42 protein-coding genes and 3 tRNA genes are annotated in these 44,764 nt (G+C 62.5%); 27 read left to right on the top strand and 18 right to left on the bottom strand.

Going from position 1 to position 44,764, the window contains the following annotated elements; genetic code table 11:
* Positions 1-59 precede the first annotated feature (59 nt).
* From pheS to ACK4OE_RS14100, 6 genes are all read left to right on the top strand, one after another.
* Entirely contained in the window at positions 60-1,112 is a 1,053-nt protein-coding gene (gene pheS, locus ACK4OE_RS14125; RefSeq protein WP_409885439.1) for a phenylalanine--tRNA ligase subunit alpha, read from the top strand.
* A 125-nt stretch (positions 1,113-1,237) separates the two neighbouring features.
* Positions 1,238-3,685: a phenylalanine--tRNA ligase subunit beta gene (gene pheT / locus ACK4OE_RS14120; protein ID WP_409885438.1), complete on the top strand. Its 2,448-nt coding sequence runs from the start codon at positions 1,238-1,240 to the stop codon at positions 3,683-3,685.
* Entirely contained in the window at positions 3,685-4,038 is a 354-nt protein-coding gene (locus ACK4OE_RS14115) for an integration host factor subunit alpha (RefSeq protein ID WP_409885437.1), read from the top strand. Before pheT ends, ACK4OE_RS14115 begins: the two co-directional genes overlap by 1 nt.
* Positions 4,039-4,145: 107 nt before the next feature.
* Positions 4,146-4,580 (top strand): MerR family transcriptional regulator, encoded by a 435-nt coding sequence (locus tag ACK4OE_RS14110; protein WP_409885436.1) that lies wholly within the window; start codon positions 4,146-4,148, stop codon positions 4,578-4,580.
* 31 nt (positions 4,581-4,611) lie between these two features.
* Positions 4,612-4,688 (top strand) — tRNA-Pro (locus ACK4OE_RS14105).
* A gap of 233 nt (positions 4,689-4,921) precedes the next feature.
* Positions 4,922-5,242: a single-stranded DNA-binding protein gene (locus ACK4OE_RS14100; protein ID WP_409885435.1), complete on the top strand. Its 321-nt coding sequence runs from the start codon at positions 4,922-4,924 to the stop codon at positions 5,240-5,242.
* Between the two features lie 102 nt (positions 5,243-5,344).
* Here the strand turns inward: ACK4OE_RS14100 and ACK4OE_RS14095 are convergent, their stop codons facing one another.
* The 7 genes from ACK4OE_RS14095 to ACK4OE_RS14065 all read right to left on the bottom strand — a co-directional run bounded on the left by ACK4OE_RS14095 (position 5,345) and on the right by ACK4OE_RS14065 (position 12,609).
* Entirely contained in the window at positions 5,345-5,548 is a 204-nt protein-coding gene (locus tag ACK4OE_RS14095; RefSeq protein ID WP_409885434.1) for a hypothetical protein, read from the bottom strand.
* Positions 5,549-5,799: 251 nt separating this feature from the next.
* Positions 5,800-5,875, bottom strand: a tRNA-Thr gene (locus tag ACK4OE_RS14090).
* Between the two features lie 11 nt (positions 5,876-5,886).
* Complete coding sequence (locus ACK4OE_RS14085) at positions 5,887-6,894, bottom strand: class 1 fructose-bisphosphatase (RefSeq protein ID WP_409885433.1); 1,008 nt, start codon at positions 6,892-6,894, stop codon at positions 5,887-5,889.
* 26 nt (positions 6,895-6,920) lie between these two features.
* A complete protein-coding gene (gene pepN / locus ACK4OE_RS14080) occupies positions 6,921-9,695 on the bottom strand; it encodes an aminopeptidase N (protein ID WP_409885432.1) in 2,775 nt (924 codons plus the stop codon).
* Positions 9,679-10,362: an HAD family hydrolase gene (locus tag ACK4OE_RS14075; RefSeq protein ID WP_409885442.1), complete on the bottom strand. Its 684-nt coding sequence runs from the start codon at positions 10,360-10,362 to the stop codon at positions 9,679-9,681. The genes pepN and ACK4OE_RS14075 overlap by 17 nt, the downstream gene beginning before the upstream one ends.
* Positions 10,363-10,370: 8 nt before the next feature.
* Positions 10,371-11,475 (bottom strand): peptide chain release factor 2 gene (gene prfB / locus ACK4OE_RS14070; RefSeq protein WP_409885431.1). Its coding sequence is split into 2 segments (ribosomal slippage): positions 10,371-11,393 and positions 11,395-11,475, totalling 1,104 coding nucleotides; the frame shifts between segments, so codons are not numbered across the junction.
* A 225-nt stretch (positions 11,476-11,700) separates the two neighbouring features.
* Positions 11,701-12,609 carry an alpha/beta fold hydrolase gene (locus ACK4OE_RS14065; RefSeq protein ID WP_409885430.1) on the bottom strand — a complete coding sequence of 303 codons (909 nt, stop codon included), beginning with the start codon at positions 12,607-12,609 and terminating at the stop codon, positions 11,701-11,703.
* Between the two features lie 324 nt (positions 12,610-12,933).
* On the opposite strand from ACK4OE_RS14065, the gene ACK4OE_RS14060 reads away from it, so the two are divergent.
* From ACK4OE_RS14060 to ACK4OE_RS14015, 10 genes are all read left to right on the top strand, one after another.
* A complete protein-coding gene (locus tag ACK4OE_RS14060; protein ID WP_409885429.1) occupies positions 12,934-13,938 on the top strand; it encodes an AraC family transcriptional regulator in 1,005 nt (334 codons plus the stop codon).
* A gap of 200 nt (positions 13,939-14,138) precedes the next feature.
* Positions 14,139-15,419, top strand: a complete 1,281-nt coding sequence (gene andAc / locus ACK4OE_RS14055; RefSeq protein WP_409885428.1) for an anthranilate 1,2-dioxygenase large subunit AndAc — start codon at positions 14,139-14,141, stop codon at positions 15,417-15,419.
* Between the two features lie 13 nt (positions 15,420-15,432).
* Positions 15,433-15,966, top strand: coding sequence for an anthranilate 1,2-dioxygenase small subunit AndAd (gene andAd / locus ACK4OE_RS14050; RefSeq protein WP_409885427.1), 534 nt, complete (start codon positions 15,433-15,435; stop codon positions 15,964-15,966).
* Between the two features lie 7 nt (positions 15,967-15,973).
* On the top strand, positions 15,974-16,333 hold the full coding sequence (andAb, locus tag ACK4OE_RS14045; protein WP_409885426.1) for an anthranilate 1,2-dioxygenase ferredoxin subunit AndAb: 360 nt from the start codon (positions 15,974-15,976) through the stop codon (positions 16,331-16,333).
* A gap of 74 nt (positions 16,334-16,407) precedes the next feature.
* The gene (locus ACK4OE_RS14040; protein WP_409885425.1) at positions 16,408-17,619 is read left to right on the top strand and encodes an ABC transporter substrate-binding protein; all 1,212 of its coding nucleotides are present in this window, start codon (positions 16,408-16,410) and stop codon (positions 17,617-17,619) included.
* Between the two features lie 33 nt (positions 17,620-17,652).
* Complete coding sequence (locus ACK4OE_RS14035) at positions 17,653-18,573, top strand: branched-chain amino acid ABC transporter permease (protein WP_409885424.1); 921 nt, start codon at positions 17,653-17,655, stop codon at positions 18,571-18,573.
* Positions 18,574-18,648: 75 nt separating this feature from the next.
* Positions 18,649-19,584 carry a branched-chain amino acid ABC transporter permease gene (locus ACK4OE_RS14030; RefSeq protein ID WP_409885441.1) on the top strand — a complete coding sequence of 312 codons (936 nt, stop codon included), beginning with the start codon at positions 18,649-18,651 and terminating at the stop codon, positions 19,582-19,584.
* Positions 19,581-20,339 carry an ABC transporter ATP-binding protein gene (locus ACK4OE_RS14025; protein WP_409885423.1) on the top strand — a complete coding sequence of 253 codons (759 nt, stop codon included), beginning with the start codon at positions 19,581-19,583 and terminating at the stop codon, positions 20,337-20,339. The genes ACK4OE_RS14030 and ACK4OE_RS14025 overlap by 4 nt, the downstream gene beginning before the upstream one ends.
* Entirely contained in the window at positions 20,336-21,055 is a 720-nt protein-coding gene (locus ACK4OE_RS14020; protein ID WP_409885422.1) for an ABC transporter ATP-binding protein, read from the top strand. The genes ACK4OE_RS14025 and ACK4OE_RS14020 overlap by 4 nt, the downstream gene beginning before the upstream one ends.
* 342 nt (positions 21,056-21,397) lie before the next feature.
* Entirely contained in the window at positions 21,398-22,459 is a 1,062-nt protein-coding gene (locus ACK4OE_RS14015) for an aldo/keto reductase (protein ID WP_409885421.1), read from the top strand.
* Between the two features lie 68 nt (positions 22,460-22,527).
* On the opposite strand, the gene ACK4OE_RS14010 is transcribed toward ACK4OE_RS14015, so the two are convergent.
* Together ACK4OE_RS14010 and ACK4OE_RS14005 are read right to left on the bottom strand one after the other, a co-directional pair.
* Positions 22,528-23,943, bottom strand: a complete 1,416-nt coding sequence (locus tag ACK4OE_RS14010) for a M20 family metallopeptidase (protein ID WP_409885420.1) — start codon at positions 23,941-23,943, stop codon at positions 22,528-22,530.
* Between the two features lie 19 nt (positions 23,944-23,962).
* Positions 23,963-24,961: a Bug family tripartite tricarboxylate transporter substrate binding protein gene (locus ACK4OE_RS14005; protein ID WP_409885419.1), complete on the bottom strand. Its 999-nt coding sequence runs from the start codon at positions 24,959-24,961 to the stop codon at positions 23,963-23,965.
* 175 nt (positions 24,962-25,136) lie between these two features.
* Between ACK4OE_RS14005 and ACK4OE_RS14000 the strand changes: the two genes are divergently transcribed.
* The 4 genes from ACK4OE_RS14000 to plsY all read left to right on the top strand — a co-directional run bounded on the left by ACK4OE_RS14000 (position 25,137) and on the right by plsY (position 28,816).
* Positions 25,137-26,096: a LysR family transcriptional regulator gene (locus tag ACK4OE_RS14000; RefSeq protein ID WP_409885418.1), complete on the top strand. Its 960-nt coding sequence runs from the start codon at positions 25,137-25,139 to the stop codon at positions 26,094-26,096.
* 87 nt (positions 26,097-26,183) lie between these two features.
* Entirely contained in the window at positions 26,184-26,693 is a 510-nt protein-coding gene (locus tag ACK4OE_RS13995; RefSeq protein ID WP_409885417.1) for an aminoacyl-tRNA deacylase, read from the top strand.
* Positions 26,694-26,801: 108 nt separating this feature from the next.
* Positions 26,802-28,013, top strand: coding sequence for a GGDEF domain-containing protein (locus ACK4OE_RS13990; RefSeq protein ID WP_409885416.1), 1,212 nt, complete (start codon positions 26,802-26,804; stop codon positions 28,011-28,013).
* A 134-nt stretch (positions 28,014-28,147) separates the two neighbouring features.
* A complete protein-coding gene (gene plsY, locus ACK4OE_RS13985; protein WP_409885415.1) occupies positions 28,148-28,816 on the top strand; it encodes a glycerol-3-phosphate 1-O-acyltransferase PlsY in 669 nt (222 codons plus the stop codon).
* Between the two features lie 195 nt (positions 28,817-29,011).
* On the opposite strand, the gene ACK4OE_RS13980 is transcribed toward plsY, so the two are convergent.
* The 3 genes from ACK4OE_RS13980 to ACK4OE_RS13970 form a co-directional block, all read right to left on the bottom strand.
* Positions 29,012-30,031 (bottom strand): HD-GYP domain-containing protein, encoded by a 1,020-nt coding sequence (locus tag ACK4OE_RS13980; RefSeq protein ID WP_409885414.1) that lies wholly within the window; start codon positions 30,029-30,031, stop codon positions 29,012-29,014.
* Between the two features lie 17 nt (positions 30,032-30,048).
* Positions 30,049-30,696, bottom strand: coding sequence for a TIGR02281 family clan AA aspartic protease (locus tag ACK4OE_RS13975; protein ID WP_409885413.1), 648 nt, complete (start codon positions 30,694-30,696; stop codon positions 30,049-30,051).
* A 106-nt stretch (positions 30,697-30,802) separates the two neighbouring features.
* Positions 30,803-31,288, bottom strand: coding sequence for a YajQ family cyclic di-GMP-binding protein (locus ACK4OE_RS13970; RefSeq protein WP_409885412.1), 486 nt, complete (start codon positions 31,286-31,288; stop codon positions 30,803-30,805).
* A 76-nt stretch (positions 31,289-31,364) separates the two neighbouring features.
* Between ACK4OE_RS13970 and murB the strand changes: the two genes are divergently transcribed.
* The gene (gene murB, locus ACK4OE_RS13965) at positions 31,365-32,438 is read left to right on the top strand and encodes a UDP-N-acetylmuramate dehydrogenase (protein WP_409885411.1); all 1,074 of its coding nucleotides are present in this window, start codon (positions 31,365-31,367) and stop codon (positions 32,436-32,438) included.
* A gap of 49 nt (positions 32,439-32,487) precedes the next feature.
* On the opposite strand, the gene ACK4OE_RS13960 is transcribed toward murB, so the two are convergent.
* The 6 genes from ACK4OE_RS13960 to ACK4OE_RS13935 form a co-directional block, all read right to left on the bottom strand.
* Entirely contained in the window at positions 32,488-34,845 is a 2,358-nt protein-coding gene (locus ACK4OE_RS13960; protein ID WP_409885410.1) for an ATP-binding protein, read from the bottom strand.
* Between the two features lie 14 nt (positions 34,846-34,859).
* Positions 34,860-35,375, bottom strand: a complete 516-nt coding sequence (locus ACK4OE_RS13955; RefSeq protein ID WP_409885409.1) for a molybdopterin-dependent oxidoreductase — start codon at positions 35,373-35,375, stop codon at positions 34,860-34,862.
* 245 nt (positions 35,376-35,620) lie between these two features.
* On the bottom strand, positions 35,621-36,958 hold the full coding sequence (gene argG / locus ACK4OE_RS13950; RefSeq protein WP_409885408.1) for an argininosuccinate synthase: 1,338 nt from the start codon (positions 36,956-36,958) through the stop codon (positions 35,621-35,623).
* Between the two features lie 84 nt (positions 36,959-37,042).
* Complete coding sequence (locus tag ACK4OE_RS13945) at positions 37,043-37,360, bottom strand: pyrimidine/purine nucleoside phosphorylase (protein WP_121506085.1); 318 nt, start codon at positions 37,358-37,360, stop codon at positions 37,043-37,045.
* 170 nt (positions 37,361-37,530) lie between these two features.
* The gene (locus ACK4OE_RS13940) at positions 37,531-38,199 is read right to left on the bottom strand and encodes a glycine zipper 2TM domain-containing protein (protein ID WP_409885407.1); all 669 of its coding nucleotides are present in this window, start codon (positions 38,197-38,199) and stop codon (positions 37,531-37,533) included.
* 136 nt (positions 38,200-38,335) lie between these two features.
* Entirely contained in the window at positions 38,336-38,722 is a 387-nt protein-coding gene (locus tag ACK4OE_RS13935) for an arsenate reductase (RefSeq protein WP_409885406.1), read from the bottom strand.
* Between the two features lie 48 nt (positions 38,723-38,770).
* On the opposite strand from ACK4OE_RS13935, the gene folC reads away from it, so the two are divergent.
* From folC to ACK4OE_RS13905, 6 genes are all read left to right on the top strand, one after another.
* Positions 38,771-40,093, top strand: coding sequence for a bifunctional tetrahydrofolate synthase/dihydrofolate synthase (gene folC / locus ACK4OE_RS13930; protein ID WP_409885405.1), 1,323 nt, complete (start codon positions 38,771-38,773; stop codon positions 40,091-40,093).
* 48 nt (positions 40,094-40,141) lie between these two features.
* Complete coding sequence (locus ACK4OE_RS13925) at positions 40,142-40,957, top strand: SPOR domain-containing protein (protein WP_409885404.1); 816 nt, start codon at positions 40,142-40,144, stop codon at positions 40,955-40,957.
* 41 nt (positions 40,958-40,998) lie between these two features.
* Entirely contained in the window at positions 40,999-41,487 is a 489-nt protein-coding gene (locus ACK4OE_RS13920) for a CvpA family protein (RefSeq protein ID WP_409885440.1), read from the top strand.
* A gap of 78 nt (positions 41,488-41,565) precedes the next feature.
* Positions 41,566-43,071, top strand: coding sequence for an amidophosphoribosyltransferase (gene purF, locus ACK4OE_RS13915; RefSeq protein ID WP_409885403.1), 1,506 nt, complete (start codon positions 41,566-41,568; stop codon positions 43,069-43,071).
* Positions 43,072-43,193: 122 nt separating this feature from the next.
* Positions 43,194-44,615 carry a glutamate--tRNA ligase gene (gene gltX / locus ACK4OE_RS13910; protein ID WP_409885402.1) on the top strand — a complete coding sequence of 474 codons (1,422 nt, stop codon included), beginning with the start codon at positions 43,194-43,196 and terminating at the stop codon, positions 44,613-44,615.
* A gap of 66 nt (positions 44,616-44,681) precedes the next feature.
* Positions 44,682-44,757, top strand: a tRNA-Ala gene (locus tag ACK4OE_RS13905).
* Positions 44,758-44,764 lie beyond the last annotated feature (7 nt).

The following is a 44,764-nucleotide window of genomic DNA, read 5'->3' as shown; positions in this document are numbered from 1 at the left end:
GGCTAGAGCTTGAAAAGGCGCTAGCCCTTGTTTATTTTTCACGAGCGATAAAGAGTCGTATGAACGAGTTGGATTCCCTGGTCGAGAGCGCGACGCAACTGTTTGCCCAAAGCGCCACCCCTGCTGATCTGGAAAACGCCAAGGCGCAGTTTCTGGGCAAGTCAGGCCGCGTGACCGAGCTCATGAAGGGCATGGCGCAGCTTTCCGTCGAGGAAAAGAAATCCCGTGGTGCAGCCATCAACGTGGCCAAGCAGGCTATAGAGGCAGCGCTCACTGCACGCCGACAGGCGTTGGCCGATGCCGAGCTGCAAGTGCAACTGAAGGCCGAGGCGCTGGATGTGAGCTTGCCAGGCCGTCAGCGCGGGCAGGGCGGGCTGCACCCCGTATCGCTCACGCTCGAACGGATCGAGGGAATCTTCGGTTCGATGGGTTTCGATGTGGCCCAGGGCCCCGAGATCGAGACCGACTGGTTCAACTTCACCGCGCTGAACACGCCGGAAGACCACCCTGCGCGCTCCATGCACGACACGTTTTATGTGGAGGGCGGCACTGCCACCGCCCCAAACCTGTTGCGCACCCACACCAGCCCCATGCAGATCCGCCATGCGGTGCAGCATGTGAAGAAGCACCGCGCTGCGCTGGATGCCGGCCAGCCCATGCCAGAGATCCGCGTGATCGCGCCGGGCCGTACGTACCGCGTGGACAGCGACGCTACGCATTCGCCCATGTTCCACCAGTGCGAAGGCCTGTGGATCGGTGAAAACGTGAGCTTCAAGGATCTGAAGGTCATCTTCACGGCGTTTTGCCGCACCTTCTTTGAAAGCGACGATCTGGTGCTGCGCTTTCGCCCCAGCTTCTTCCCCTTCACGGAGCCCAGCGCCGAGATCGACATCCAGTTCCAGACAGGCCCGCTGGCCGGCCGTTGGCTGGAAGTGGCCGGCTCGGGCCAGGTCCACCCCAACGTCGTGCGCAACATGGGACTCGACCCCGAGAGGTACATCGGTTTTGCGTTTGGCATGGGCCCCGACCGGCTGACCATGCTGCGCTATGGCGTGAACGACCTGCGCCTGTTCTTCGACGGAGACATCCGTTTTCTGTCGCAGTTCCAATAAAGCAAAAAAGTGAGCTGCTAGCGCTTGATTCCAATGGGTTTCAGAGCCCTGTGATATTGAAATCCAGAATAGAAAAGCGCAAGCAGCTACTTTTTTAAGAGCAAACGCCAAAGAATCTCTTTACTATGCAATTCCCCGAGTCCTGGTTGCGCGAATTCTGTAATCCACTGCTGACCACCCAAGAACTGGCCGACACGCTGACCATGGCGGGTCTGGAGGTCGAAGAGCTGCGGCCCGTGGCCCCGCCGTTCACCAAGATCGTTGTGGGCGAAATCAAGGAAGCCGTGCAGCACCCCGACGCGGACCGACTGCGCATCTGCCAGGTGGATGTGGGGCAGGGCGCCTTGCTCAACATCGTGTGCGGCGCACCCAATGCGCGCGTGGGCATCAAAGTGCCTTGTGCGCTGGTGGGGGCCGAACTGCCACCGGGCGATGACGGCAAGCCTTTCCTCATCAAGGTGGGCAAGCTGCGCGGCGTGGAAAGCCAGGGCATGTTGTGCTCGGCCCGTGAGCTGAAGCTGTCGGAAGATCACGGCGGGCTGCTGGAACTGGATGCATCGGCACCCGTCGGGCAGGACATCCGCGAGCATCTGAAGCTGGACGACACGCTCTTCACCCTCAAGCTCACGCCCAATCTGGCGCACTGCCTAAGCATTTTTGGCGTCGCGCGCGAAGTATCCGCATTGACGGGCGTACCGCTGCAGCCGCCGTCGTTCCCTGTGGTCAATGCGACGCTTTCCGACAAGCTGCCCGTCAAGGTGAGTGCCACCGACCTGTGCGGCCGTTTCTCCGGCCGCATCGTGCGCAACGTGAACACACGCGCTGCGACTCCCCCATGGATGCTCGACCGCCTAGCGCGTTGTGGTCAGCGGGGCGTGTCGCCCCTGGTGGACATCTCGAACTACGTGATGTTCGAGCTGGGCCGTCCCTCGCATATTTTTGATCTGGACAAGATCCACGGTGGGCTGGATGTGCGCTGGGGCAAGCCCGGCGAGCAGCTCAAGCTGCTCAATGGCAACACCATCACCGTAGACGATAAGGTGGGTGTGATCGCTGACGACCATCAGGTCGAGTCGCTGGCCGGCATCATGGGCGGCGACGCTACCGCAGTGTCTGACGACACGAAAAACATCTATATCGAGGCCGCTTTCTGGTGGCCCAAGGCCGTGGCAGGTCGCTCGCGCCGCTTCAACTTCTCGACCGATGCGGGCCACCGTTTTGAGCGTGGAGTGGATCCGAGCCTGACGGTGGAGCACATTGAACGCATCACCCAACTGGTGATCGACATCTGCGGCACACCCGAGACCGTGTGCGGCCCCATGGACGACCAGGCGGTAAACCTGCCCGCGCCCAAGCCCGTCACCCTGCGTGTGGCGCGGGCGGCCAAGGTCATCGGCATGCCGCTCACGCAAGAGCAGTGCGCAGGCGCACTGCAGCGCCTTGGACTGCCGGTGGTGCAGGGCGACGGCACCCTCACGGTCGCTCCGCCCACGTACCGTTTTGACATCACGATCGAGGAAGACCTGATCGAGGAAGTCGCGCGCATGGTGGGCTACAACAATTTGCCGACCACGCCACCGCTGGCGCCCATCACACCCAAGCTTGCTGCCGAGGCCACGCGCAGTCCGTTTGCCGTGCGCCGCCAACTGGCCGGCCTGGGGTACCAGGAAACCATCAACTTCAGCTTTGTGGAAGAGCGTTGGGAGCACGAACTGGCGGGCAACGCCCAGCCCATCAAGTTGCTGAACCCGATTGCAAGCCAGATGAGCGTCATGCGCTCTACCTTGTTAGGTTCTTTGCTACAGGTTTTGAAGTTCAACCTGGACCGCAAGGCACAGCGGGTGCGTGTGTTCGAGCTGGGTCGTGTGTTCCTGCGCGACGCCACAGTGGGCAACACCGACACGACGGTGGAAGGCTTTCACCAACCCATGCGTGTGTCTGGCCTGGCCTATGGCCCCAACGATGCGCTGCAATGGGGCCGCAAAGAACAGGCCATCGACTTCTTCGATGTGAAGGGTGATGTGGAAGCGCTGCTGGCGCCTTTGCGCGCCACCTTCGAGCCCGGCACCCACCCCGCCATGCACCCGGGCCGCACTGCGCGCGTTCTGGTGGACGGGCGCGCCATCGGCTTTGTGGGCGAGCTGCATCCGCAGTGGCGCCAGTCATGGGATCTGCCCCAGGCGCCCGTGATGTTTGAGCTGGAACTGGACGCCGTGCTGCAGCGTGTGGTGCCCCAGTTCAAGTCCGTGGCCAAGCACCAGGCTGTTGAACGGGACCTCGCCGTGGTGGTGGCCGAGCGTGTGACGCATGCAGACATCATGGCTGCCGTGCAACAGGCCGTGTCCGCGGCCATGCTCCGCTCCGCGGTGTTGTTCGACGTGTACCGCCCCAAGGCCCTGCGCGCTGGTGAAGAAGCACCTTCGGGTGGTCTGGCGCAAGGCGAAAAGAGCCTGGCGGTGCGTGTGACTTTGGGCAGCGATGAGGCCACCTTGACCGAGGCCGAGATCGATTCAGCCGTTCAAGCAATCGTGGCCGAATTGACCCAGCGTATGGGTGCTAGGTTGCGTGTTTGATGATGACGTTGAAGGGGAGTGATGCCGTGATCGAATTTGCAGTGGAGAGCCTGGAGACGCCGGCCCTGACCAAGGCGTTGCTCGCCGATTTGTTGTTCGATCAGATCGGGTTGAACAAGCGCGAGTCCAAGGACATGATCGATGCGTTTTTTGACCTGATTTCCCAAAGCCTGGTGGAGGGCAAAGACGTCAAATTGTCTGGGTTTGGTAACTTCCAGATACGCACCAAGGCACCACGCCCGGGCCGCAACCCACGCACCGGCGAGGCCATTCCGATCAAGGCGCGTCGCGTGGTGACCTTTCACGCCAGCAGCAAGCTCAAGGAACAAATTCAAACGGCTGCAAATGTGTGAATTTGTACGGATTTAGCGGGCAAATAGGTGCGCGGTGACTGGCGGGTCTGGCGTGTCTGGCGTGTCTGCAGTACCCTTATCGGCTTTCCCATTTGAATCCGCAGTCCATGGGCACCACGCTTCCTTCGATCCCTGCCAAGCGCTACTTCACGATTGGTGAAGTCGCAGAATTGTGCGGCGTCAAGCCGCATGTGCTGCGCTACTGGGAGCAGGAATTCACGCAGCTGCGCCCCATGAAACGGCGCGGCAACCGGCGCTACTACCAGCATCACGAGGTGCTCATGATTCGCCGTATACGTGATCTGCTGTACGACCAGGGCTTCACCATCAGTGGAGCCCGCAACCGGCTGCAGGAACTGGCCCATCCAGCGCGCGATGATTCGGGTCTAGAGGGCGCACCTGAGGCGGCCGACTTCGAGATGCCCAGCATGTTGGTAGACACTGCCAGGGACCTGTCGATTGAGGCAACGGGCTTCACTTTGGACTCGAATGCGGTGCGCAAGGAATTATTTGAAATCCGCGCGCTGCTTTCTCCGAACTAACCGTTTTTTCTGCATATAATCTAAGTCTTGTCGGCGTGTAGCGCAGCCTGGTAGCGCACTTGCATGGGGTGCAAGGGGTCGCGAGTTCGAATCCCGCCACGCCGACCATTGATCGCTAAAAGCCCAGAATCGTAAGATTCTGGGCTTTTTTGCTGTGCGTACGAAAAGTGCGTTTTCCATATTGCAGACACCTCTTGCTCCCAGATTATTTGGGAGAGGCTGCACGAGCAAATGCCCGCGCCAGTCAACAAGCAATTTGATCGTCACGAGGTTGTACCGGACACGCGTTCGCTGCGGCCGCAATTCACGACCATTGGCTCTTCGTGGGCTTAAGGACTTTCATGATCGATGGACTGGTAGCCGGCAGGCTTTATGGCGAAGCAGAGCAACGTGTTGACAAGGCGGGCAAGCCTTTCACGGTCGCCAAGGTCCGAGCGGCCACCGGCGAAGGCGACATGCTGTTCGTCAACGTGATTGCCTTCGAAGACGGCCTGTGCGCTGCGCTCAGCGGCCTGCGCGATGGCGATGCCGTTGCGTTGGCTGGCAGTCTGACTCCACGGGTATGGACTGACAAACAAGGCAACACCCGTCCAGCGCTGGACATGGTCGCCCATCGCCTGCTGGCCTTGCATGGCGGCGACGCGCTGCGGGTGGATGAATAAAAGGCGGAATGAACTGACCGCCTGAGCGCCATTTGCGCCAAATGCTTGCGGCAATTCGCACTGCTGGCCCGAACTCCCGGCGCCGAAACGTCTTCTCGAAAATTAGTCCGGTTTTTTCGGTGGTGCTTCTTCCACCCCAAAGCCCAGCGCGTTCAACTCTTCAACGCTCAGGTCCAGTTCAACCAGCTCCGGCTGGCGCGCTTCCACCGTCCGGCGCCGTTCGAAATGGGTGGGTGGGCCTTTCTCATCTTGCCGGCGATCACTGCCGCTTCTTCTGTCGGTGGGGGCTCTGCGGTCCGTACTCATGGTGTTGGACCTGACGATGAAATGGGGAGGAATGAATGGGAGGGCTTGCCGTTTTGTTCATGCGCTGTAGGCATATACGGCCGACACACCGGAACTTTGCAGTCTGCCCCAGTCGCCGGTGTTTGCGAACAATAAATGGCGCAGTGCCGTCAGGTTTTTTTGCGGCTTGAGCGCGTGATCGTTGCCGGTGATTGACGCGGCGCCACCGCCAACAAAAAAGCCCTGACTCTTGCGAATCAGGGCTTTTCATTTGGTGCCGGAGAGATGAATCGAACACCCGACCTTCTCATTACGAATGAGCTGCTCTACCGACTGAGCTACACCGGCTTAGCCTTGGATTATAGCGTGGAATGGTAACTGGTCACTCGCTCGACTTCATTCTTTGAGCCGAGGAGGACGCTCACACGCTCGTGCAGTTGGGTGGGTTGGATGTCCAGAATGCGCTGCTTGCCATTGGTGGCGGCGCCACCTGCCTGCTCCACCAGCCAGCCCATGGGGTTGGCTTCGTACATCAGGCGCAGCTTGCCGGGTTTATTGGGTTCGCGCTTGTCCCAGGGGTACATGAAGACGCCGCCGCGAGTCAGGATGCGGTGCACGTCGGCCACCATGGAGGCGATCCAGCGCATGTTGAAGTCCTTTCCGCGCGGGCCTTCCTTGCCCTGAAGGCATTCGTCGATGTAACGCTTCACGGGCTCGTCCCAGTGGCGCATGTTGCTCATGTTGATCGCGAATTCCTTGGTGTCTTCGGGAATGCGGATGTTCTCTTCGGTCAGCACGAACGAGCCCTGTTCGCGGTCCAGCGTGAACATGGCCACGCCGTCGCCCACGGTAAGCACCAAGGTGGTCTGCGGGCCGTAGATGCAGTAGCCCGCGGCGACCTGTTGGGTGCCCGGTTGCAGGAAGTCAGCTTCTTCTACGCCACGGTCATCATCTGGTTTTTTCAGCACGCTGAAGATGGTGCCGATGCTCACGTTCACATCGATATTGCTCGAACCATCGAGCGGATCGAACAGCAGCAGGTATTCGCCCTGCGGGTATCGGTTGGGCACCAGATAAATGCCGTCCATTTCTTCAGATGCCATGGCGGCCAGGTGGCCGCCCCATTCGTTGGCTTCGATAAGCACTTCGTTGGCGATGATGTCGAGCTTCTTCTGGATTTCACCCTGCACGTTTTCGCTGGTGGCGGTGCCCAGCACGCCGCCCAGCGCGCCTTTGTTCACGGCGTGGCTGATGCCTTTGCAGGCGCGCGCCACCACTTCCAGCAGCAGGCGCAATTGCGAGGGGATGAGGCCGTCCACCCGTTGCTGTTCAACGAGGTAGCGGGTCAGGCTGATGCTTTTTGCCATGTCAGTCAGTCTTTTCTATGCGTGGGTTATTCGGCAAGCGCGCGGGTAACCACCTCGCGCACGTCGTTGGAGAGCGTGGGCCTGGCAGCGACGCGGGCAATGGCTTCGCGCGCCGATGCGCGCCAGGGCTCTGCCAGTTTCTTCCAGCGGTCCAGCGCGCGGGCCAGGCGGGCTGCCACTTGCGGGTTGATGGCGTCCAGCTCGATCACACGGTCACTCCAGAACGCGTAGCCCGCTGCATCTGCGCGGTGGAACGCGCCGGGGTTGGCGCTGCAGTAGCTGAAGATCACGCTGCGCGCGCGGTTCGGGTTTTTGAGGCTGAAGTCCGGGTGCGCCATGAGCCGACGCACGGCGGGTAAAACGTTGCCATCGCGGTCTGGGGCGCCGGCCTGCAGCGCAAACCACTTGTCGGTGACCAGCGGCTCGTCCTTGAACAGCGCATGGAAGCGGGCGAGGGCAGGGGCTGCCAGTTCGCTGCCGCTGGCGACGAGGGCGGTCAGCGCATTGAAGCGGTCCGTCATGTTGCCAGCCACCTTGAAGCGCTGAAGCGCCTTGCCAGGCCACACGGCATCGCCTGTCTTTCGCGCGGCAATGCACAGCATGTGCAGCGCCAAACCGCTGAGCGCACGGCGGCCCGACGAAACGGGATCAGGGCTGTAGCCACCTGTGTCCTGGTGCTGTTCCCACGCCCATTCCCAGTCGGCCTTCAGCGCCAGCGCCAGCTGCTCGCGCATCGCTTCACGCACGGCGTGGATGCGCTGCGGGTCCACCACGTCCAGTTGTTCGGCAATGTAGGTCTCGGACGGCAGCGTGAGGACCAGTTCCTTGAAGGCCGCGTCGAGCAGCGGGTTGCGAAGCACGCTGCGCAGGGCATCCACAAACTCCATGGACAGGAATTTGTGGTCAAAATGACCGCTACCGCTTTCCTGTATTGCGTTACCAGCTATTGTATTGATAGCGTTGCAGGCAAAGCGGAGAGCCAGTCGTTGACCGGCTTCCCAGCGGTTGAAGGCATCAGTGTCGTGTGCCAGCAGCGTGAGCAACTGGGCATCGGTGTACTCGATGTCCAGCACCACGGGGGCGCTGAAGCCACGCAGCAGCGATGGCACGGGCTCTGCGTCCAGGTCGGTGAAAGTCAGTGTTTGGGATGCCTCTGTCAGCACTACCACGCGTGACGTGGCAGTAGCAGCGTGCGCCGAGCCTTCGCCCGCAAGCTGCAAAGGAAGGGCAGCACCGGTGGCAGCGTCAATCAGGCCCAGTTCTACCGGAATGACAAACGGCTCTTTTTCGGCCTGGCCCGGCGTGGTTGCGCAGGTCTGCGTCAGCGTGAGCGCATAGCAGCGTGTGGCTGCGTCATAACGACCGGTGGCGCGCACGCGGGGCGTGCCGGCCTGGCTGTACCAGCGCTTGAACTGCGAAAGATGCTGCGTGAGCGGGCTGCCCGGGTTGGCATCAGCGATGGCCTGCACGAAATCGTCACAGGTCACTGCCTGTCCGTCGTGCCGCTCGAAGTACAGCTTCATGCCTTTGGCAAAGCCGTCTCGGCCCACCAGGTTGTGCTGCATGCGAACCACCTCGGCACCCTTTTCGTAGATGGTGACGGTGTAGAAGTTGTTGATCTCGACGTAGCTGTCGGGCCGCACCGGGTGCGCCATGGGACCAGCGTCCTCGGGGAACTGCGCGGTGCGCAGCACGCGCACGTCTTCGATGCGTTTGACGGCGCGGGCCGATGGGCTGCCCGCCAGGTCCATGCTGAACTCCTGATCGCGGAAGACCGTGAGGCCCTCTTTCAGGGAGAGCTGGAACCAGTCGCGGCAGGTCACTCGGTTGCCGGTCCAGTTGTGAAAATACTCGTGACCGACGACGCTTTCGATGTTTCCAAAATCGGTGTCGGTAGCGGTTGATTCGCTGGCCAGGACATACTTCGTGTTGAAGATGTTCAGGCCCTTGTTCTCCATGGCGCCCATGTTGAAGTCGCTGGTGGCGACGATCATGAAACGCTCCAGGTCCAGCGGCAGGCCGAAGCGCGCTTCGTCCCAGGCCACGCTGTACATCAGCGAGTTCATGGCGTGTTCGGTCTTGCCCAGGTCGCCCGGGCGCACATACACCTGCAGCAGGTGGTCGGTGCCCGATCGGCTTTTGATTTTTTGCTCGCGTGCTACCAGCTTGCCTGCGACCAGTGCAAACAGATAGCAAGGCTTCTTGTGCGGATCGACCCACTTGGCAAAATGCCGGGCGCCGTTCGGTCCGTCTTCCAGATCACCGCTGTCCACCAGGTTGCCGTTGCTTAAAAGCACCGGGTACTGCGCCTTGTCGGCACGCAGCGTGACGGTGTAGCTGGCCATCACATCGGGCCGGTCCAGGAAGTAGGTGATGCGGCGAAAGCCCTCGGCCTCGCACTGCGTGAAGAACGTGCCCTGGCTCACGTACAGGCCCATGAGCTGCGTGTTTTTGGCGGGGCAGCAGGTAGTAAAGATTTCCAGCGCAAAGGGCTCAGAACCTTCGGGCAAGTTCTCCAGCACCAGACGCGCGCCTTCCATCTTGAATGACGTGCCCTGACCGTTGACCAGCACGCGTGCAAGGTTCAGGTCTTCTCCGTCCAGCTTGAGAGCCTGCGCTTCCACGGCAGGGTTGCGACGCAGCGTCATGCGGTTAAGCACGCGCGTCTTGGCCGGGTCCAGGTCAAAGGTCAGTTCGACGCTGTCGATCCAGTAGGCGGGGGCGGTGTAGTCCTCGCGGCGGATGGCCACAGCCGGGCCCGCGCTGTCTCCACTTCCGTCTGCGCTATGCAGTTGCAACATGGATGCTCTCCAGAAAGTCGGTGTTCATGAGTTCGGTGTAGTCGCGCACGGCGGTCAGCACATGCGGGCCCGCCAGTTCGTCAGCGCTGTGCGTGCTGCAGATGGCCACGGCACGCATGCCGGCGCGGCGCGCGGCCTCAATGCCAAAGGGGGCGTCTTCAAAAACGATGCAGTGCGCCGGTTCAGCGGCAATGCGGCGTGCGGCTTCGAGAAATATGGCGGGCTGGGGCTTGCCGGGCAGGCCTTCGTCGCCGCGTACGATGGCCAGCGGAGCAGGCATGAACCCCATGCTGCCCAAGTGACCCAGCGCAAACTCCACATTGCCGATGTCACCCGCCGTGCCAACCGCCACCTTGAGCCCACGCGCATGCACCTGCGCCGCAAACTGGCGAAAGCCTGTCACCTCGGCAAAGCGGGGTCCAAACAGTTCGCGGTAGATGGTTTCCTTCTCGTGAGTCAGCGCATCCGCCTCGTCCTGCGACACGGCGCGGCCCAGCAACTCGGCGATGCACTCGGTGCCGTTCTTGCCCGTGGTGCGGGCCATCAAACTGGGCACGTCGATGTCCATGCCCCTGCGGCGCGCGAACTCCACCCACGCCTGGGCGTGCCAGGGCATGGAGTGGATCATCGTGCCGTCCATGTCGAAAATGATGGCCTCGGTGCGCATCGCCATCGTTATACGCCCTGCTTCAGCGATGCTTCGATGAACGCATCCAGATCGCCGTCCAGCACCTTTTGTGTGGCCGAGATTTCTACGTTGGTGCGCAGGTCCTTGATGCGGCTATTGTCCAGCACATAGCTGCGGATCTGGTGGCCCCAGCCCACGTCGGTTTTGGTGTCTTCCAGCTTCTGGGCTTCTTCCTGGCGCTTGCGCATCTCAAAGTCATACAACTTGGAGCGCAGGCGTTGCCACGCGATGTCGCGGTTGCCGTGCTGGCTGCGGCCGTCCTGGCACTGCACCACGATGCCGGTGGGCATGTGCGTCAGGCGCACGGCCGAGTCGGTCTTGTTGATGTGCTGCCCGCCCGCGCCGGATGCGCGGTAGGTGTCGGTGCGCACGTCTGACGGGTTGATGTTGATCTCGATGGAATCATCGATTTCTGGGTAGACGAACAGCGACGCGAACGAGGTGTGGCGGCCGCCGGAAGAGTCGAACGGGCTCTTGCGCACCAGGCGGTGCACGCCGGTTTCGGTGCGCAGCAGGCCGTACGCGTATTCACCCTCGACCTTGATCGTGGCGCTCTTGAGTCCAGCCACGTCTCCGGGGGTTTCTTCTTCGACCGTGGTCTTGAAGCCCTTGCGTTCGGCGTACTTGAGGTATTGGCGCAGCAGCATGCTGGCCCAGTCGCAGGCCTCGGTGCCACCGGCACCTGCCTGGATGTCGATAAAGCAGTTGAGCGGATCGGCCTCCATGCGGAACATGCGGCGGAACTCAAGCTGCTCAATCTCGGGCTTGAGCTTGGCGGTTTCGGCTTCGATGGTCATCAGACCGGCCGCGTCGCCTTCTTCCTTGCTCATGTCATAGAGCTCGGTGTTGTCTGCCAGCTCGCGGGTGAGTTTCTCGAGCATCAGCACCACGCCGTCGAGTGACTTCTTTTCTTTGCCCAGCTCTTGGGCTTTCTTCGGGTCGTTCCAGACCGATGGGTCTTCGAGAGACGCGTTTACCGTGCGCAGGCGTTCAAATTTGGCATCGTAGTCAAAGATACCTCCGTAACTCTTGCGTTCGCACGGTCAGGTCGGAAAGGGTGTTGCCAATGAGGTTGATACGTTCTGCGTCCATGATTTTTGTCCTGAGTGTTCTGTGGAGTAACCCGCGATTTTCTCATGGGACGGGGCAGAGCCCCTGCCAATGCCCCCTGGCGGGGCTGACGCTGCGACTGTGGCGTTTTCAAACGCATATGTATTGCGACGAAGCAATCAAAAATGATAGCTTCTAGCGCTTGATGGATAATCGTTAGAGGCCAATTTGATACAAATTTTTGTATTTGATTGGACTCCGACGAGGTCAAGCCTCGTTCAGAAACTGTTCAATCAGCTGCGCCACCTGTTCGGGCTGGTCGTGGTGCAGCATGTGGCCCGCGTCCTGCACCACGGCCGTCCGGCAGGTGCGCACATGGGTCAGGCGCTGGTGATATTCATCCAGCGAATACTTGCCGCTCCACCACTGGCCCAGACTGTCGCCGCTGGCTTCGATGGACAGGACGGGCGCGCTGATGCGTTCATACAGCGCCAACGCTTCGTCCACCCGAAACAGCTGGGCGCTGGTGATCTTGTGGGCGGGGTCGCCTAATATTTCCCACAGCCCCTGCGCGTTGGGACGCGCCCAGTGCTGGGCCAGCCACTGGGCTTTGTCTTCTGAGAGGCGGGGGTTGGTCTTCATCAGCCGGCGCGCCACGCCGTCGGCGCTGTCGTAGGTCTTCAGGTCTTTGCCCCCCTGGTGCAGCTGCTTGATCTCGTCGATCCACTGCGCGTAGCGTGTGGGCGCCTGCGCGGGCCGCGTGGCGGGCAGGCCAAAGCCTTCCAGGTTGACCAGCTTGCGTATGCGCTCGGGGCGCACACCGGCGTACATCATGGCCACGTTGCCGCCCATGCTGTGGCCGACCAGGTCGATGGCCTGGCCCGGTGCGTAGTGGTCCAGCAGCAGGTCCAGGTCGGCCAGGTAGTCGGCAAAGAAGTAATGGTCGGCCTGCGCACTCGACGTGAGCCCAAAGCCGCGCCAGTCGGGCGCGAGGATGCGGCGCTCCTGCTGCAGGGCATCTACCGTGAACTGGTAGGACGCGCTCACGTCCATCCAGCCGTGCACCAGCACCAGCGGGGGCAGGTCGCTTTCTTCGGGGCCCCAATGGCGCACGTGGTAGTTCAGGTGGCGCAGGGGCAGAGTGCTGCTACGGGATGGTTTGCGGGGTGCGTACATGGGCGGTGGCGGGCGGGGCAACGTGGTTTCAATGATCTGCGGCGGGGCCGGGCGTCTGCAGGGCGCGGGCGGCATCGTGTGTGGCTGCAATGTTACGTTGCCGGGGCGCGGGCGCTGGGCACTGCCTGTCGCGCAGGTGGCTGGGTGCATAGGACGTGCAGGGTGCGTGACGTGGGGCCAGGTTGGCAAAGCCAGCATGCACCCGACTTGCACGTGTTGGCGGGCGGTAGGTATGGAAATTGCTGTTTTGACGCATATCAAAGCCGCACATCACCGAATGTGCTGCGCCCATCCCTGCGAGTCCCACGTCGAGATCTGTATCTGATGCCACCCCTGTCTGCCTTGTCCTTGGACCTTTCGGCGCTGCAACGGCGGCCGGTGTTCACGTCGGACGTGCGGGTGGACTCGCACGACCTCGTGGCCCGTGAGTTTTCGGACCACGGTCTGAAATGGTGCAGTGGTGTGGTGGACACCTCGCTGTCCAAGGTGCGCATCCGCCAGTTGCAGTTGTTCATGCTGCAATACGGTGCGGAGGTCGAAATCCGCCCGCGCCCGTTTGATGATTTTGTGCTGGTGCACCTGTCGCTGTCGGGCGTGGCCGAAATGGTGTCTGACGGCGTACCCCTGCGCCTGCCTGCGGGCGCTGCTGCGCTGATTGCGCCGCGCCGCAACCTGCACATGCGCTGGGAGGAGGGGGCGCGTCAGCTCATCCTGAAGGTACCCTGCCAGTTGCTGCGCACGTGGGCGCCTCAATTGCTGGTGGGCGACACCACCTTTGCGCACCCGCTGCTTCCCTTGTCTGCAGTACAGGGGCAGCAATGGCACTTCTTGATGCAGTCGCTGCTGCACGTCAGCCAGCAGGCGGTGGAGAGTACCGCGCATGCGCGCTGGGTGGACCACATGGAGAGCAATGTTGCGTTGTTCCTGGCCGCGTGTGCGCAGGGCGGCGTTGTGGCCCCCACCGCAGCGCCCGCTGGGGACGAGCACGTGATGGGCAGCGTTACGGGGGGTGATGTGCGCCGCCTGGACAAGCTGGACGCTTACATGCGCAGCCGCCTGTGTGCGCCATTGGCGCTGGACGACCTGGCGCGCGCCGCCGGGGTGAGCGTGCGGGGCCTGAACATCCTGTGCCAGCGCCACCATGGCGAATCGCCCATGACCCTGCTGCGCAACATGCGCCTGGATGCCGTGCGCACGCGCCTGCGCGAACGCCCCGGCCACTGCGTGACCGACGCCGCGCTGGAGTTCGGCTTTGGACACCTGGGTCGGTTCTCCAGCTACTACCGCGAGCGCTTTGGAGAACTGCCGAGCCAGACGGCGGGCAGTTAGCGGTTTTCGTCTGTTCGCCTTCTTGGTTGTGTGTGCGCTGTCGTTAAGACGCGCAGGGACTGCGCGTGCCCGCGGCCATCGCCGCGTCCCCGCAGTTTTGCAAGAACCGGACAGGCCCGGCGCCCGGTGTGCCAATAGTGGATAGCGTGGCAGGGCGGGCGTTCCTAGCATGGAGGCAACCCATCGAAGAGGTCTTGCCCATGTTTGAAACCACTGCCGTCGCCGTTGCGCCACCCGTCTCGCTCAAGGCCCAGCGGCCGGTGCATTTTCCGCAGCCCGACGGCTCCAACGTGCCCTACCGCGTGTTCAGCTCGCAAGAGGTATACGACCGCGAACAGGAGCGGATCTTCCGTGGCCCGGTCTGGAGCTTTCTGGGGCTCGAAGCCGAGATACCGAACGTGGGCGATTTCAAGTCCACGTTCATCGGCGACACCCCCGTGGTCGTCACCCGTACCCCTGAGGGGCTGTCTTGCTGGGTCAACCGCTGCGCCCACCGGGGCGCCATGGTCTGCCGCGAAAAGCGTGGCAATGCTGCCAGCCATACCTGCGTTTACCACCAGTGGAGCTTTGCCGCCAACGGCGACCTGCAGGGCGTGCCGTTCCGCCGGGGTCAAAAGGGCATGGTGGGCATGCCCAAAGACTTCAAGCCCCAAGAACACAACCTGCACAAACTGCGTGTGGACAGCTACAAGGGCCTGCTGTTTGCCACCTTCAGCGACGAGACCCCGCCGCTGCCCGAGTACCTTGGCGAGCAGATGCGCCCGTGGATTGACCGCATATTTCACAAGCCCATCGTGTACCTGGGCTGCACGCGGCAGTATTCCAAGTCCAACTGGAAGCTGTACTTCGAGAACGTCAAAGACCCGTACCACGCCAGCCTGCTGCACCTGTTTCACACCACGTTCAACATCTTCCGCGTGGGGATGAAGGCGCGCTCCATTCCGGATGCGAACCACGGCCTGCACAGCATCATCACCGTGACCAAACCCGAGGTGGAGACGGACACCGCAGCGGCCTACAGCGCACAGAACATTCGCTCGATGGACGAAGGCTTTGCGCTCGAAGACCCGACGCTGCTGGGGCAGATCAAAGAGTTCGACGAGATGACCACCAACCACATCCAGCCGATTTTTCCGCAGCTGGTGGTGCAGCAGATCCACAACACGCTGGTGGCGCGCCAGCTCCTGCCCAAGGGCCCCAGCAACTTCGAGCTGGTGTTCCATTTCTTTGGCTACGAGGACGACACGCCCGAGATGCGCGAGCTGCGCCTGCTGCAGGCCAACCTGGTGGGGCCTGCAGGCTATATCTCGATGGAAGACACCGAGGCGACCGAACTGGTGCAGCGCGGCACCGTGCGCGACGGCGACAAGCATTCATACATCGCCATGGCCCGCGAGGCGCCCGATCAGCAGGACACCGTCATCACCGAAAACCTGATCCGCCGCTTCTGGGTGGGTTACCAAAAGCTGATGGGCTACTGAAGGACACCACGCGATGAACGCCCCCACCACCCCCACCACCTTGCAGCCCAGCAGCGTGCAACATATCGCCCGGCAAGAACGCCTGCAGCTATGGACCGAACTGCTGGAGCTGCAGCACCGCTACGTGAGCGCGCTGGACAACAACCGGCTGGAAGACTGGCCCGGCTTCTTTGTGGAAGAAGGTCGCTACGAGATCATCCCCAAAGAGAACGTCGATGCAGGTTTTCCGGCGCCCATCATGTATTGCCGCAACGCAGGCATGCTGCGCGACCGTGTGCTGTCGCTGCGCAACGCCAACATCTTTGAAGACCATGTGTACCGCCACAGCACCTCGGGCCTGGTGATCACGTCGGTGGTGGATGGTGTGGTGCATACGCAGTCGAGCTACATAGTGGTCATCACCAGCCAGGCCGGTGACTCCAGTGTGTACCAGGCGGGCACCTATCTGGATGAAGTGGTGCAACAAGACGGTGAGTGGCGCTACCGCAGCAAGCGGGTGGTGTACGACACCTCGCGCGTTGCCACCTTGCTTGCCACTCCGATCTGAGGCCGCCATGCAGACACCAACACAAACACAAGCAGTCATTGAAACCGCCGAGAACGCTGCGTCCGCCTGGCACGACGTGGGCGAGCCCGATGACTTTCCGGACGGCGCCGTCTGGCCCGTGGTGGTGGACGGCCTGCCCGTGGCCGTGTTCCGCGATGGGGAGGGCCTGTACGCGCTGTACGACCTGTGCACCCACGGCGCCGCCAAATTGTCTGACGGCTACGTGGAAGACGGCTGCGTGGAATGCCCCTTGCATCAGGGCACCTTCGACATCCGCACGGGGGCGCCTTGCAAGGCGCCTGTCACCGAAGCGGTGCGCACGTTCCCGGTGCGTGTGGTGGCGGGTCGGGTCGAAGTGGGGGTGTAGCACTCGTTATGGTGCACGCGCCTGCGCGGCAGACACTGATTTTTCTCTTGAACGTTGTTAGACAAGGACTGAAGATGGCTCTCACATTTCGCGCTTCCTTTCGTGTGCAAGCTCTTGCACGCGTGACGGCTCTGGCCGCCTTTGCAGCCTGCACTTCCCTGTCTGCCATCGCGCAGTCGGGGCCTATCAAGGTGGGCATTGCGCTCGACATCTCGGGCCCGTTCGCGGGCCCAGGCGCCGAGGCGCGTGATGGTTTTGCACTGGCAATCAAACAACTGGGTGGCAAGCTGGGTGGCCAGCCGGTCGAATTTGTGCAGACCGACATGGCGGGAAGCCCCGACCAGGCCAAGCAGCTGGTGGACCGCTTTGTGCAGCGCGAGAAGATCGACCTGTTCACCGGCCCCATCGCATCCAACGTGGCTTTGGCGGTGGCGCCCTCGCTGTTTGCCGCCAAGGTGCCCTACCTGTCGAACAACGCAGGCCCCAGCCAACTGGCCGGGGCGGGGTGCAATGCGTACTTTTTTGGCACGGCCTACCAGAACGACCAGTTCCACGAGGCTGCAGGCCAGTTTGCGGCCGACCAGAAGTTTGGCCGCATGGTGGTGCTGGCGCCCAACTACCCCGCAGGCAAGGACAGCATCACCGGCTTCAAGCGCAAATACAAGGGCGTGGTGGCCGACGAGATATACACCAAGGTCGGCCAGCTGGACTACGCCACCGAACTGGCGCAACTGCGTGCGGCCAAGCCCGATGCGCTGTACTTCTTCTTGCCCGGTGCCATGGGTATCAACTTCATCAAGCAGTTTGTGGGCGCGGGCCTGTCCAAGGACATCACGCTGGTCACCAGCGGCTTCTCGGCCGACGAGGACATCATCGGTGCCGTGGGCGAACCCATGCTGGGCCTGTTCAACACCACGCACTGGGCGCATGACCTGGACAACGCGGCCAACAAGGCGTTTGTGGCCGCGTTTCGCAAGGAATACGGGGGGCGCTACCCCTCGCTGTATGCGGCGCAAGCCTACGACGTGATTGCAGCCATGGATGCTGCAGTGAAAGCCGTGGGCGGCAAGGTCAGCGACAAGGAGGCGTTGACCAAGGCCCTGGCCAAGGCGCAATACGCGCCGGTGCGCGGCAGCTTCCGCTATGCCAACAACCACTACCCGGTGCAGAACTTCTACCTGCGCACCATCGGCAAGAACGCCGAAGGCCGCGTGACGAACAAGACGCTCAAGACGGTGCTGGAAAACTATGGCGATGCCTATGCCAGCCAATGTCCGTTGAAGTGATCGCAGGCAGCTAACGCGCGCAGGCCCCTCTCCATGAATCCGATACTGGTCTTCGAGCAACTGCTCAATGGCGCGGGCTATGGGCTCATGCTGTTTCTCATCGCTGCGGGCCTCACGCTGGTGTTCGGCATCATGGATGTGATGAACCTTTCGCACGGCTCGCTGTTCATGGTGGGTGCGTACGTGGCGGCCACGGTGCATGTGCAAAGCGGTTCGTTTGCGGGCGCGGTGCTGGTCGCCGTGCTGGCCACCATGCTGGTGGCCGTGCTGCTGGAGGCCACGCTGATGCGCCGCCTGTACGGGCGCGACCACCTGGCACAGGTGCTGGCCACGTTTGGCGTGATCCTGGTGGCCGACGATGCCGTCAAGATGGTGTGGGGTCCATCACCGGTGATGGCGCCCACGCCCGCTGCTCTGGCCGGTCCGGTGGAGCTTTTTGCAGGCCTGCCCTACCCGTCGTACCGGCTGGTCATTCTGGCTGCCGGAGTGCTGGTGGCGGGGCTGTTGTACCTGCTGGTCAACCACAGCCGTGTGGGCATGCTGGTGCGCGCGGGCGCGTCTGACCGGGCCATGGCCGAGCTGATGGGCGTTCGCGTCAAGCGCGTGTTCAGCGGCATCTTTCTGCTGGGCGCTGCACTCGCTGCGCTGGCGGGCGCGCTGATGGGCCCCATCATGGCTGTGCAGGTAGGCATGGGTGAATCCATCCTGATCCCCGCGCTGGTGGTCATCGTCATTGGGGGCATTGGTTCGGTGCGTGGCGCGTTTGTGGCGGCCTTGCTGGTGGGCCTGGTGGACACCATTGGCCGCGCGTTCTTGCCGCTGCTGCTGCGTGCCACGCTGCCGCCCGCGCTGGCGGCGGACCTGGGGCCTCTGTTTGCCGAGGTGGCCATGTACGCCCTGATGGCTGCCGTGCTGACCTTCCGCCCCGCCGGGCTCTTTTCTGCGAGGGCCTGACGGATGTCGGTCGCTTCAAGTTCACCTTCTCTGTCCATCGCCTCTGTGGTGCGCGGTGCCCAATCAGCACGCTGGATGGGGGCTGTGGTTCCGCTCATCGTCTTGTTGGCGCTGGCCGTGTTTCCGCCCATTGCATCAGCGCTGGGGTTGGACTTTTACATTGGTTTTGTGCGCCGTGTGCTGGTGTTTGCGCTGGCGGCCGCCAGCCTCAACTTCATCATGGGGTTGGGTGGCATGGTGGCGCTGGGGCATGCGGGGTTTGTGGGCGTGGGGGCCTACGCGGTCGTCATGCTGACCGATGCCGGTGTGACGTCTGCCTGGGCGGTGTGGGGCGCTGCCATGGCGCTGGCGGCGCTGGCTGCGGTGGTGATTGGCGCGGTGTCGCTGCGCACCAAGGGCGTGTACTTCATCATGATCACGCTGGCCTTTGCGCAGATGCTGTACTTCGTGTTTGTGTCGCTGCGCAGCTACGGGGGCGACGACGGGTACAGCCTGCCCATGCGGCCATTGCTGGGCCTGGGGCTCAGCAGTGCCGATGAATCCACACTGTACTGGGTGGTGCTGGCCTTGGTGGCCGTGGTGCTGTGGTGGCTGGACCGTGCCACTGCGTCGCGCTTTGGTGCCGCGCTGGCGGGCATTCGCGACAACGAGATCCGCATGCGCGCACTGGGCTACCCGGTGTACCTGCTGCAGCTTACGGCGTTTGTGCTGGCCGGTGCGGTGGCAGGCCTGGCCGGTGCGTTGCTGGCCACGGGCAACAGCTTTGTCAGCCCGTCGATGATGCACTGGACGCAGTCGGCCACACTCATCGTGATGGTGGTCATCGGCGGCCTGGGGCGCCGCTGGGGCGGGCCGCTGGGCGCCGCCGTGTGGCTGGCGCTGGAGGAAGTGCTCAAGCTCCACACCGACTACTGGCACATGCCGCTGGGCGCGCTGCTGATTGCCACGGCGCTGTATGCGCCCAAGGGCCTGGCCGCGCTGGCCGACCTGCGAGCAAGGAGCGACCGATGAGCCTTTTTCAGGTCGAGGGCCTGGTCAAGCGTTTTGGTGGCCTGCTGGCCACCGACCACGTCAGCCTGTCGGTCGAGCGCGGCGAGATCCACGCGCTGATTGGCCCCAACGGCGCGGGCAAGACCACGCTGGTCAACCAGATATCGGGCCTGCTGCAGCCCGATGCGGGCCGTGTGGTGCTGGATGGCGTGGACATCACGGCGCTGCCCATGCACCGCCGCGTTGCGCATGGCCTGTCGCGCTGCTTTCAGGTCACGCGCATCTTTGCTGCGCAGACCGTGCGCGACAACCTGCTGCTGGCCGTGCAGGCGCACAGCGGCTCCAGCTTTCGATTCATGCAGCCGCGCGTGCAGGCGCGTGACCTGTACGCCAAGGCCGAGCAACTGGCCGAGCGCGTGGGGCTGCAGCACAGCCTGAACGAGACCGCAGGTGCATTGCCGCATGGCGCGCAGCGTACGCTGGACGTGGCGCTGGCCCTGGCGGCGGCCCCCAAACTGCTGCTGCTGGACGAACCCATGGCGGGCATGGGGCCGGACGAATCGCTGCAGATGGTGCAGCTCATCGAGGCGCTGCGCAAGGACATGGCCGTGCTGCTCATCGAGCACGACATGGAGGCCGTGTTCCGCCTGGCCGACCGCATTTCGGTGCTGGTGTATGGCCGTGTGCTGACAGCAGGCACACCCGATGAAATCCGCAACCACCCCGAGGTGCAGGCCGTGTACTTGGGCACCGAAACGCTGGAGACCACCGCATGAGCGCGCCCGAGCCGCTGTTGAGTTGCCAGGCCGTCGAGGCGGGCTATGGCGTGAGCCAGGTGCTGTTTGGCATCGACCTGCAGATTGCCGCAGGCGAGGTGGTTTCCCTGCTGGGCCGCAATGGCATGGGCAAAAGCACCACCATCAAAACCCTGGTGGGCGCGCTGCGGCCCACGGCCGGTGGGATTCGTTTTGCGGGCCAGCCCACCGGCACCCTGCAAAGCGACGCCATCGCTCGCCTGGGCCTGGCCATCGTGCCCGAGGGGCGGCGCGTGTTCCCCAACCTCACGGTGCGCGAGCACCTGGTGGCGTTTGCCGACAACCGCAACGGCCTGCGCGACGCCTGGGACATCGACCGCATCTATGGCCTGTTCCCTCGTCTGAAGGAGCGGCAGAACAACCTGGGCCACCAGCTGTCGGGTGGCGAGCAGCAGATGCTGGCCATTGGCCGCGCGCTGTCGACCAACCCGCGCCTGCTCATCCTGGATGAAGCCACCGAGGGCCTGGCCCCGGTGATCCGCGAGGAGATCTGGCGCTGCCTGGCCATGCTCAAGGCCGCCGGGCAGACCATTTTGGTGGTGGACAAATACGTGCACCGGCTGGTGGACCTGGCCGACCGCCATGTGATCCTGGAGCGCGGGCGCGTGGTGTGGCAGGGCGACTCTGCCGCGCTGAACGCTGACCGCAGTCTGTGGGCACGCTACCTCACGGTGTGAAGGTGAAGGCACTGGGGTGTGCCGCGTTGTTCGGTGCGGGACCAGTGGATGGCCTTGATTTGCTATTCAATATATAGCTGCTAGCGCTTTTCCAATAAGCGCTAGAGGCCATTTTGGCTTTGTATTTGGCCGTGATGCTGGTGTGGGCCCGTCACCTCGCTGGCGCTGGGCACTGCGCTGGTGTTGGCGCTGTGGCTTCGGTCGGCCGATTTCCCCTCGCGCACCTCATCGCGGGTTCGCTTGTAACATTCTCGCCCGACGCTCCGCACACCTGCCCGGCAGCCGAACTTCATCCTTGCGCTTTGCCGCGTTTCTTTCTTTGTCTACTGGAGTCTTTACCGCATGAACAAAGTTCCCTTGGGTCAGAGCGACCTGCTTGTCACCCCCATCTGCCTGGGCACCATGACCTTCGGCGAGCAGGTCAATGAAGCCGATTCGCACGCCATCCTGAGCCACTCGCTGGACCGCGGCGTGAACTTCATCGACACCGCCGAGATGTATTCGGTGCCTGCCAAGGCCGAGACCTTTGGCGCCACCGAGACCATCATCGGTAACTGGTTTGCCAAGAACCCCGGCGCACGCCAGAAGCTGGTGGTGGCCACCAAGGTGGCGGGGCCATCGCGTGGCATGCCCTGGGTGCGTGACGGCAAGGGCACGACCCCGGCCGACATCGTGGCCTCGTGCGAGGCCAGCCTGCGCCGCCTGCAGACCGATGTGATCGACCTGTACCAGATCCACTGGCCCGAGCGCCATGTTCCCGCCTTCGGAAACCTGTACTACGACCCTTCCAAAGAGACCTCGGCAACGCCCATCCAGGAGCAGCTCGAAGCGTTGGCCGGACTGGTGAAGGCGGGCAAGGTGCGGTACATCGGTTTGTCGAACGAGACGCCCTATGGCGTGCACGAATTCGTGCGCCTGGCCGAGCAGCACGGCCTGCCGCGCGTGGCTACGGTGCAAAACCCGTACTGCCTGATCAACCGCACCTGGGAAAACGGGCTGGACGAAACCTGCCACCGCCTGAACGTGTCGCTGCTCGCCTACTCACCGCTGGGTTTTGGTTTGCTGACGGGCAAGTACGACGACAGCGGTATCACTGGCCCATCGGCGCCACAGGGCGCGCGCATTGCAACGTATGAATCCGTGCGCAAGCAGCGCTGGGGCCGCCCCGAGGCGCTCACGGCTTCGCGCCGCTACAACGCCCTGGCTCGTGCCAATGGCATGACGCCTACGCAAATGGCGCTGGCGTTCTGCTACACCAAGTGGCAGGTGGCCAGCACGATCATCGGCGTGACGTCAGTGGCGCAGCTGGACGAAGACCTGAACGCATGGGGCACCACGCTGACGCCCGAGGTGCTGAAGGAAATCGACGCGATCCGCTGGGAACTGCGTGACCCGGCACTCTGAGCGCTGTGGATCGATCAAAAAAAGGGGCTGAAAGGCCCCTTTTTTATGTCGGTCAGAACGGCTGGTGTTTATGCAGCGGCGGCGATGCGTCCTTCTTTCCACGGTGTGCCCTGCGCCTCACCTAGGTCCCAGAACAGCCCCGCCATCACGGCCAGGCCTTCTCGCGCTACGGGCGCCAGCAAATGCTCATTGGGCGCATGCTGCGCGCACGCCGGGTACGAGTGCGGCACCCACAGCGTGGGAAGGCCCAGTTGGTCCGCAAAGATGTCGTTGGGCAGAGAGCCCGCCAGGTTGGGCAGCAAGGTGGCAGGCTGCCCCGCGCTGGCTTGCAGCGACGCCAGCGTCCAGTCCACCCAGGGGTTGTGCAGGTCCAGCCGCGTGGCGCCGCACACCATGCCCATGGTGATCTCCACCTGGCTGAAGCCGTGCGCGTCGAGGTGCTCGCGCAAGGTGGTTTGCACGTTCTTCCAGTCGGTACCCACGACAAAACGCAGCTGGCAATGGGCCACCGCCTGGGACGGGATGGCATTGATGGGGCGCTGCGCATTGCCCGCGCCCAGCGCAAGTACCTCCAGCGTGTTCCAGCCCACCAGTTGTTCGGCGGGTGTAAGGCCAGGCTCTCCCCAGCCAGGCGTGAGCGCGGGGTCATCGGCGCCCGTGCCAATCGCCACATCTTTCAGTGCAGTGCGCAGCTTGTCGGGCACAGCAGGCGGCAGCAGGCCTTTGACCAGAATGCGACCCTTGGCGTCCACCAGCGTGGCCAGCGCGTGCGTGAGCACGGTGGCGGGGTTGGCCAGCACACCTCCCCAGTTGCCCGAGTGGTAGGCCTTGTCCCGGCTGCGCACCGCGAGCGAGAAGTTGATGGCACCGCGCGAACCCAGAAACAGGGTGGGGCGCGCCGCGTTCACGCGGGGGCCATCGCTGGCCAAAAACAGGTCGGCTTTGAGCGCATCGCGGTGCTGTTCGCAGAAGGCGGCCAGGCCGGGCGAACCGGCCTCTTCGCCCATCTCCATCAGCAGCGTCACGTTGTAGCCCAGGGAGCCCTGGCGGGCCTCCAGCGTGTGCGCCAGCGCAGAGAGGCTGATGGTGTGTTGGCCCTTGTTGTCGGCCGTGCCACGCCCATACCAGCGGTCGCCTTCGATGGTCAGCTCCCAGGGCGACAGGCCTTCGCGCCATTGGCTGTCCTGGCCGTTGACCACGTCGCCATGGCCATAGGTCATCACGGTGGGCAAGGCGGGGTCCTCCACCCGACGGGCCAGCAGCAGGGGGCCACCTTTGGGATCGGGGTTGTCGAGCACCTGGCAGTTGAAACCCAAAGGCTCCAGCCACGGCACGATTTCGTCGGTCAGGTAGGTGCGTAGCGTGGGGGGCACTTGCCCGGTGTCGCTTTCGGTGCGCCAGGCCACGCGGCGGCGCAAGTCAGTCGCAAAGCGGCCGTCGTCGAAGTAGTGTTGGACTTTCTGGATCAGTTGTTCTCGGTTCATCGTGTTCTCCTTGTTCGGGTCACTCCACCACGATCTGCGCGCGGTGGGCCAGCGCGCGGTAGCGGCCGATCTCGTCTTCCATGGCGGCGTGCATGGCTTTGGGGCCCACGAACACCGGCTCCATGCCCTGGGCGCGGATTTGGTCTTGCAGGGCGACATCGCGCATGGCGGCCTCCACTTCTTTCATCAGCTTGTCGACGACGGGTTCGGGCGTACGCGCAGGGGCTGCCACGGCGTACCAGCCGTCAAAGGCGGCGTCCGGCAGCTTCAGCTCTTGCACGGTAGGCACTGCCGGCAGGGCGCGGGCGCGCTCGTTGCCCGCAATGGCCAGTGCGCGCAGCTTGCCCGATCGCACATGGGGTGCGGCGCTGGCTACGGTGTCGATGGCCATCTGGATCTCGCCGCCCATGAGGCCCATCATGGCCTGTGCGCTGCCTCGGTAGGGCACGTCCTGCAGGCGCACGCCAGCGGCCTGTTCCAGCAACGCGCCAACGAGGTGCGGTGCAGAACCGGAACCGAACGTGGCGTAGTTGATGGTCTTGGGCGCAGCCTTGGCTGCCGCCAGCAGTGCGGCGAGGTCCCTGTAGGGCGAGCTGGCGCTGACCACAATCACCAGAGGTGCGCGGGCGACGATAGCCACAGGTGCAAGGTCCTTGAGCGGGTCGTAAGGCAGCTTGGGTCGCAGCGCTGCGTTGACGGTATAGCTGGTGGAGCCCGACACCAGCAGGGTGTACCCGTCGGGCTCGGCCTTGACCACGCTGTCGGTGCCGATGATGGTGGAGGCGCCAGGTTTGTTGTCGACCACCACCGGTTTGCCCAGGCGTGCTGACAGGTTCTGCCCCAGCGCGCGGGCCACGGCGTCGGTGCCACCGCCGGGCGGGAAGGGCACCACGATACGTACCGTGCGCTGCGGCCAGGTACCGGTAGGCGCCGCCGTCTGTGCGTGGGAGACGCTGACCGTGCTGGCGAGTGTGGCCAGGGCAACGGACAGCAAAGAGGCTCGAACAAGGCGTTTCATGCGGACTCCAGAAGTTGAGGCCTGCGTTGATAGGCGCGTCGCATAGACGGCGCCGCAGTCACACACAGCCATGGGTGAATTGGAGCCCTTAAACATGCAAGATGGAAGCCGGTTTACCATTGCTCTGAATAGATATTTCGCAACTGACCATTGCTTTTTTGTTTAAAGCCTAAGTATGAACGTTTCACTGCTCAGCCTGCCCCTGCGTTACTTTTTGGAGGTGGCGCGCACGGGCTCCGTCAACCAGGCGGCACAGCGCCTGCATGTGGCTGCATCGGCTGTCAGCCGCCAACTGGGCAAGCTGGAGGACAGCCTGGGGGTGGTGCTGTTTGAACGCCAGGCTCGTGGCATGGCACTGACCGAGGCGGGCGCCCGGCTGATGGCCCACGCCAGCGCGCACGATGCGCAGGCTCTGGAGCTGGTCGAGCAACTGCACGGCCTCTCGGCCCAGGAGGCTCTGCGTGTGCGTGTAGCCTGCACCGAAGGTTTTGCCGCCAGCTTCATGCCGCTGGTGATGTCCAGCTTTCGGCAGGTGGCCCCCCAAGTGCGGCTGCAATTGCAAGTGGCTTTGCCGCAGGAGGTGTCGGCGCTGGTGGCTCGCGGTGAGGTGGATCTGGCGCTGAAGTACAGCGTGGCGCCTGAGAAAGGCTTGCAGGTATTGCATTCCGCCATTGCACCGATCTACGCCATCATGCCCGCCCAGCACCCGCTGGCCCGCCAGCGCAGCGTAAGTGTGGCTGATGTGGTGCGCTACCCGTTGCTGATCGGTGCCAGCGGCATCACGGGGCGGCAGCTGTTTGACCTGAGTTGTGCCGTGCAGGGCCTGCGCTATGTGCCTGCGGTGGAAAGCAATTTCTCGTCGGCTCTGCTGCCTCTTTTGAGTGGGCAGGATGTGGCGCTGGCTAGCTACTTGACAGCCGCGCGATGGGTCGAGGCGGGCCTGCTGGCGGCGCGACCTTTTGAAGAGGTTCAGTTGCAGCAGCGTCGGCTCCAGGTACTGGCGGTGGAAGGGCGAGAGCCTTCGGCGCTAGTGCGGCAGTTCACGCAGGCGCTGGTGTCCGCCATTGAGCAATATGGCAAACGCAAGGTGGGGCGGCGCAAGGCAACTGGTGGACCTGCGGCTGTGGTGCTTTGACTTGGAGGCAAGTCCACCTCTTGAGTTGCCTTGCAAATGAATGACGCTCACAAATGGATACCATTCGCAGCCTACCCAGATCACGCCATGGCCAAGAAAGATCACGTCTCCGAGACCCAAGCCACCCAATTGCTCAAAGCGAACAAGGTCTCCTTCACCGAGCACCCGTACGAATACCTGGAGCACGGCGGCGCAATGCACAGCGCCGAGGTGCTGGGGCTGGACCCGTATACCGTGGTCAAGACGCTGGTCATGCAGGACCAGGACGCCAAGCCGTTGCTGGTGCTGATGCACGGCAACCGCAAGGTCTCCACCAAGAACCTCGCGCGCCAGATTGGCGCCAAGTCGGTAGAGCCTTGTGCGCCCGAGGTGGCCAACCGCCACAGCGGCTATCTGGTGGGCGGCACGTCGCCGTTTGGCACGCGGCGCGCCATGCCGGTGTACATCGAAGAAACCATCCTCGCACTGCCGCGCATCGCTATCAACGGCGGGCGCCGGGGGTTTCTGGTGCAGATGGACCCGCAGGTGTGCGTGCAACTGCTGGGTGCGCGGCCGGTGCATTGCGCATTGAACGACGAGGCACCGGGTCGAAGCTAGTGAATCGCCATGAGGCCTCCCCTTTGGGGCGGGGCGCCTGTCTTACTATTTGATGAATCACCCACTCATTCCCTGGACCCCAGTGCCTGCCTTCACCTGCGCGAAATCATGATTGCAACTGTCATCGTCAGCATGCTGTGTTTTCAACTGCTGTGTTTTGGCGGTCTGTTTCTGCTGATTGGTGCGCGTTTGCAGAGCAAGAAGATGGGCATGGATGCGTTTGCCACGGGAAGCTTCCTGCTGGGCGTGGCCTACTTGCTGCAACTGCTGGAGGGGCCAGGTTGGAGTTTCACAAGTGTGGTCAACCACACGCTGACCTTGTGCGTGCCCGCAGCGTATTGGGTGGGGGGTATACGGTTTTTCGGCCGCCCTGTTTCGCTGTGGCGGCCGCTGTTCGGATTGGCGCTGGCCTACACCATGTTGCAGTTGGTGGTGCAGTGGTTTGGGGGGACTGCGGCACGCTACGCCTTGCTGTCCGGGATGTCGGCGCTCGCCTTTTTGGCCATGGCGGTCACCGTGGGGTACGGCGTGAAGACCTTTGCCAAAGACCTGCGCGTTGAAATGACGCTGTTTGCGCTGGTGATCGGCGGGCTGTGTGTGTTCAACACGGTCAAATTCCTGAATTTGCTGGCGGGTGGGTTGCCGGCGCTGGACATGGACCGCGGTTTCCAGATGGCGTTCTACATCTACATGTCCTTTTTGGGGACCGTGATGGCGCCGTCGATCATCTGGCTGATACTGCGTCGGCTGACGGACGAACTGCGCGCCACTGCGGCCCACGATCCCTTGACCCAATTGCTGAACCGGCGTGGCCTGGTCGATGGACTGGAAGCCCATTTCCGCTCACGCACGGCCGGACCCGCACATCTGCTGATGCTGGACATCGATCACTTCAAACGCATCAATGACGCCCATGGTCACAAGGCCGGCGATGCGGCGCTGCGCGCTGTGGCCGATATGGTTCGTGGCGCTTTGCGTCAGGGAGACCTCGCCTGCCGTGCGGGCGGGGAAGAATTCGTGGTAGTTCTCTTCGATGCCGATACCCAGGGTGCATGGGGGGTGGCCGAGCGGCTGCGTGTAGCCATCGAAAACCACGCCGTGCCGCGCGACGGCGCCCTGGACCCGCTTCGCTGCACCGTCACCATCGGCGTATCACTCCCTTTCAGCACCGCAGAGGGGCTCGATATCGCCCTGCAGCAGGCCGATGCCGCCCTCTACCGTGGCAAGGCCGGGGGGCGCAACCGCGTTGAAAACGCGACGGCCGATACGGATAGCGCCTTGGCCACTTCCCTGCCGGAAGGAAGTGCTGCCGTAGCGTGAATCGCCAGTGCGGCTGCATGGCGGCCATAGCGCTCGGGGGTGGCAGAATGTAACGTTGCCAGCGCGCATAGGCGGTCTCTTGCCGTTGCAGTCGCCCGCCCGTCCACCCCGTCCAGTCTTCGAGGAAGTTGCTCGTGTCCTTTGCTTATTCCGCCTTGGCAACCATTGCCGCCTACCTCCTGGGCTCGCTGTCGTTCGCCGTCATCGTGACGCGTGTCATGGGTCTGAACGATCCGCGCACCTACGGCAGCAAAAACCCCGGGGCCACCAACGTGCTACGTTCCGGCTCCAAGGCCGCCGCCATCATCACGTTGCTGCTGGATGCCTTCAAGGGCTGGCTGCCCGTGGCGCTGGTGATGTGGTTTGGTCAGCCCTATGGCCTGGACGATGGCACGGTGGCCCTGGTCGGGCTGGCCGCGTTTGTGGGGCATCTGTGGCCCGTTTTCTTCCGCTTTGAGGGCGGTAAGGGTGTAGCCACCGCACTGGGCGTGCTGCTGGGCATCAGCGTGTGGCTGGGGCTGGCCACGGCCGCCACGTGGCTGATCATCGCGTTCTTTTTCAGATACTCGTCCCTTGCCTCATTGGCCGCCGCAGCATTCGCACCGGTGTACTACCTGCTCGTCGATGGCGTGGTGTGGTACGCCGAAGGCACCATCGCGGCATCTATCGTGGTGATGGCGGTGCTCCTGGCCTGGCGCCACAAGGAAAACATCCAGCGTCTGATACAAGGCAAGGAGTCTCGCCTGGGCAGCAAGAAGGCTAAGCCGGGTGCTGAAGCGGCTACCAGCAAGGCGCATAAATAAACGGGTGGCGGTTTGAGCGGATGGGCGTTGCACGATCCGCAGCGTTGCCGCACCGGCCCGCAACGTTTTAGAGCAGCTAACAAAACTCTTCTGGCGTCGTTGCCGCGTCTTGTCGTACTGCCCATACTGCCTGCGATGTAGCGCCTAGCCAGAACCGCTTCGCTGAGTTTTGTTAGCCGCTCTTAATGCTCAGCGTCAGAGCGAGCCCGGCCCGGTAATCAGCCCCCGCAGCCCGGCGCTGTGCTGGGCGGCATACAAACCCAGGCGCACCATGGTGCGGTGATTGAGCTCCAGGCTTACCGCCGAGCGCGCCAGGGCTGACTGAATACGGGGCTTTCCGCTGGCAGTCTGGTACAGGTTGGGTTGCGTGCGGTGTGTGCCGGCCTGGTCCAGCAGGCTGGCCACCAGAGGGTGGTTGGCCTTGTCGCTGCGGCGCAGAACGATGGCGGTTTCGCCGTTGTCCAGTTTGACAAACGTGCCTGGCGGGCATAGGCCGATGGATCGCACCAGCGTGTAGCTCACCTCGTCGCGCTGGTCCACCTCCTGACCCACGATGGCGCGCACCGAATCGGTGGCGCTGCGGCCCGCACGGGACTTGCGCGGACTGATCATGGCTGCGTAGCGGTCGATGGTGCTCAGAATGCGGGTGAGGCGGTCTTCGGGGTCCTGGTCGGACAGCTTCACGCGGTCAGCCACCGTGGCATGGTGTTGTCCCACCACATCCAGCCATAGCTCATCGGAAATGAACAAACGCTGCAGCAGGACGACGCTTTCTTCGGGGTGGCTTCGGATGGCCTCCTGCTGGGTTGCGGTGGGGCGTTCCCGCTGCTCTGCGAGCTCATCCTGCAAGCCAGTCATGCCAATGTTCATGGTGAGGGCCGCGCGCACCAGGCTGTCGCGCTCACGCTGGGGCAGCTTCAGCTCGATGGCCATGATGTGGCACAGGGTGCCACACACCAGCGCGTGCGATGCGCTGTAGCCCACGGTGGACGTGGATGCGAGCTGAAACATCAGGTATAGCGCCGCGTCAATATCGTGCGCAACAAGGTCTTGCAGCCAGCCATCAAACTGCCGCACCTTGGCCGAGAAATCCTGCACTTGTAGCGGGCGCGACAATAGCACTGACAGAGCCGACTCCAGGTCGGACCACAGGCTGAGCAGGTCTTCGTACTCGCCTTCGGTGCGTTGGTTGCTGGAACTGGGGTTGGCGGACATGGCGGCTTTGTAGGCTGTCAGTTGCGCTTTTCCAGCACCATCTGGTCGTTGATGCGGGTCATCTGAAACTGCGTCAGGAAGCTGTTGCCCAGCAGCACATAGGGCATGGGCTGGGGCGTGATGATGGCCTCGACCCCCAGCACCTCCACATCGCCCAGCCGCACCGAGTCCAGCTTGATGCGCCATCCCTGCGCCACGCCGTTGGCGGTGTTCATGCGCACGGGCTCCGCACCCTGGTAGTTCAATCCCATGCGGTCGGCATCGGTGCGGCCGATGGCGATGGTGGACGCCCCGGTGTCCACCATGTATTGCATCACCCGGCCATTGATGGTGCCGCTGTTCACAAAATGCCCACGGCTGTCGGCCATCAGCACAACGCGTTTGCCACTGCCGCCCCGCGCGCCCACGCTCACGGGCGCTTCGCCCAGACGCAAGGTGCGCCGTGCGCCGTTGATTTCGATGGTGGCTTCTTCCTTGGTGACAGCAAGGACCTTGACGCCCTGGAACTCGTCACCAGCCCCCACCGCCTTGGGCGGGTTGGCGTCCACTACCAGCAAGGCCTTGCTGCCCAGCATGCCCGCCAGTGCCACGGCCTGGGCATGCGCCCACGAGGGACCCAAACACAGAAAAACCAGGGCGACCAGCGCAAAAGAGTGAATTGTCATGGCTTGACGGCGCGGTGCGCCTCCCCCGTGATTCGCAACTGGCGCGGACCAGGCGAGGGACGCCAAGCAAGGGACTGCGCGCGGCGACTCAGGGGGGGCGTCATGATCAGTCGCGGAAGTTGTCGAACGACAAAGGTACGTCCGTCACATCCTTGCGGATGAGCGCCATGGCTGCCTGCAGGTCGTCACGCTTGGCGCCGGTAATGCGCACTTTGTCTTCTTGAATGGCAGCCTGCACCTTGAGCTTGCTTTCCTTCATGAGCTTCTGGATCTTCTTGGCCAGCTCGCTCTCAATGCCGTTGCGCACCTTGATGACCTGCTTGACCTTGTCGCCACCCATTTTCTGCACATCGCCCATGTCCAGAAAGCGCACGTCCACATTGCGTTTAGTGAGCTTGTTGCGCAGCACGTCTTCGATCTGGGTGAGCTGGAACTCGGCATCGCCCACCATCGTGATCTCTTTGTCCTTGATTTCAATGCTGGCGGAAGTGCCCTTGAAATCAAAGCGGGTAGTGATTTCCTTGACGGTGTTTTCCACCGCGTTTTTTACTTCAACCAGGTTGGCTTCACAGACAGTGTCAAAAGATGGCATGGGAGGGTTCTCAATCTCAGGGAAAACGGGGGTAGTTCGCAGGCTGCCCACAGAGGCGGGTGCGACAATCGGACCAATGGTAGTCGAGAAAAACGCCCCTTTACAGCCCTGGAACACCTTTGGCATCGCTGCGCGCGCCCAAACCCTGGTGCGTGTGCGCTCTGTGTCTGATCTTCAGGCCATTCTGGCCGATACGGAGCTGGCCCCAGCGCCCAAGTTTGTGCTGGGCGGTGGCAGCAACATCATCCTGACCGGTGATGTGAAGCCCGTGGTGCTCAAGATGGAGATCAAGGGCCTGCGGCTGGTCGAAGAAACCCCCAAGGCCTGGATCGTGGAAGCGGGGGCGGGCGAGGTCTGGAACGACGCGGTGGCCTGGACACTGGCGCACGGGTTCCCCGGGCTGGAGAACCTGGCGCTCATCCCGGGCACAGTGGGCGCCTCGCCCGTGCAGAACATTGGTGCGTACGGCGTGGAGCTGCAGGACCGGTTTGAGTCGCTCGATGCCATCGATCTGGCGACCGGGCAGCCGTTCAGCCTGGATGCTGCGCAATGCGGCTTTGGCTACCGCGATTCCGTCTTCAAGCACGCGCCCTCTGAGTCGTTGGACGACAGCGGATTGCCCCGCGGCATGGGGCTGGCGGGCAGGGCGGTCATCTCCCATGTGCGATTTTTGCTGCCCAAGCCCTGGAAGCCCGTGCTGGGCTACCTGGACCTGGAGCGCCGCCGCGCCGAGTCGGGCGTGGAGCACCCCAGCGCCCAGCAGATCTTTGACTGGATCTGCGACATCCGCCGCGCCAAGCTGCCCGACCCGGCCGTCGTGGGTAATGCGGGCAGCTTCTTCAAGAACCCCACGGTGTCGCCCGACCAGTGCGCCGACATCATCGCGCGCGAGCCCAACATCGTGCATTACCCCATGCCCGACGGCAGTATCAAGCTGGCTGCGGGCTGGTTGATCGATGCCTGCGGCTGGAAGGGGAAATCGATTGGCAAGGCCGGGGTATATGAAAAACAGGCCCTGGTGCTGGTCAACCGGGGGCGGGGCGGTGACAGCGTGACGGGCGGCGAGGTGATGACGCTGGCCAAGGCCATCCAGACCAGCGTGTACGAGCGCTTTGGCATCCGGCTGGAGCCCGAGCCGGTGGTGGTCTGATATCCAGGCACTGATGTCCGTCTGACGCTGCGCGCCACCCGCCTGCTCACTACCTGCTGGCTTGAGCGACCTCGTGCCGTTCGTGGACGGCCGCTACGTCCGTCAACCCCATCCTCTGGCACAGGGCATGTGCCATGGTCCACGCATCCAGCAGTTCGCTGCGCGTTGCGCTGGTCTCGTCAGGCGCAACGCCGTTCTTTTCAAGGGTCAGGGCTATGGATGCCAGCTTGTGAAAGCCCAGATTGGCGGCTGCGCCCTTGAAGGCGTGGGCGGGTGCGCGAAGCTCTGTGGGCGCACTGTCGATGGCGGCGAGCAGCGCATCCAGTGCCCCTGATTCATCCTGGAAGAAGCTGTGCAGCAGTGAGCGGTAGCCCTGAGCAGACACACCAATGCACACGTCGCCGATCATGGACATGTCCAGATGGGCGGCCACGTCACCGGGACGAAAACGCTTGCGCACAGGGCGCGGGGGCATGACGCGGGGCTTCTCCTGTACCGGTGGTGCGGGCGGTGCTGCAGTCGCCTCGCTCTGGGGGGGGTGGCCCGCTTCCGCCGGGGCGCCACGCAGTCCAAACAGGCCGGTCAGGGATTCCTGCAGCGCGCCTACGTTCACGGGTTTGGTGATGAACCCGTTCATGCCACAGTCCGATGCGTTTTGGCGTGTCTCCTCAAAGACGTCCGCTGTGAGGGCGACGATGGGTAGCTGGTCGCTGCTGTAAAGCGTGCGGATGGTGCGGGTCGCCTCAAACCCGTCCATGGTGGGCATGTGCAGGTCCATCAGCACCAGGTCCGGCCTGGACCGCTCTACAGCAGCGCAGGCCTGAGCCCCGTCGGCAGCGAACTGCACAACGTGGCCCATATGTTCGAGAAGACTGCCCATGTACTTGCGGTTGACGACATGGTCGTCGGCGATGAGCACCGTCAGCCCCTGCACCCCTTCAGGGCGGACAGGCGAGGGCAGCCCTTGAATACCGTCCGTTGTTGCCACTGGAGGTGTCGCCAGCGTGAGCGGAATTGCAACGGTGAAGGTGCTGCCCACGCCAGGAACGCTGGATACAGAAATGTCTCCACCCATGCGCCGTGCGAGATTGCGAGAAATCTCCAGCCCCAGGCCAGTACCGCCGAAACGGCGGGACGTGCTGTCGTCCCCCTGTGTGAACCTTTTGAAAAGCTTTGCCTGGGTGTCGGCGTCCATGCCAATCCCTTCATCGCGCACTTCAAGGCGCAGCGGAAAGGTTTCTGTGCCTGGGGCGTCGGAGTCCACGCCGTCGCGCGACAGTTGGAGCGTGACTTTGCCGCTCTCGCTGAACTTGATCGCGTTGGTCAGCAGGTTCAACACGATCTGCTTGAGCCGGGTGCTGTCCGCATGAATCCATTGGGGCAAGTCGGCCGCAACGTCCGTGTGCAGCTGCAGGCCTTTTTGCTGCGCTACGGGCCGCATCAGCTGTTCAATGCTGGCCAGCATGGCCTGAAGGTCCATCGGCACGGGGTGGATGCCCATCTTGCCGGTCTCCATCGCCGACACATCCAGGATGTCGTTGAGCAAGGACAGCAGGTGGTCGGCGGATCCGCGTGCCGTGTTCACGTACTCCTGTTGCAGCCCGCTGAGTGCTGTGCGTTCCAGCAGGTTGAGCATGCCGAGGACCCCGTTGAACGGTGTCCGCAACTCGTGGCTCATGTTCGCAAGGAACAGGCTCTTTCCGCGATTGGCGGCTTCGGCGGCCAGATTGGCCTCCTGCAGGCTGTGTGTCAGCTGCTGCATCGCCCGCTTTTCCTGCTCCAGCCTCCGCTGGCGCCATGCAAGGGCTGCAGCGGCGGTCAGCAGCAACACCAGTTGCGCAAGGATGAGCGCCATGATCTGGCGGCTTTGCGCGAGCATCGTGGACTCTTGCTGTTCCAGCAATTCGGCCGTCCGGCGGGTGGCCACCATAGTCAGGTCCTGCACGTCGGCCCCCAACGTATTGAACCCTTGCACCAGCTCCCGCAGCTGAGAGCGCGTGGGAACGGCAGGCGCCAGCATCGCGTGGTCGATCTGGACGATCAATGCCTCCAGTCTTGGCATGGCGCTTTTGTATTCGCTGCGCTCTTGCAGTGCCGAGGCGCTGGGCGCGTCTTTCAGCAGCTGAAAGCGGCTTGCAAACACGTCACTGCGTAACCTCAGCGCGTCGATATCGACAGGTCCTGGGCTGTGCGCATTCACGTCGATGACGTGACGAAGCCGCAGAAACTCCCGCTCCAGCTGAAAGCTGAGGGCCGTGATGGAGTCGCTGCGCAGGTCGGCGCTTTTGCGGATGGCTTGCTGTTGTGTGAACTGCAACACCAGCAACACCGCCATGGCGGCCGCCATGACGACGGTGCCCAAGGCAAGCCACAGGAGGTAGCGTTGGGTGTCGCGGGCGCCTGGCATTGCTATCGCTGAGATCAGTCAACCGACAGCGACTTGAGCTGCCATGCCGAACGACCGTAGTACTTGGAAGCCTTCAGCTCGGGCACCGAGTCAAACGGATAAATGATGAACAGCGGGCCCTTTGTACGCACCGAGATGGGCTGGTCGTTGATGCGATGCGCAACGATCACGTCAAATTGCCGCGCATCATCGACGGGAATGCTGGTCTTGTAGTCATTCAGTGCGAAAGCCGTCAATGTCGTGCCCGTTGCTTTTGCAGCAGCCAGCACGTCGCGCAGCAAGGGGCCGGTGAACTTGGTGGGTTGCTTGTCCCAGGGAGTCTTGGTGACAAAGCTTTTCTGAGGCAGCGCCTCCAGCATGGCCAGGTCGAAAACGGCCGCACCCGCCAAGTTTTTAGCACCGACATTGCCGGAAATCGTCAGAACTGGCGTACCTGAAGGGGAATCCAGCGCCCACACCGGCGACAGCAGGCACAGAGAGGCGCCGAGCATCAAGGCGCGGCGGGTGATGGAGGCGATGAGGCGTGGCATAGTGGCCTTGTCAGTTGATTTAAATGATATATTATATAGACAATATGATTTATATGATATTTTTTTGAGGGGTGCTGACGTTTGTTTGGCCCACAGCGTGTGCGTGGCGCTGAACAATTCCGTTGAGAAAAGCCAGCCGAGAAAAAAGCCACCGTTTCTGGTGGCTTTTGCTCATTTTTTTTATAGCTGTTAGCGCTTTATAGATAAGCGCTAGAGCGGATTTCATTCATATTTTTGATGGAAAACTACTTGCGATCGTTTTCCAACTGCGCCAGTGCGGCATTGCCCCCCAGCGACAGCAGGCCCGCGCGCGAGTACACGCCCAGCTTGTCGCGCGTATCCACGATGTCCAGGTTGCGCATGGTCAACTGACCAATGCGATCCAGCGGCGAGAACGGCGCGTCTTCCACCTTCTCCATCGACAGGCGCTCGGGGTGGTACGTGAGGTTGGGAGACTCGGTGTTGAGCAGCGAATAGTCGTTGCCACGGCGCAGTTCCAGCGTCACGGTGCCGGTCACGGCGCGGGCCACCCAGCGCTGGGCGGTTTCGCGCAGCATGATGGCCTGTGGGTCGAACCAGCGGCCCTGGTACAGCAGGCGGCCCAGCTTGAGGCCGTTCATGCGGTACTGCTCGATGGTGTCTTCGTTGTGGATGCCGGTGACCAAGCGCTCGTAGGCAATGTGCAGCAGTGCGAGGCCCGGGGCTTCATAGATGCCGCGGCTCTTGGCTTCGATGATGCGGTTCTCGATCTGGTCGCTCATGCCCAGGCCATGGCGGCCGCCGATGCGGTTGGCTTCCAGGATCAGCTCGACCGGGTCGTTGAACTCGATTCCGTTCAGCGCCACCGGTTGGCCTTCTTCAAAGCGCACCGAGACCTCTTCGGCCTTGACGGCGACTTCTTCCTTCCAGAACGCCACGCCCATGATGGGATTGACGATGCGGATGCCGCTGCTCAAAAACTCCAGGTCCTTGGCTTCGTGCGTGGCGCCGAGCATGTTGCTGTCGGTGCTGTAGGCCTTCTCGGCGCTCATCTTGTAGCCAAAGCCGTGCTGTGTCATAAACGCCGACATTTCGGCGCGGCCGCCCAGTTCGTCGATGAACAGCTGGTCCAGCCAGGGCTTGTAGATCTTGAGCGACGGGTTGGTCAGCAGGCCGTAGCGGTAAAAGCGCTCGATGTCGTTGCCCTTGAAGGTCGATCCGTCGCCCCAGATGTTGACGTCGTCTTCCTTCATCGCAGCCACCAGCATGGTGCCGGTCACGGCGCGGCCCAGGGGCGTGGTGTTGAAGTAGGTCAGGCCACCCGTGGAGATGTGGAAGGCGCCAGCTTGCAGGGCGGCAATGCCTTCATGCGCCAGTTGGGTGCGGCAGTCGACCAGGCGGGCCTTCTCGGCGCCGTATTCCATCGCCTTGCGCGGAATCTCGTCATAGTCGGGCTCGTCGGGCTGGCCCAGGTTGGCGGTGTAGGCGTAGGGCATGGCGCCCTTGAGCTTCATCCAGTGCAGCGCGGCACTGGTGTCCAGGCCGCCGGAAAACGCGATGCCGACCTTTTGGCCGAGGGGGAGGTTCTGGAGAATGGTTGCCATGGAATGCTTTTCAAAAATGATAGCTACTCGCGCTTGATGGATAAGCGCTAGAGGCCTAAAACAGTCAAAATTCGGTTGACAATCTCAACCGAAATGGCAGATGTAGTGATAGGCCTCGGTCACCCGGATGTCGAACTTGGAGTTGCCGGGCACGCTGAACTTGTCACCCGCCGACGACTTGACCCAGGCGTCGGTGCCATCGAGCTTGTATTCACACGAGCCCGCCACGCATTCCATGATCTCGGGCGCGCCGGTGTTGAAGGTCAGCGTCGCGGGCAGCACAACGCCCACCGACTTCTTCGTGCCATCGGCAAAGGTGATGCCGTGGCTCACGCACTTGCCGTCAAAGTACACATTGGCCTGGGTGGTGACGGACACGCCGTCGATTTTTTCGGTGGTCATGGGTGTGCTGCTCGGTATAGAGGAAACCCGCGATTTTAGAGGCAGGTGCCGGGCACTCTGCCTGAGTGCGCAAACACACACCGCGAGTGACCGAGGCAGCCCCAGTAAAAAAGAGCCCCGAAGGGCTCCTGGTGGTGCGACCTGCCGCTGGCTGGGTCATTCCTGGTGGCTCAGCGCCAGTAGGGATTGCGGTGGTGCGGGTAAGGGCGGCCACTGTCGTACCCGTATTCGATCACTGTGACGGGCGGCGTCACGTAGGTAGGCTGCTGGTATATGGGCTGCTGATAGATCGGTTGCCGCGGGTAGGTCGACGTGACCACGCCTGGCTGGCTGTACACACCCTGCGACGCGTAAGGTTCTGGCTGTGTGGAGTACGTCTGTCCGGCTGGCTGCACGCTCACCGGAATCCAGCGACCGGGGTCGTACTGGGTGCGGGTGGTGTACTGGCGACCGGCATATTCGTAGACCACGTTGTAGCCCACGGTGCGGTTTTCGTAATAAGTCTCTGTGGTGCAGCGCTGTACGTTCTGGTACTGCGGCTGGCCGCCTTCGATCTGGTTGCCAATCACGGCGCCACCAATGAGCCCGATGGCTGTGGCGGCGGCCCGGCCGCTGCCCTTGCCAATGGCATTACCCGCTGCCCCCCCTGCGATAGCCCCCACTACGGCGCCGGCGCCGCTGGTGCGGTTGCCGCTGTACACGGTTTCATTGCCGCAAACCTGCTGCGGGGTGCCTACCTGCTGGACGATGGGCGTGGCAGACAGCACACGGCCCTGTTCTTGCGCGCTGGCGAAGGTGGCGACAGCAGCGATGGCGGAAAAAATGACGATCTTTTTCATGGAGAAACTCCTTTGCGGGTCGGTACATAACGCACCAGACTGGAGAAAAGTTTAGACCCGCACGGTGAATTCAGGGCCCGAGAGCCGTAAATCTGCGTAAAGATTTGTGCGGTTTCTCCGGTAAACGCGACTGGTTTCAGGCCTTCCTCTGCGAATCCAGCCAGATTTGCCACTGCTCAGGCGCAAACCCGACCGAAATCTGTGTCTGTCCGCCGACCGTCCATTCAACAATGGGCCGTTTTATTACGCTGGGTTGTGTGTGCATGACGGCACTGGCACTGAGGTCGTCCACCACTGAGGCCTGGGTTTGCGCGTCCAGCTTGCGCCACGTGGTTCCCTGTCGATTGACGAGTTTGGGCCAACCCACAGCGGCCATCCAGCCGGGCAGGCGATCCGTGGGCACGCCCTGCTTCTTGAAGTCGTGGAACTGGAAATGCACGCCCTGTTCGGTCAACCAGACGCGCGACTTCTTGACGGTGTCGCAGTTGGGAATGCCATAGATGGTGATCAGTGAGGTTGTCATGCCGCGCATCATCACCGAACTTTGGGCTGGGCGACAATGGCGGGCTGTATGCAAACCAAACCCCACACCCTGGACGGCTGGCTCCGTCATTGCGAGCAACTGCACCCCCACAACATCGAGATGGGCCTCGACCGGGTCAGCGAGGTGGCGCGCCGCATGGCGCTGCGTTTTGAATGCCCCGTGATCACCGTGGCGGGCACCAACGGCAAGGGTTCGACCTGCGCCATGCTAGAAGCCGTGGCCCTGCAGGCGGGCTATCGCACGGGGGTCTACACATCGCCGCATCTGGTGCACTTTGAAGAGCGGTGCCGCGTGCATGGCGAGATCGTAAATGCTGCTGATTTGATAGCGCACTTTGAAGCTGTAGAGAGTGCTAGAACCCAAAATGGCAATGAAATATCGCTCACTTACTTTGAGTTCACCACGCTGGCCATCCTGCGGTTGATGAGCCATTCGCTGCTGGATGTGGCGATCCTTGAGGTGGGCCTGGGTGGGCGCCTGGACGCTACCAACATCATTGACACCGACTGCGCCATCATCACCAGCATCGATATTGATCACACCGAGTTCCTGGGCCCCGACCGTGAGAGCATTGGCCGCGAAAAGGCCGGCATCATGCGCACCGGCCGCCCGGTGATCGTGAGCGACCCCATGGCGCCACAGAGCGTCGTGGATCACGCCATGGAGATCGGTGCCGACCTGTGGCGGTTTGGGCAAGACTTCAATGTGTCGGGCGACAAGCAGCAGTGGAGCTGGGCAGGGCGGGGGCGCCGCTATGCGGGGCTGGCCTATCCCTCACTGCGGGGCGCCAACCAGCTGATCAACGCATCGGGCGTGCTGGCAGCGTTCGAAGCGCTGCGCGATCGTCTCCCGGTGACTGCCCAGGCCGTACGCAATGGCATGGCCATGGTTGAGTTGCCCGGGCGCTTTCAGATCGTGCCAGGGCAGCCCACGCTGGTGCTGGACGTGGCCCACAACCCGCATTCTGTAGCGGCACTTACCGCCAATCTGGATGCGATGGGGTTTTTCCCCACCACGCACGCAGTATTTGGCGCCATGGCCGACAAGGACCTGGGCCCCATGCTCGCAAAGGTAGGGCCGTTGGTGGACCGGTGGTACTTCACCAACCTGCCCACCCCACGGGCTGAGACGGCCGCCGCGCTGCAGCAGAAATGGAACGCCGTCCACATGGTGGCGGGTGGCCGTCGCGATGTCACATCCACCTTGCACGCAGACCCCATGCAGGCCCTGCAGGCTGCGGTGGCCGCTGCAGACCCCGCTGATAGAATCGTGGTCTTTGGCTCGTTTTACACGGTGGGCGGCGTGCTGATCAACGGAACGCCCCGCTTGCACGCCAAACATCTGGGCTGACTGAACTGTTTTCCAGCGGATTCTCAGGTCCACACGAGTCGTTACTCCATGGCATTTTTCAAGTTTCGGTGGCCCGGTCAGAGTGAACAACAGGCCGAAAAGCCGGTCAAGCGCTCGCGCTCCTCGCAGGCCGAGAGCATCGAGGTCATGCGTCGGCGCGCCCGCCACCGTTTGATTGGTGCGGCGGTGCTGGTTCTGGTCGGGGTGGTGGGATTCCCATTGCTGTTCGACACACAGCCGCGGCCCATTCCTGTCGATATCCCGATCGAAATCCCGGATCGCAACAAGGTAGCGCCGCTCGTTGTGCCCGCACCTGTCGCACAGCCCCCCGCAGTGCAGCCTGCAGCGTCTGCCGCACAACGCCCCGCGCCAGGGCGCACTGCCAGCCCGGCTGGCAGTGGCATTACAGACGGCGAAGAGCTGCTGCAAGGCGCACGACCCGCCGCATCCAGGCCCTCGCCAACGGTGGCAACCGCACCTGCTGCGGCACCCAAACCCGAGGTAAAACAAGAGCAGCGGCCACCCGCACCTGCGGCCCCGGAGCCTCGACCCGTTCGTCCCGATGACGCAGCTCGCGCCCGTGCGCTGCTGGAGGGGCGTACCGCCGAGGTGCCGCCTGCCGCCACCGCAGAAGAAGGTCGATTTATCGTGCAGGTAGGGGCTTTTGCGGAGGCCGACAAAGCCCGCGAAGCCCGCACCAAGGTCGAACGCGCGGGGCTTAAAACCTATACCCAGGTGGTGGACACTAAAGAAGGCAAGCGTACGCGGGTGCGTGTGGGGCCGTTCAATAGCCGCGCAGAGGCAGACAAGGCAGCAGCACGCATCAAGGCGCTGGATCTGTCAGCGTCTGTGCTGACGCTGTAATTGCGGACAGCGCTGGCGGTATTCGGACGTTGTCTTTCACCATGGCTGCGCTGGACTGGGTTTTTGTGGCAGTGTTGCTCGCGTCCATGCTGATCGGTGCGTGGCGCGGTCTGGTGTACGAAGTGCTGTCGGTGGCCGGTTGGGTGGTGTCTTTTTTTGTGGCGCAGTGGTTCGCTGCCGACATGGCAGAGTTGCTGCCGATGGGCGAATCGGCAGGGTCGCTGCGGTATGCGGCCGGTTTTGTTGTTGTGTTTGTGGGTTCGGTGTTTGTGTGCGGATTTTTTGCCTGGTTGGGCAAGAAACTTGTGGATGCCATCGGCCTTCGTCCTGCAGATCGCACGCTGGGGGCCGCATTCGGGGTGTTGCGTGGCGTGGTGTTGCTACTGGCCGTTGCGGTGGTGGTGGGCATAACCCCCATGCGCGAAGCCGTTTGGTGGCAGGAATCACAGGGTGCCCCGGCGCTCTCAGAGATGCTCAGGGGCTTGAAACCGGCGTTGCCGGAAGAATTTGGTAGGCATCTGCCTTCTTGATAGCGATGTGGCAGTGGCCAGAAGCTGCTGCCGTGTGGTTGCCGCGGGGATGTTCCCGCAAACGGATGGAATACAACTATGTGTGGAATCGTCGGCGTCGTCAGTCCAGCGCCCGTCAATCAGCTGATTTATGACGCCTTGCTGCTCTTGCAGCACCGTGGCCAGGACGCAGCGGGCATCGTGACCCAGCAGGGGCGCAAGTTCTTCATGCACAAAGCCAAGGGCATGGTGCGTGACGTGTTTCGCACGCGCAATATGCGTGCGCTGCCTGGCAATGTGGGCCTGGGGCAGGTGCGCTACCCCACCGCGGGCAACGCATACAGTGAAGAAGAGGCACAACCGTTTTACGTCAATGCCCCGTTTGGCATCGTGCTGGTGCATAACGGCAACCTGACCAACGCCCGCGAGTTGCGCACAGAGCTGTTCCAGACGGACCATCGCCATACCAACACTGACAGCGATTCAGAAGTGTTGCTCAACGTGTTCGCACACGAGCTGGAGCGATCCACCCGGGGTGTGCCTTTGCAGCCTGAAGATGTGTTTACCGCGGTGCGCGCAGTACACAAGCGCATCAAAGGCTCGTACGCGGTGATCGCATTGATTGCCGGACATGGCTTGCTGGCCTTTCGCGACCCGCATGGCATTCGCCCGCTGGCCATGGGGCGCAGCCAGGACGGCACGGTGATGGTGGGCAGTGAATCGGTGGCGCTGGAAGGTACTGCCCACTTGTTTGACCGCAATATCGATCCCGGCGAAGCAATCTTCATCACGCTGGACGGCAAGGTCCATGCACGCCAGTGCGCCGAGAACCCGCAGTTGAATCCGTGCATTTTCGAGTTCGTGTATTTGGCTCGGCCAGACTCGGTGCTTGACGGTATCTCTGTGTACCAGGCGCGATTGAACCTGGGTGAGGCCTTGGCCAAGCGGGTGGTATCCACCGTGCCGCCGAACGAGATCGACGTGATCATCCCCATCCCAGAGTCGAGCCGCCCCAGTGCCACGCAGCTGGCGCATCTGCTGGGCATTCCGTACCGCGAAGGTTTCGTGAAGAACCGCTACGTGGGTCGTACCTTCATCATGCCGGGGCAGGGCGTTCGTAAGAAGTCCGTGCGCCAAAAGCTCAACGTGATTGCCAGCGAATTCAAGGGTCGCAATGTGCTGCTGGTGGACGACTCCATCGTGCGCGGCACCACCAGCCGAGAGATTGTGCAGATGGCCCGCGACGCGGGCGCCCGCAAGGTGTACCTGGCCAGCGCGGCACCACCGGTTCGCTACCCCAACGTGTACGGGATCGACATGCCCACCAGCAGTGAGCTGGTGGCCCATGGCCGCACCGTGGAAGAGATTCGCCAGGCGATTGGCTGCGACGCGCTCATCTATCAGGATGTGGATGGGATGAAGAAGGCGATTGGCGCGCTCAACAACGCGATTGTCGGGTTCGATGCGTCCTGCTTTGATGGCGTCTACGTGACGGGTGATATCACCGCTGAAGGCATTGCCAGCCTGAATGAAGGGCGCGTGGGTGTTGAGGAGAACGAGGAAGACACGTCCCGTTTGGCGCTGCCCAATGCCCAAGAGGCTTGAAGAACGCTTTACTCGCGGCGGATAGTTTTTTGTTTTGAGTGCGGTGGGCAGCGAGGCTTGCAACGCACCTTGAATTGACCGGATCTTGAAACTGGCCCCGAGAGGGGCCAGACCTTATTGATATGACTGAAACTAACACTCCCACCACGGGGCGCGTGCGCACCCGGTTTGCGCCATCCCCGACGGGATTCATTCATCTGGGCAATATTCGCTCGGCGCTTTACCCATGGGCTTTTGCACGCGCCACGGGCGGAGACTTCATCCTGCGCATCGAAGACACCGACCTGGAGCGCTCCAGCCAGGAGGCGGTGGACGTCATCATCGACGGCATGGCCTGGCTCGGTCTGGACCATGATGAAGGCCCTTTCTACCAAATGCAACGTATGGACCGCTATAAGGCGGTATTGGCAGAGATGGTGGCTGCTGGCCATGTGTATCCCTGCTACATGAGCATGGTTGAATTGGACGCTCTGCGCGAAAAGCAGATGGCCGCCAAGGAGAAGCCCCGCTACGACGGCACCTGGCGCCCCGAGGCGGGCAAAACCCTGCCGCCTGTGCCTGCTGGTGTCCAACCTGTGCTGCGGTTCAAGAACCCGCAAGGCGGTGTGGTGGCCTGGGACGACAAGGTCAAAGGGCGTATCGAAATCAGTAACGATGAACTTGACGATCTTGTGATTGCGCGCCCAGACGGTACACCCACCTACAACTTCTGTGTGGTGGTGGACGATATCGACATGGCCATCACCCACGTGATCCGCGGTGACGATCATGTGAACAACACACCGCGCCAGATCAATATCTTTCGTGCGCTGGGCGAAGCGCCCCCGGTGTATGCCCACCTGCCCACGGTGCTGAATGAGCAGGGCGAGAAGATGAGCAAGCGCAATGGCGCCAAGCCCGTCACGCAGTACCGCGATGAGGGCTACTTGCCTGACGCGATGGTGAACTACCTCGCACGACTGGGCTGGAGTCACGGCGATGACGAAATCTTCAGCCGCGAACAGTTTCTGCAGTGGTTCAACCTCGACCATCTGGGGCGCAGCGCGGCCCAGTTCGACGAGGCCAAGTTGCGCTGGGTGAATGCCCAACACCTTAAGGCGATGCCGGATGAAGCCTTGGCGGTGCTGGTGGCCCCGCAGTTGCAGCAGCGGGGAGTGGGCGAACAAGAACTCGCCGATGGCCGACTGCCGCGCATTTGTGCGCTGTTCAAGGACCGCTGCGACACCACGGTGGTTCTGACGAACTGGGCGCAGGTGTTTTATGGCGATGTAACACCTGTAGAGGCAGAGCGCACCCAGCACGTCACAGAGGCGGTTGCTCCAGCGCTGGATGCCTTGGCTGATACCTTGGCGGCGTGTAAGTGGGACAAGGCATCCATCAGTGCCGCATTCAAGCAGGTACTCGCAGCCCAGGGGCTCAAGATGCCCCAACTGGCCATGCCTGCGCGGGTTTTGACCGTCGGCACTGCCCAAACGCCATCTGTGGATGCTGTCTTGGAACTGGTAGGACGTGAAAAAGTTGTAGCGCGTTTGCGAAACCGCTAAAAACCTGTCTATAATTCAAGGCTCAGGTGATGACGACAAACACAGTGTGTAGGTTGTCACGCAGTGGGGGGTATAGCTCAGCTGGGAGAGCGCTTGCATGGCATGCAAGAGGTCATCGGTTCGATCCCGTTTACCTCCACCAAAATTTG

The sequence above is a fragment of the Acidovorax sp. genome (assembly GCF_046314175.1).
GTDB lineage: Bacteria > Pseudomonadota > Gammaproteobacteria > Burkholderiales > Burkholderiaceae_C > Acidovorax.
The sequence above is the reverse complement of the archived record's forward strand: the minus strand, read 5'-3'. Positions and strand labels throughout refer to the sequence as shown.

Coding starts and splice junctions, on each gene's coding strand:
- pheS (WP_409885439.1), top strand. CDS start 60: ATGAACGAGTTGGATTCCCTGGTCGAGAGCGCGACGCAACTGTTTGCC.
- pheT (WP_409885438.1), top strand. CDS start 1,238: ATGCAATTCCCCGAGTCCTGGTTGCGCGAATTCTGTAATCCACTGCTG.
- ACK4OE_RS14115 (WP_409885437.1), top strand. CDS start 3,685: ATGATGACGTTGAAGGGGAGTGATGCCGTGATCGAATTTGCAGTGGAG.
- ACK4OE_RS14110 (WP_409885436.1), top strand. CDS start 4,146: ATGGGCACCACGCTTCCTTCGATCCCTGCCAAGCGCTACTTCACGATT.
- ACK4OE_RS14100 (WP_409885435.1), top strand. CDS start 4,922: ATGATCGATGGACTGGTAGCCGGCAGGCTTTATGGCGAAGCAGAGCAA.
- ACK4OE_RS14095 (WP_409885434.1), bottom strand. CDS start 5,548: ATGAGTACGGACCGCAGAGCCCCCACCGACAGAAGAAGCGGCAGTGAT.
- ACK4OE_RS14085 (WP_409885433.1), bottom strand. CDS start 6,894: ATGGCAAAAAGCATCAGCCTGACCCGCTACCTCGTTGAACAGCAACGG.
- pepN (WP_409885432.1), bottom strand. CDS start 9,695: ATGTTGCAACTGCATAGCGCAGACGGAAGTGGAGACAGCGCGGGCCCG.
- ACK4OE_RS14075 (WP_409885442.1), bottom strand. CDS start 10,362: ATGCGCACCGAGGCCATCATTTTCGACATGGACGGCACGATGATCCAC.
- ACK4OE_RS14065 (WP_409885430.1), bottom strand. CDS start 12,609: ATGTACGCACCCCGCAAACCATCCCGTAGCAGCACTCTGCCCCTGCGC.
- ACK4OE_RS14060 (WP_409885429.1), top strand. CDS start 12,934: ATGCCACCCCTGTCTGCCTTGTCCTTGGACCTTTCGGCGCTGCAACGG.
- andAc (WP_409885428.1), top strand. CDS start 14,139: ATGTTTGAAACCACTGCCGTCGCCGTTGCGCCACCCGTCTCGCTCAAG.
- andAd (WP_409885427.1), top strand. CDS start 15,433: ATGAACGCCCCCACCACCCCCACCACCTTGCAGCCCAGCAGCGTGCAA.
- andAb (WP_409885426.1), top strand. CDS start 15,974: ATGCAGACACCAACACAAACACAAGCAGTCATTGAAACCGCCGAGAAC.
- ACK4OE_RS14040 (WP_409885425.1), top strand. CDS start 16,408: ATGGCTCTCACATTTCGCGCTTCCTTTCGTGTGCAAGCTCTTGCACGC.
- ACK4OE_RS14035 (WP_409885424.1), top strand. CDS start 17,653: ATGAATCCGATACTGGTCTTCGAGCAACTGCTCAATGGCGCGGGCTAT.
- ACK4OE_RS14030 (WP_409885441.1), top strand. CDS start 18,649: ATGGGGGCTGTGGTTCCGCTCATCGTCTTGTTGGCGCTGGCCGTGTTT.
- ACK4OE_RS14025 (WP_409885423.1), top strand. CDS start 19,581: ATGAGCCTTTTTCAGGTCGAGGGCCTGGTCAAGCGTTTTGGTGGCCTG.
- ACK4OE_RS14020 (WP_409885422.1), top strand. CDS start 20,336: ATGAGCGCGCCCGAGCCGCTGTTGAGTTGCCAGGCCGTCGAGGCGGGC.
- ACK4OE_RS14015 (WP_409885421.1), top strand. CDS start 21,398: ATGAACAAAGTTCCCTTGGGTCAGAGCGACCTGCTTGTCACCCCCATC.
- ACK4OE_RS14010 (WP_409885420.1), bottom strand. CDS start 23,943: ATGAACCGAGAACAACTGATCCAGAAAGTCCAACACTACTTCGACGAC.
- ACK4OE_RS14005 (WP_409885419.1), bottom strand. CDS start 24,961: ATGAAACGCCTTGTTCGAGCCTCTTTGCTGTCCGTTGCCCTGGCCACA.
- ACK4OE_RS14000 (WP_409885418.1), top strand. CDS start 25,137: ATGAACGTTTCACTGCTCAGCCTGCCCCTGCGTTACTTTTTGGAGGTG.
- ACK4OE_RS13995 (WP_409885417.1), top strand. CDS start 26,184: ATGGCCAAGAAAGATCACGTCTCCGAGACCCAAGCCACCCAATTGCTC.
- ACK4OE_RS13990 (WP_409885416.1), top strand. CDS start 26,802: ATGATTGCAACTGTCATCGTCAGCATGCTGTGTTTTCAACTGCTGTGT.
- ACK4OE_RS13980 (WP_409885414.1), bottom strand. CDS start 30,031: ATGTCCGCCAACCCCAGTTCCAGCAACCAACGCACCGAAGGCGAGTAC.
- ACK4OE_RS13975 (WP_409885413.1), bottom strand. CDS start 30,696: ATGACAATTCACTCTTTTGCGCTGGTCGCCCTGGTTTTTCTGTGTTTG.
- ACK4OE_RS13970 (WP_409885412.1), bottom strand. CDS start 31,288: ATGCCATCTTTTGACACTGTCTGTGAAGCCAACCTGGTTGAAGTAAAA.
- murB (WP_409885411.1), top strand. CDS start 31,365: ATGGTAGTCGAGAAAAACGCCCCTTTACAGCCCTGGAACACCTTTGGC.
- ACK4OE_RS13960 (WP_409885410.1), bottom strand. CDS start 34,845: ATGCCAGGCGCCCGCGACACCCAACGCTACCTCCTGTGGCTTGCCTTG.
- ACK4OE_RS13955 (WP_409885409.1), bottom strand. CDS start 35,375: ATGCCACGCCTCATCGCCTCCATCACCCGCCGCGCCTTGATGCTCGGC.
- argG (WP_409885408.1), bottom strand. CDS start 36,958: ATGGCAACCATTCTCCAGAACCTCCCCCTCGGCCAAAAGGTCGGCATC.
- ACK4OE_RS13945 (WP_121506085.1), bottom strand. CDS start 37,360: ATGACCACCGAAAAAATCGACGGCGTGTCCGTCACCACCCAGGCCAAT.
- ACK4OE_RS13940 (WP_409885407.1), bottom strand. CDS start 38,199: ATGAAAAAGATCGTCATTTTTTCCGCCATCGCTGCTGTCGCCACCTTC.
- ACK4OE_RS13935 (WP_409885406.1), bottom strand. CDS start 38,722: ATGACAACCTCACTGATCACCATCTATGGCATTCCCAACTGCGACACC.
- folC (WP_409885405.1), top strand. CDS start 38,771: ATGCAAACCAAACCCCACACCCTGGACGGCTGGCTCCGTCATTGCGAG.
- ACK4OE_RS13925 (WP_409885404.1), top strand. CDS start 40,142: ATGGCATTTTTCAAGTTTCGGTGGCCCGGTCAGAGTGAACAACAGGCC.
- ACK4OE_RS13920 (WP_409885440.1), top strand. CDS start 40,999: ATGGCTGCGCTGGACTGGGTTTTTGTGGCAGTGTTGCTCGCGTCCATG.
- purF (WP_409885403.1), top strand. CDS start 41,566: ATGTGTGGAATCGTCGGCGTCGTCAGTCCAGCGCCCGTCAATCAGCTG.
- gltX (WP_409885402.1), top strand. CDS start 43,194: ATGACTGAAACTAACACTCCCACCACGGGGCGCGTGCGCACCCGGTTT.